Raw genomic sequence first — 48,359 nt, 5'->3', positions numbered from 1 at the left:
CTGAATCAGCAGTATGAATAAGACAAGGGCGATGATCACCGCCACCAGCCCCAAGCCGCCATAGACAATGACGGCTTGCATAAACCCTGTGATGCCGATGGCAAAGGCATCGGCGCTTGTAAACCATTCCACCACCGCGAGGATGGTGATCGGCAGAAAAAAGATGACGGCTAGGAACAAAATAAACCATTTTAACTCCGCCTTGCTTTTTTCGCCGCCGGGCGCTCTTTTGTCTGTTCGGTTCTCATTTATATTGTTCATTTTCTCTCTTGCTTTTATGAAAATCAGTGTTTCAAACGCTCCAGCGTCTCGCAAATCGCAAGCATCCCCTGTTTTTGATCTTTGATTTTGGCGGTGATGCTGTTGTTGACCAGCGACAATTTTATTTTGGTTTTCCCGCTTTTCGCTTTGATGATCCGCTGGGAAGGCAGTAGCCCTTTTTGTACTTTCAGTTCGTCAAACTGGTCAAACGGAATGCAGATTTTACCGTAAATATGCGAGATATCAAAAGTTTCCAACACTGCGATAACCAATGTTTTTTCTGTCACGCCAACATAACAGGATACATTACTTAAGGCCCCCAGAGCCAGCATTTCGGCTGTTCCGGACATCAGGGTTCCCCATGCTTTTCCCTGGTATGTTTCTCCTTCCGGACAGATACTATCTAACATTTCATTCATATCTTTCTCGTTCATAAATAAAGTCATAAAATTCACCTCGTCGTTTTGCCCTCTAGTTAGTAGATCTGGTTCCGGTTTAATTATAACACTTAGCTGGTTTTTCGGTGTGAATTCAAGGTAAAACACTCGTAAATGTTAGGCAGAAAAGCCCCAACGATTGCCAAATAATTACACCATATCATAGAAAGCACGTATTTAATGGAAACAAGTTTTTGAACAGCCGTGTCCCATACTTTGACGCGGATGAATATATAATAAAAGTGCCTCTCTTTTTCCCGGTGGCATTTCTGCCGGTACAAAGGAGAAGCACTTTACTTTATGTTTTCTAATTGTCGGTATGGTAGCTCTGAAGGAGCGTTAATGTAAGCCTGTTCCCTGAGGCCACAAAAAACTATAAGTCAGCAAACAAGGTCAATCCTTGAGCATTGCTAGACTAAATGTCCCCAAATCTTTTATAGCGGACTTTTCTCATTCATCAAGATGCGGCCTTTCAGTTCAATGGCATTGAGAGCGAGCACTGTGCTTTTCTGATTCAGGGGCAGCTCATTTCCATCCACTGTGAAAATCGCCCCTCCGGCCTCCTCTAGAATGATGCGCGCTGCATTGTGGTCCCAGGGAGAAGAGCGCATGGTCACGAATAAATCTGCCCGGCCAGCGGCCACCTCGCAAAGTTCCAAGGCCACGGAGCCGAGACACCGAACTCCCCGTACCTTCCGGGAGAGCCGGTTCATCCGCTCCTGATAGGGATGCGACTCCAGGAAGGTATATTGCAAACCCGGCGTTGTCAGCAGCAGCTCCGAAAGCTCCCGCCGGTCGGAGGTGTGGATCGGTGTCTGATCTTGCCATGCACCTCCACCGTGCCGGGCCCAGTACAGCGAATTCCGCTCTACGTCCAGTACCAAGCCAAACAATGGCTTGCTTCCGTTCCAGCATCCCACAGAGATGGCGTAGTTTTGATGCTGATTGATAAAATTCGTAGTCCCGTCGATGGGGTCAATATACCAAGTAATCGACTCGGCGCGATGCGTCTCCGGCGGATACTCTTCCCCCACAATAGCATCCTGGGGGAAAGCTGTCAGGATTTCATTTCGCAACAGTTGTTCGATCCTGCGGTCCCAACGGGTGACAAGGTCTTGATGGCTCGTTTTCTGGCAAATTTCCGTTTCTTCCAGATGACACTGCCGCAGAAGATTCCCTGCATTTTGAACAACTTTCACAGCAACATTGAATCTGTCCATCCTCCACCTTCTTTCCTCTGTTTGATTTATAAAATCACATTCCTTATGGCTTGTCAAGAAGGCTTCACCAAATCACCTGCATATCTACGTTATGCAACAGGGGCACCGGGCTGTGGGTCTGGATATAACGGGCGGTGAGATCCGGCATTTCTACGCCGCCCCGCCAGAGGACAGGACACTTCCTCAGCGCATCATAGCCGCCGGTGCCCGTGGCCCGGTAGTTGCTGGTACACAAGCGGAATTTCCCGTTTTCCAGAGGAGAACCGTCCAATTTTGTCAGTCGAACCACCCGGCTCCCCACAGGGCGGCGCAGATCGAAAGTATAAGCCAGACCTGCGTAAAAGTCGTAGTTGTAGTGCTCCACCTTGGGTAGCAGAAACTCTTCCGAAATCTGGGGTTGGCCATCAACCAACGTGAAGTAGGCGGCGCACCGTTCCAGAGTCTGCCGCAGCACCTCTTCCGTCACCTCCAGCACCACCAGGGTGTTGGCAAACAGGTAGGCTGCTGTTACACCCCGCATGGTCACTGGGGAGGCCAGCCCCACCGGGTCGTTTCCCAAGCTGGTGCAGGAGAAATCCGCCCCGGTCTCGGCCAACTGCACCTGGTTGAACAGGGCGGCCATCTGGCTGCCGTAGAGGGCGGCGTCCAGCTTCCCCTCCGGGGAAATCGGATAGGCCAACTCCCCGATGGGCTGGTCCAGCCAGACCTGCACCGCCTGTTCCAGGGGCAGTAAGCTCTGATAAGGCTCCGTGCCGTGCGTTGCACCCACTGGCGTCAGTTTGGAATGAAAACAGAAGTTTCTCCCGTCTTGCTGTCCAGTGATCCGGAGAAACTGCCTGGCGTTGGCGGGGGGCTGAACCGCATAGGTGCCGGACAACTCTACTCCTTCCACCGCCATGTGTTGGTGGCCTGTGAGGAGAAGGTCGAAGTCCAGTTCCCGAGCGATTTTACAGGCAATATTCTCTCCGCTGTCCGAGAGCACCCGCCCCGTTTCCAACTCTTCCTCAAAACCTCCGTGGTAGATACACACCCGAACGTCGCACTGGTCCCGAAGGGCGGAACAGGCCGTCCGGGCAGCTTGAAAGGTATCGGTGACCCGAAGTTGCTCCAAGTTCTGGGGCTGTTCCCATACGTTCACAAAATCGGTGACCACGCCGGTGATCCCCACCCGCAGGCCGTTGGCCAGGGTATGCACTGCCCAGGGGCGGATGGGCAGTTCGCCGCCCAGGTCCTCTACATTGGCGCATAGGCATACGCCGTCCATGGCCCGCAGATAATCCCGAAGGGCATCATAACCGAAGTTGAAGTCGTGGTTACCCAAGGTAAAGTAGTCCAGGCCCATCGCGTTGAAGGCCGCAGCTACCGGGTGGACAGGCCACCGGTCCCGGTTCTCCAGGTAATATTGGGTCAAAGGCGTCCCCTGCAAGGAATCTCCGCCGTCCAATACCAGGGTATTTCCGTCCTTTTCCATCTGGTCGGCCAGATTCAGCAGGCCGGATTTTTCCGGGCAGTTGGCGGCGTAGTTTACCGGGAAAATGTGGCCGTGGGTATCTGAGGTGTAATAGATTTGAACCGTTTTTTCCATGCTCACCCCCTGGCCAGCTTGACCCGGATTTTGGTGGAAATCCACTCCACGATCAACACCAGCACGATGAGACCTGCCAAGATAGCACCGGCCTCTTCCCAGCGGTAAGAGTTCATGGCAAAGATCAGCGGCGCACCGATACCGCCCGCTCCCACCAGGCCCAGCACGGTGGCGTCCCGCAGGTTGATGTCAAAGCGGTAGATGGCGGTGGAGGCGAAGTTGGGCATCAGCTGGGGCAGGATGCCGTAGCGGATCTTCTGCCAGGTCGTGCAGCCCGCCGCGTCCAGGGACTCCAATACACGAACATCCAAGTCCTCAATGGCTTCGATGTACATTTTGCTCACCATGCCTACCGAACACAGGGACATGGTCAGCAGGCCAGCGAAGGCACCGGGGCCTGTGACGCGAATGAACATGAGGCCATAGACGAAGGCGGGAACGGTGCGGACGGCCATAATGATGATACGTCCAACAAAGGCTACCGGCTTCGGAGTCAGGTTGGAGGCCGAAAGAAAGGCCAACGGAACAGAAATGATAGCACCCACAATCGTACCCAAAAATGCGATGCAGATGGTCTCCAACAACAGGTAAGGCACACCCTGGGTAGTGAAATTGAACAACAGGTCCGTATCCGGGTGGAAGATGCCCGCCAGGATATTCCAGGCAATCACCGCTCCATTTTGCGTGGTGCCCGCCGTCTCCACGGCAGAGCCGCTCCAGATCAGCAGAGCTACAACCACCACAGCCACGGCCAGCTCAAAGACCCAGCGGCGGGGCCGCTGTTCATAAGCCGCTTCGATTCGTTTGTTCATGGCAACTCCTCCTATACCAGCCGTTTCCGGGCGGCCCGGCTGATGGTTTCAATGATAAACACGGTGACGAACAACGCCAGCAGGATCATACCTACGCTGGCATACTCACGCCAACCAATCTTCTCGTTCAGGATCAGACCAAGGCCGCCTGCTCCCACATACCCCAAAATGGAGGCGTAGCGCACATTTCCCTCGAAGCAAAATAGGCAGTTAGACAGATAAGAGGGCAGCACCTGGGGCACGATGGCGCTGATGAAGGCGCGTACCTTGGTGGCCCCCATTGCCTCCATGGCTTCAAAAGGTCCCATATCTACCGTTTCGATTTCTTCATAGAGGATCTTGCCGATGTAAGCGAAGGTAAAGATGGCGATGGCTGTGGTGCCCGCCAGAGTACCCAGGCCGAAAATGTAGGTGGCGATCAGGGCGGAGACCAGGGTAGGCAAGGTGCGGATGATACTCAGGAGCAGCCGCATAGCTGCCACGACCACCCGGTTGTGAATGATATTGGTAGAGGCCAGCATGGCGAAGGGCACCACCAGGATGGAGCCAATGAAGGAACCCAGCAGGGACATTTTGATGGTGTCGAACAGGGGCTGCCAAATCTGGGGCATATAGTCCCACTGTGGTGGAATCATGTCGCCCAGAATGACAAAAAACTCCTTAATCCGACTGACCAGGACCCCCAGGTCAAAACCGGTGACCTTCACCGAAAGAATCGTCATGGCTACCAAAATCACCGCTGCCAGCGGAGCACGAGATCTGGGTTTGGAAACCTGTTTTCCGTTGGGTAGGGTGAGCAATTTGTGTGGGAAGATTTTGTCGTATATACTCATGCCGGTTCCTCCTGCTTTCCCTGATAGATGGAGTCCAGCACCGCCTGATCCACCTGATTGGCCGGGCCATCGTAAACGATCTCCCCGGCTCGGATACCAATTACCCGGGTGGCGTACTGGAGAGCCAACTCCACATGGTGGATGTTAATGAGTACCGTAATGTGCATATCCCGGTTGATTCGCTGAAAATCGTCCATCACCTGTTTGGCAGTCACCGGGTCCAGAGAGGCCACCGGCTCATCCGCCAGGATAATCTGAGGATTCTGGGCCAGGGTCCGAGCCAGGGCCACACGCTGCTGTTGACCACCGGAGAGCTGATCCGCCCGGACAAAGGCTTTGTCCAGAATTCCCATCTGATCCAGGGCTTCCAGCGCCTTCATCTTTTCCTCCTTCGTGAAGATGCCAAAAGTTGCCCGCCACCAGGGCAGATCAGGGACAAAGGCGGTGAGCACATTCTTGATAACAGTGGTGCGGGTAATCAGGTTGAAGGACTGGAAAATCATGCCGATACGGCGACGAAATTTCCGCAAGTTTTTTCCATGCAGGGTCATCACATCGGTGCCGTCCACCGTCAGCTGGCCCTGGGTAATGTCGTGCATCCGATTGATGGTACGGATCAGGGTGGACTTGCCTGCACCGGAAAGGCCGATGATGGCTACAAACTCCCCTTGATCAATGGTCAGGTTGATGTGCTTCAGGGCCTCGAATCCATTCGGATAACGCTTTTCTACTTCTTTGAATTCTATCATGATACTCTCCCTATCCCAAACGAGGGAGGAAAGCCTCGGCCTCCCTCCCTCATTTGTGGTTCATGTTTGATTGAGTTTAACCCGCGCTGTTCAGAGACTGGATCATCTCCTGAGCGGCCCGCTCAGAGTCGTAGTCCTCGGACTTCGCCCACTGATAGCCGTTGTGGCTGTAGATAGCGATGACCTCTTTGCCTTCCTCGGTGTTGCCGATGTTGATGAAAGCCTGGCCCAAAGCCTGCTTGAAATCATCGTCCATGATGGGCGAGGTCTTGCTGACGCTGATGGTGTCATTGTAAATAGCGGGAGTGACGCCAACCACAGCGGTGTCATCCCAGATGCTGTTGGTCATGCCGTACTCGGTTGTCCACTCATCCTCATAGTCCCGGCGGGCGTCGGCATAGGTGCAGAGGATGTCCACCTGACCGGAGGCCAAACGGGCGAAGGCACTGCCGTAGGAGTCAGACTGCACCGCGTGGGGCAGGTCGGTGATATTCTTGTCGAAGTTCTCCTGGAGCCACAGAGAAGGATAGATGTATCCGGCAGGAGAGGAGGAATTGGCCACACTCCAATTGGCACTGCTCACGTCCTCCCAGGTGAGGGCCTCGCCAGCGTTGACCTTGGCGGCCAGCTCCTTGCCCTTTTCAGAGGGGCCGGCGATCATCAAGGCGCGGTAGCTGGTGACTTGCTCAGTGGTAGGCTCGGTGGGGGCGTTGTCGTTCCAGTCCTTGGCATTGTCAGAGTCGATGGACAGGCCGTCCCGGGTAGCGGTCAGCAGCACGTCGCAGCCGTCATCGTAGAGCACATAGGTGCCGCCGGGGATCAGGCCAACGTCGGCGGTACCGGCGGCCAGAGCCTCGCCTACCGCCTCATAGCTGGTGCCCACGGTGATGTCCACCTCACCCACATCGTACCCCAACGTCGCCAGTTCATCGGTGAGCATCTGCTTCAGGGGTTCGGTAGCGGTGATGATTTCCTCCGGTTCGCGGGACGGGACAAAAGCGATCCGCAAGGTATCAATCTTTTTGTTGCTGGTTTCAGAAGTCGCTGTGGTACTTGTGCTGCTGTCTGTGGAACTTGTGCTGCTGGTGCTGCTCTGGGACTCGCTGTTTTGGCCGCCGCAGCCAGCCAACAGGCCAACACACATCACACCAGCCAGCAGGAGAGAAAATGCTTTTTTCATTCTGTGATCCTCCTTGTTGTTTCTGTAAACGTTTCTGGGGTTACTATTAAATTTATCTGTTATAGAGGGAATGCCCTCTGATAACCGCTTTAGTGATTCAGGCTGTGTCGCCAATCTTCAGGTGGGTGGGCACCGTGACGGTCACTGCCTGGGAACGACGCTGACTGATCCGGCCAAAAAGCAGTTCCAGGGCGTTTTCCCACACATAGTCCGGAAACATCTCCAGGCAGGTGCCGGTGGGCCACTTGCTCTCCAAGGTCTGAATATCCTGATAGATGATGACCGCCACATCTTTCGGCACACGGACGCCCAGTTCCCGGAATGCCTCTAAAGCGCCTTCAGCCACCTCATCACTGCCCAACAGAACTGCTTCCGCCAAGGTATGCTCTTCCACGGCCTTCTTGGCCAGCGCATAGCCACTTTCTCGACTGATTTCCCCCACATGGAAGGTTCGTGGATCGTACTGGCCGCGCTTCTCCAAGATGCGCCGGATGGCGGCCAGACGGTGGGTGCCGATGCGGCCATTGGCCCCGTCGTAAATACCGCCGATATACCCCAGCCCGGTGTACCGTTTCTGATCCAGCAGGTAGGACACCATCTGCTCCTGGCCTCGGTCGAAGTCCACCTGCACCTGGTCGAACTCGTAGTTGTGCTGGTTGGAGTTCACAAAGACGATGGCGAAGGACAGGGAGCGTAGAAAGTCGATTTCCTTCTCGCTGAACACCCCCAGGGCAATAATACCATCCACCTGTTGAGGCTCACCGAAAGTCAATCGCACAAAGGTTACCTCGTACCGGTCGGTCATCATCTGTACCAGACAGGACAGGGACGAGAGGCGTACATTGTGCCGGTCTGGGCGGATGATCCGCCAGTCCGCCACCCCGATGACCAGGTGCGTTTTATGCTCTGCCGCCTTTCTCTGGCGAGGAGATACATAGCCCAGGACGTGGGCCGCCTGAAAAATCCGGGCCCGCACCTCCGGTGAGACAGAGATGTTGTCGTCCTTGTTCAAAACCCGTGAGACCGCCGCAGTCGAGACCTGAGCGGCTTGGGCCACATCCTTGATTGTCGCCATGAGGCTCCTCCTTTCGTATCGTTTCAAGCTCATTATATAGCGCCTTCTGTCGAAGTCAATACGCTTTACTAAAATTTTACTAAATAATGAACCGGTTATAACATGGAGTAGTCCTGCAATGCATCGTAAGGGCAAACGGCGGCACGACCAACATGGGCCGTGCCGCCTTTCGCGTTACCATTCCTGCTCCTGCTTCCGTTTGCGGGTAGGCAGCGACATGGATTTGTGCCTTTGCTTTGCCACTTGGATGGCGGCGTATTCCTCTGCCGTATCGTTGGTCAAGCGCGTCTGTGCCTGTTTAGCGTCCATCCACCGCAGCGGCGAATATTTTTCGCCAAATACCTGCTCCAACTTTTCATTGGCGGCTGCTTCATACCCAGATCGGATGGCCTGCCGGGCCTCATACAGTTCCACCGGGTCAAGGTCGGTGGCCTGCGATTTCACCTCGGCGTATTCATGCAGTGCGGCATCCAGTTCGGCGGAATATTTCTGCTCCTGCTCGTCCAATTTTTGCAGGTTGGATTCCAGCACGGCGATGTCTTTGCGGAAGGTCTCGGCCCCAGCATCCTCAGCATACTCAAATTGCTGCAACAACAGCGCCTTTTCAGAGCGCAGTTCCTCCAGATCCTCGGTCAGCTCCGCAATCTTAGCGCCCAACTCTTTGTGCTTGAACACCTGCCACGCAGGCAGGGATTCTTTCTCGGCTTTCACTGTTTTGCGCTCTCTGCCTTTCTCCTTGATCTGCTGCGCCAAATTGATGAACCGTGTCAGCTGGGGCTTGTACACAGTAAGGGCTTTCTGACAGTTGGCACGGCCTGCACGGATATGAGATAGCTGGTAACAGAAAATTAAAATCCTGCTGCGTAATTTTTCCAGACGCTCCGCTACGGCGGGCACGGTGTGGACAACCAAAGCGGCCAGCTTTTTGACCTCCGCTTTCAGTTCCCGCAGCAGGGCATTGTCGGCCTTGATCTGCCGGTTCAGTTCGCAGCGATCGGAGACGATGCCGCGCCGCTCCAACGCCTGGGCTGCCACGCCCTCGTGAATCGTGGGCCGTTCCTCCAGTCCACGCTCGGCATGGCTGCGGTGGTCGATGCGGCTGTCGTGACCAGCCAACTCCAGACAGCGGTTCGCTGCCGTGGCCCACGCCTCGCGCCAGACGAGCAGTTGTTCTTCGCTGTTCCACCGCGCAGAGATGGGATTCTGCCTGCCGTACCGGGTGCTTTTGGGGTGTTTGTCCGCACGAACATAGCCATGCGCCTGGGCTGCGGAAGGAGCCATGTACACTTTCTTTTTGCCGACTTTGTAGGAATACTGCTTCTCCCAGCCCTCGGCCTGTGCAGCCTTGAACTCAGAGGTAGTGAAGCCCCGTTCTTCGCCGTCCTTGACGCAGAGATATTCTTTCTCAGTCTTGTACTGCCAGGTGCCGTTTTCATTGAGCGGACGCACCGTCAGCAGGATGTGGGCGTGGGGATTGTGGCCGTCGGTGTCGTGGATGTCAACGTCGGCGCACATTCCTTCATCTACGAACTGCTCCCGGATAAATTCTTGCAGAAGTTCGATCTGCTGCTGGCGTGACAGCTCGATGGGCAGCGCGGCGACAAATTCCCGCGCAAGGCGGCTGTCCTTGGTTTTCTCCGCTTCCTCCACGGCGTTCCAGAGTTTTTCCCTGTCCTGCCATTCCGGGGGAGCCATTGGCGGCAGGAACACCGCCTGCCAGGCAAGGCCCTGTTTTCGGGTGTAGTCATGCTGCACCCCGTCGTAATTGTTGAGCATCCGGGAACAGCTCAGATAGGCCGAAGCGGCCACAGCAGAGCGGCCCGCGCCCCGGCTGACCATTTTGGCCTCCAAATGATAAATTGCCATTGTCTACCGTCCTTTCCGAAGGGCTACTGTGAAACGCAGCAGCCCTTCTTCCGTACTCAATTACAACAGGTACGTCGTGAAATGCGACGTACCGCCAGCAGGGGTGGAACAAATCGTTCCTCCCCTGTATCTGTGTCAAGCTGCCGGTGGCAGGTTGACGCAGGCAGGCGGCGGGATGAGGTGGCAATATACCACCCCATGAACAGGGGATTCCAAAGTGGAAACCCCTGCGCCGACTGCATGGGCAAGGCTGGCAGTTTGGCAGAAATGCAGCCTTGTCCAGCGGCTCCCGCAGGAGCCGCAATCCCCCTCGGAGAGCGCACGTGCCCGGCCAACGGGAGGGCTGCCACCGCCTGCTTTAGCAGGTGGTGAGTAAGTGCGCCCTTCGGGATAAAAAAGAGGAAGGCCCCCGGTTTCCCGGAGACCTCCCAGCCGTTTTCAATCGTATCCTGCCAGTTTTCGCCGCAGGTATTCTTCCAGATTGTCAAGCCCTACCGCCTGTACTTCCGGCAGCACTTTTTCCAGCACTGCGCCCTCCTGAATGAGCCGCCTTGTCCGGGCTTTTCGCTCCTTCACCCGATCCCGTGCCTGGGCTTCCTCCAAGCGGTGCTTTGCCTGCAACAGTTTCTTTTCTTCACTTGTCATAGATTTACCTCCGTTTCTGCCAGATCAGGTCATAGCCCAGCACATCAGCCAGCTCCACAACCTCCTTGTAGCGGATAGATTCCCGCTGGAGCTTGGCCGACAGGTTGGAAACGCTGTCCGACCAGCCGTATTCCTCATGGAGCCGGTCAACTACCTCCTGCATGGTGTATCCCGCCCGGACGATCTGTGCCTTAATCTCGTTGCGTACCGTCATCATAAAAAATCCTCCTAAATTTACTTGATAAAAAAGCGAAGCCGGTATGCCCTCTGGCACAACCGCTTCGCTGTGTCGTGAAAAATTCTCTCGTCAACAAATCCGTCCAGAATTGCCGGTGTGATGTCCTGTCCACAGGTCGCACCTTCCGACTTTTCTGTTTCGTGTGATTTGGCTTGAAACCGTGCAATTTCCCATGGTTCCATGCACCCGGTTCACCGGGGTGAGAAGCACTGTTTCGCAAAATGATTTCTTCCAACCGTCAAATACTTTTCGATTCCCACTTGCCTTGATTTAGCATGGGGATTTGATCGGTGATTCTGACTGGTATAGCCGTCGAATTGCTATAAAAGGGAGAACAACGGTCAATCAAAGCGTACGTACATACAGCGTCCTCACAAACTCCACATCCTTCGCTTCCGGCTAAAGCCGAAAGCTCACTCGTTCCGCTGCTCGTCCTTTCCCCAACGGAACCGCTTTACAGGGTTCCGCTGGGGGCCCCAGTATTAACGCCGCCATTCCTCCGGCACATCTTCCGGTACGTACGTACGCATCGAATCACCGGAAAACACTGATATATGATTTCTCACTAATACCTCAATTCCCAGAAATCCACGCACCCGCCGTCCGGCTGCGTTGGTCACATTGTTGCAGTATTCCAGATTGTAGCGGCTCTGGCAGGCGATCAGGGCTTCGCTGAAGCTGCGTGGCTTCAGGGCAGGCAGGTTGTTTTCGGTGCAGTAAATCTGATATGCTTCATACAACTCTTTGGAGCTGGCGGACAGATCGGCTTTCCGGCGAACATACCCGTCAGAATCCAGAAAATCATAGACATTGTTGTTGTCCCGTTTGACTGCTTCCCGGTTCCCTCTGGTGCGCTCACTTTCGGTGAACTTGAAGTTGTTTGCGGCCAGCCGCTGCAATCCCTCAAAAGCCCACAGCAGAATACCCTCCACCTCGGCTTTCATCTTCTCGGCAAGGTCAGGATCATCCACACGGCCAGCCGGTTTTTCTTTCGTGGTCAGCACCAGCTGGCGGCGATAAAATCCGTCGCTCCGGTCAAACAGCGCCTGCAAATCTCCGTTGGAGAAGGCCAGCAGCCGGGCGCACATCCATCCCTGATAGCTCTGCTTGCCCTTGCGCTCCAAATCCATCTTGCCCTGGGCAGTGACGATGGATTTCACATAGTTGGTCTGGCGCAGGGCCTCCATTCGCATATCGTCATCCACGCACAGGAGGATATGTTCCAAATCGGCACGGGCAAACCGGTTCTCGGATATTTTCCCGATGCTGCCATCCTTCATGTTGGAACCGAACAAAGTTCCCAGCACAGCGCCGATCTGCGACTTTCCTTCGCCGCCGCTGCCCTTAATGACCATCATCCGCTGCCCCTTGTTGCTGGGAATCAGGCAGTAGCCGATATATTCCTGCAAGGTGGGGATGTCCTCCGGGTAGAGCAGACCATCCAGAAATTGCAGCCAGAGAACAGGTTTTGGGGCGTTGGGCTTGTAGGACACGGGGAAACGGTTGCGGACGATTTTCGGCTTTCCTTTCGCAAAAGTTCCGTCCAGAAAAAGCGTGCCGTTGGAAAGATGAATCCGATCCAGCTCCGGGGGAAAATCCTCCACCAGCGCCGCCAGTTTCATCAGCTCCACAATGTTGCTGATTTTGCGGGGAATGTTGCTGACCGCACAGCATTTCAGCTCCTCAAAAATTTCTCCCCGCAGGGGTAGTTCGTCTGTCACACGGCCTTCGGGCGTGAAAAAAGCCCCGTTTGTGAAGATGATCTTGTGCGTCTGCAAGAACTCCTCACAAAACAGGGCTTCGTTGATGCTTTTGCCATCGAACCAGACGGGCATCCCGTCAAGCTGCGTTTTGTTTTTCATAGGCATCGTCCTCCTTTTTCAGTCTGTCCAGCCGTTCCTCCAAACCGGCAATCAGGCCATCCTTGTTCAGCATTTCCACGATTTTCACCCGATGTTCCAGTTCGGCGGCAATGAGCAAATCCGCCAGATACTCCACATAGTCCAGCATCTGGCAGGCTTCCACAAACCGGTCATCCAGAACATCTTCCGGTGTCTTGGGTGCGTACTGCACCTTCCAGCTTTCCAGAAGATGCAGATAATCACACAGCACCTGCAGACAGCGCACTTCTTCCTGCCGGTATGCTTTCAGCAGAGGACGCTCCGGTTTTGGTAAGGCGATTTCCGCCGGGGGCTTGTCCGGGTCAATCCCGAAATCCTGTGCCAGTTTCTGCGCTGCTTCGTAACTGTTCAGGCCAAACAGCCTTGCCACAAAGTCAATCACATCGCCGGTGGCTCCACAACCGAAACAGTAAAAATACCGTTCGTTCAGCTTCATGCTGGGGTGTTGGTCCTCATGGAACGGACAACTGCACATCCCATTTCGGTTGACTTGCAGCCCATAGTGTTTCGCTGCATCCGGCACACAAATATTCTGTTTTACCAGTTCAAAGAGTGTCATGAAAATCCCTCCGTTTCAGGGCATAAAAAAAGCGGCCTGCCCGGTTTGTTGGGGCAGGCCGCAGTCTTTATGCAGTTTGTGATGTTTCCGTTTCTTTGGCTTTCCGCTTTTCCTGCCGGTAGAACTTCTCCCGGCAGGCGGGTTTGCAAAATTTAGCGTTAGGGCGGACAGACTGGAACGGCTCTCCGCAGCACTGGCATACCAGCTGGTACGGTTCACCCGGAACGATCAGCCCCTCAGCAATCTTCTGTTTGCGCTCCTTCTGGCGCAGATACTTTTCATGGTCACGGATGCGCTTCTGGCGGCGCTTTTCCTCCGCAGCCAGTTCTTCCTCGGTGGGTTCGGGCATGGGCACTTCAAACTTCCCGATGAAATTCAGATAAATCTCAATTTCCTGCACCCGCTCCCCGGTGCTTCTGTCCGGGGCATGAACCAGAATTTTCTCCACAAATTCATGGATCATAGGGGCGGTCAGCTCGGTGAAATCCGTATATTTCTGTGCCAGCGCCAGAAAGTGGCTGGCACGGTCGGTATCCTCGTGAAATTGGTCCAACTGTGCCTGCTCGGATGCAAGCAGCTGTTCCAGCTCGGCCTGTTCCTTCTCATATTCAGCACACAGCAGCTCGAACCGTTTTTCCTCCAACTTGCCCATGGCATAGGTTTCGTATAGCTTTTTAATCAGCACATCCAGCTCGGCGCTGCGCTTGCGCTCCTTGGCGACCTTGCGTTTCAGCTCCTTGGCCGCTTCCTGCTGGCGAACCTGTGAAATGCTGCGAACTTTCTGAATAAACTCTTCCTTGTTCTGGATGGCATAGCTGGCGGTAGTGCGGATGGTTTCCAGAATCAGAGCGTTCAGGGCTTTGGTGCTAACGGTGTGGGAAAAACACATCTGGGTTTCCCGCTCAAAGGTCAGGGTGTAGGTGGAGCAGTTATAAAAGTCGGTTCCATACTCCCGCCCGTCCTTTTTGCGTTTGCCCCGGTGGTTATACATCTTGGCTCCGCAGTCGGCACAGAACACAAGGCCGGTCAGGGGATTGGCAACGCCGGTGGTATCTGTCCGGCGCACCGTCCGTTTCACCTGCTGGGCGAGCTGCCAGGTTTCCGGGTCAACGATGGCCTCGTGGGTGTTCTCAAAAATCAGCCAGTCGGACGGGTCATTTTTTACCCGCTTATCCCGGCAGGACTTTTTGGAGGAACGGAAATTCACGGTGTGCCCCATATACTCCGGCTTGGTCAGCATAGAACTGACCGTGAAGCCGTACCAGTCATAGGGGCGGCTGGTGTCCACGGTGTTCTTACGGCTGCCTCTGCTGTTGCGAGCCAGATAATAGGCGGGGCACTCCACCTTTTCCTGTGTGAGTATCTTGGCAATCTCATGGGGGCCGTGCCCCTCCACCGCAAGCCGGAAGATCCGCCGCACCACGGCGGCGGCTTCCTCGTCCACCAGCCAGTGGTCCTTGTCCTCTGGGTCTTTTTTGTAGCCATAGATGGCGTTGTTGGTGGTTGGCTTGCCCGCCTTGCCTTTGACACGGTATGCTGCCGAAACCTTTTTGGACTGGTCACGCAGATACCATTCGTTCATGATATTGAGAAAGGGCGCAAACTCGCCGCTGTCCTGTTCCTCGCTATCAATATTATTGGCGACAGCAACAAAATGAACCCCATTCTGCCGGAACATTACCTCGGTATAAAAGCCGGTTTGCAGGTAGTTTCTGCCGATCCGACTTAGGTCCTTACACAGCAGATGGGCTACCTTTCCCGCCTCGATGTCCGCCACAAGGCGCTTCCATGCGGGACGGTCAAAGTTGCCGCCGGACCACCCATCGTCTGTGTAGTGGACGATATTGGTGTAGCCCCGCTGTACTGCATAGCTTTCGAGATAACGTTTCTGGTTCAGAATGGAGTTCGAGTCGCCCATGAGGTCATCGTCACGGGACAGGCGCTCATAGAGCGCAGTGATTTTTTCTTCCGTCTGTCTGTTTGCCATATCAGGCGCTCCTTTCAGACGGACGGCTCATTTGTGGCAGTTCCATTATACCACATTCCGGCTGGTTTGCCAGCCCGTCATTGCGGATCAGCCGCAGAATTTTATCTTCCATCGTTTCCTCGGCGGTTTCGCTGAGGTAGACACGAACTTTATAGGTGGTCTTGCCAATGTGCCGGGTCAGAAACACGGCGTTTTTATCTGCTATAGAACCTCTCTTTCTTGCGCTTTCGGCGCATCCGGTGTATACTGTTGTTATAGTTCCGTTGTTTGTAACCTGCGATTGTGTTACTCATTTTTTGTGTCAAGCCTGAACATGGCGAAAGCCCCCTTTCTCCTGCGTGAACGAGCGAATGTAACCCAAGTAACTTGTTATTGGATTACTCTTTCACTGATAGGAGAAATCCGGGGTGCAAAACGGAACCATTTTTGAAAAATCGTAAAATATTTTTTTGAAAAGAGGTGGGGTCATGGCGTATCTGTCTGATGACGGGCTTCTGGATACCGAGGGTGGCTTCACCGGATGGGACGCTGGGGCGGAAGAAACGCTGGAACAGGCGCTTGCGGAAGAACGTCTGGCCGAGCTGGAAAGTGAGCTGGAGCAGGACGAGCATCCCATCAACTATGAAGCGGAGCTGGAGGACGAGGAAGAAGAAGCCGCCCCGGTCAGTGATAAACGGCTCAAACGGGAGATGCGGGCTGAGGCCATACGGCGGCTGGAGGAAGCGGCCCGCACCGAAAAGGATTTCCGGGCCGTGGTGGAGGAATGGAACAAGCTGGACCGGAACCGGGAGCGCCGGGAACGAGACCACGAAAACCTTCGTGGGGATGTGCCGCTGGAATATCAGGCGGTGCCGGAACCGAAGCTCATTCCCCGCTGGATGAACAATCCCGCATACCGGCAGCTGATGGCCGGAAACTTTCTGGACATCCTGTTTGACTGCCCCTATGAGATGCACAACCTGACCGCCGATGCCTTTGTTTCCCGCATGGTGGAGGAACTGAGCGAGGAACACAAGGAAGTTCTATATTTTCTCTCTTTGCGGCTGTACAGCACCACCCGGCTTGCCGCTGTGCGTGGGCAGTCTGACCGCAACATCCGCAAGCTGCGGAAAACCATCCACAAGAAATTGCAGCGCCAGATGTATGACCATATGTGCGGCAAACAGGAGCATGGCGGCAGCTTGACCTTGCGGGAACGCCAGTTTTTGGAGGAATACTCGAAAATCGCAAGGAAACAGGGCAAGGATGCCGTGATCCGGCGGGAGAACAAGTCCAAGCGCAGAAAAAAGAAAAACCGCCCCTGATAATTGGGACGATTAAGGAGAAAGGGCGTGTATGATGAAAAATTTATTTGAACAGTCCCGTTCCCATTGGGTGCGGTACGATCATTACGAGCTGAAAACAGCGGAAGATGGCAAGCGGTATATCACCCCCGGCAAGAGCGCAAAGCCGGACGTCTACAATCCGCTGAAAGAGGTCCCGGGCATTGTGCTGGATGCGCTGAATGTGGGGATGCTGATGATGGGACGCAAGCCGGAAGCAGAAGTGGAAAAGGCGGTAATGGAGTTTATCACCCGGTACGGCCTGCTGGGGCTGATGACCGCTCTGCCTACCACACCGTCTTTTATGGACTATGAGGCGGTGTACTTGCCGAAAAACCATTTCATCAAGGAAGAATCCATGGCGACGGACAAATATCTGTCCCTGTTTTATCCTTTTGACCAGCTGGACTTGGTGAAGAAAGGCATAGCATCCACGTGGAATGTGTCTGGTGACCGGACGATGATTGCCCTGACCATGACCTTCATGGACGAGCCGATGGCGAAAAACATGAGTTTCCAGCGGGAATATGCGGAACCCTACGACTGGGTTGCCCAGCAGTTCAAGGACTGGGCCTTTACGCTAAGTACCGCCATTTTGTACTACAATGATTATGATTCCATCGACGAGGACGCACGGGGTCTGTATCGCAAAGCCATGGCCGCATTTGGCGGGATCGCCCCCAGCTACCATATCGAGCTGCTGGATAAGCCCACCATTTACTGGGACTTTCATTCGCTGCTGCTGGGTATCCAGATGATGTTCAGCTTCATGCTGGTAGACGGTGATCAGCCCTTGCGCCTGTGCAAGCACTGTCAGAAGGTGTTCCTGGGTAGCCGATCCAACGCTGCATTTTGCAGCCCACGGTGCAAGAACCAGTACAATGTCTACAAGAGCCGTTCTAAAAAGGGCGGAAATGAGGAGGAATGATACGCTATGGAAATTCTGAAACTCAGGGAACACAGCGAACTGGTATCGGAGGCCGCAGAGTGGTTTCATTCCAAGTGGGATATTCCAGTTGAAGAATATGCGGGAAGCATACAGGAGTGCTTGACGAGCAAAAGCATTGTTCCGCAGTGGTATGTTGCAGTCGAGATTCAGCAGATTATTGGTGGTATTGGGGTCATCGAAAACGATTTTCATAACCGCAAGGATTTGACTCCAAATGTCTGCGCGGTGTATGTAGAGGAAGATTATCGCTGCCAGGGTATTGCCGGGAAATTGCTGGATTTTGTCTGCGGGGATATGTGCTCATTTGGCACGAAAACCTTATATCTCATTACAGACCACACAGGCTTCTATGAGCGCTACGGATGGAAGTTCCTGTGTATGGCGCAGGGCGATGGTGAGGTAGATTTGTCGAGGATGTATGTTTATGATTTGAAATAGAAACGGTTATCGTTAAAAATTAGACATTTGGAGAGACCCGATAAATCATTTTGCGTTCGATTGGAGCGGCATTTATTGGAATCCAGAATTTGAAAATAAAGTAAACACCAAAGGGAGCTGCATGGATAATAGAAATGGAGATTATATATAAAAACTTACAAGAGAATGAGATAAGCCGAGAGCTATTTAGACATTTTGTACGGCATCAAACTGTTGTTAAATGTAGACGAAAAGAAAACGGAAAATGGATTATCAAAGATGATCCGTTTATTGACGATTGGAGCGAAGCGGATTATAAATTCCTGGTTTCCTGCCTGAAAAACACAGCAGCAACAGGTGGATTGGTATATGCTGCTTTCTGCGAAGGGGTGTTGAAAGGTTTCGTGTCAGTTGAACCGAAACTTTTTGGGGGAAATCACAGATACCTCGACCTCTCAAGTATCCATGTGTCAGAGGATATGCGAGGAAAAGGGGTTGGCACTGCACTGTTTCGAGCAGCGAAAGAATGGTCAAAGGCACATGGAGCAAAAAAGTTGTACATCTCAGCCCATTCAGCCGTTGAAAGCCAGGCATTCTATCACAAAATGGGCTGTGCAGAGGCGGCTGTCTACAATCAGTCTCATGTAGAAACCGAGCCGTATGACTGCCAGTTGGAATGTAAAGTATGTGAGGATGACAGTTGATGAAAATAAGCAAAATTGAGGATAATAAAAAGAGATACATGAGCCTGCTTTTTCTTGCGGACGAGCAGGAAGATATGATCGACCGGTATCTTGAAAAAGGTACGATGTATGTTTTGGAGGAAAATGGCGTAAAAGCGGAATGTGTTGTTACTGACGAAGGCAGCAAAGTTCTTGAAATCAAGAATATTGCTGTTCTGCCGGAATGCCAGCGCATGGGCTACGGAAAACGGATGATTGAGTTTATTGAGCAGACATACCGTGATAATTTTCGTATTCTTCGTGTGGGGACGGGTGACAGTCAGCTGACGCTCCCTTTTTATAAGAAATGCGGTTTTATAGAAAGCCATCGTATCAAAAACTTTTTCACGGACAATTATGATCATCCTATCTTTGAATGCGGCGTTCAGCTTATTGATATGGTATATTTGGAAAAGAACTTACTATGGGAATCCAATACGATTCATCGAAAGAAGTAAATGGAATACCTGGCATTTTGTAAATGAATTACAAAATACAATCCAAACTTACCAAAACGATATGGAGGTGACGAGGAATGAGCGAGGAACAGGGGCTGCCCCCGTATGAAACCAGAGAAATCCTCTTTTACAAGACCGAAAACGGAGAGGTGCGGGTGGAAATCCTGCTCTTTCAGGAAAATCTCTGGCTGACGCAGGCAAAAATGGCAGAGCTGTTCGAGGTGCAGAAAGCGGCCATTTCCAAGCATCTGAAAAAAATCTTTGAATCCGGCGAACTGAGCGAGGATTCAGTTGTTTCCAAAATGGAAACAACTGCGGCGGACGGGAAACGGTATCAGACCAATTATTATAATCTGGACGCCATCATCGCTGTGGGGTATCGAGTGAACTCCAAAAAGGCGACCATGTTCCGCGTTTGGGCAAACCGGGTGTTGAAAGAGTTCATCATCAAGGGTTATGTGATGGATGACGCACGGCTGCGGGAGCCGGAAAACTTTTTCGGCAAGGATTATTTCGAGGAACAACTGGAGCGTATCCGGGACATCCGGGCCAGCGAGAGAAGGTTCTACCAGAAAATCACGGACATCTATTCCCAGTGCAGCGCTGACTACGATGTGGAAAGCCCCATCACAAAGGAGTTTTTCGCAACGGTGCAGAATAAGCTCCACTATGCGGTCACCCATCATACCGCCGCTGAGATCGTATACGGCCGTGCCGACAGCACCAAGCCCAACATGGGGCTGACAACATGGAAAAACGCCCCCAAAGGCCGCATCCGCAAATCGGATGTCACCGTTGCTAAAAACTATCTGAACGAAACGGAAATGCGTAACCTGAACGAGATTGTCACCATGTACCTGGACTATGCGGAACGGCAGGCCCGCCGTGGAAATGTCATGTATATGGCCGATTGGGTCAAGCGGCTTGACGCATTTTTACAGTTCAACGAGGAAGATATTCTGCATGATAAGGGCAAGGTGACCGCCGCCATTGCCAAAGCCTTTGCCGAGAAAGAGTTTGAAAAGTTCCGGGTTTTGCAGGATCGGACCTATCAGAGCGACTTTGACCGGCTGCTTGCGGAAACTTCGGATGCCCTGACAGAATAACCATATACACAGAAAGCCCACGCCTCCGGTTCTCTTTCCGGCTGCGTGGGCTTTTTCGGCCATCGCCTATTTCTTGTTTTGCAGCTGTTCATGGGCTTCCTGCTGGACGATCAGCCCCGCTGAAAAGCCATACTTGAAATGGCTCTCACTTTCCTCACACTGGGCGATAGCGTTCTGCGCCCGAAGCTCCTCCACCAGAGCATAGTCCTCTTTACTGAGCCGATGGGATAGCTGCTCCATCAACGCCGCACAGGTTTGGATCGCCTTGCGGTATTCCGGGGACGTGGGCACTACCGTTTCACAGGGATAAAACTCCCCGTTATACATGGCTTCCAAAATCATTGCGTTCCCTCCCTCAGCAGTAGACCAGCTCAGCCAGGACAATTTCCTCGGCTCTGTTGTGGATAGAGTTCATGGAGCGCACCCATGCCATCTGGTCGGCATCTTTCAGGGCTTCTGTGACGCCTTCTTGCTGCATCATGGCTTTTTCGATAATTTCCAGCCACTTCCGACAGGCGGTGTCGATTTCCTCCAAATGGGGAAACAGTTTTTCAGTGACAATGAGATCGGTATACAGAATGGGCCGGTGTTCTTTTAAGTAGGCACGGCGCAACCGGCCATATTTCCCGATATGGTACTCTTTGGTGTCCAATAACACAAGGTCAGGAATGAGATAATCGCCGCATTTGGTGTAAGTCAGTTCCATACAAGACTCCTTTCGTGGGAATGTGGTTGACAGTTACGGTAGGTTTGAGGGCATCCCTCCTTTATCATAACTGTCTTTTCATTCGCCACAAATGAGCCGTCAGTCATGATGTAATGTTTTTTGGTGTATTCCACCCTCTATACATTACATCATGGTTGCGGCTGGTATTTATTTCACCATACGAACACGATTTCTTCCCTTCCGGATGTTTCCGGAAATGATGCGGGTCACCCTGGAATCCAACAGAAAAGGCGAACAGGAAGCCATTTCTGGCGTTCAGGCCCTGATTGTTTCCACCGCATGTCGTGTAGGCATGGGCAATCTGGTGGGGGTGGTGGCTGCCATTTCCGCCGGTGGTGCCGGGGCGGTGTTCTGGATGTGGGTTCTGGCATTACTGGAATCTTCCACAGCCTATATCGAGGCAACTCTGGCACAGCTGTATAAGGAAAAGGATCCCTTGTACGGCGGCTTTCGCGGAGGACCTGCCTATTATCTGCACCATCTGTTTATCAAGGATGGCAGCAAACGAAAACATTCTGTCATTGCGTCAATGTTTGCTTTGTCCGGGTTGATTTGCTGGTGTGGTATCAGCCAGGTGACCAGCAATTCCATTACTTCTTCCTTCAAAAATGCCTTTTCCATTCCCCCGCTGTATACCGCACTGGCCCTGGTTCTGGTGGCGGCGGTGATCGTTTTGCGTAAAAACGCGACGGTCAAGGTTCTGGATATCATGGTGCCGATCATGGCGGCCTGCTACTTCTTTATTGCCATTTACATCATTCTGAAAAATGCCGGTCAGCTACCGGCTGTGTTTGCCCGGATTTTTACCGAAGCATTCGGTTTGCGTCAGGTGGTTGGTGGCGGTCTTGGTGCGGTGATCATGAACGGGGCCAAGAGAGGACTGTTCTCTAACGAGGCCGGGTCCGGGTCTTCCCCTTGTGCGGCTGCTGCCGCCGAAACCAGCCACCCTGCCAAAGTGGGGCTTTTGCAGGCATTGGGAGTGTTCATTGATACCATTGTGATTTGCAGTTGCTCTGCCATGATTATGTTGCTGACACCGGAAGAACTGACCTCCGGATTGCAGGGCATGGACCTTTTGCAAACGGCGATGCGGTATCATTTGGGTGAATTCGGCATCATTTTTATCGCGGTGATTTTATTGCTGTTCAGTTTGTCTACATTTCTGGGAATTTTGTTTTATGCAAGATCCAACGTCGCCTATCTTTTCGGAGACAATTGGCTTTCTCAGACGTTGTACAAGATTCTTGCCTTGATCATGCTGTTTGTAGGCGGTTTGGCCGCTTACCAATTCGTCTGGGATCTGGGCGATGTTGGTGTGGGCTTGATGACCATTTTCAATATGATTGCACTGTTTCCCCTGGCACCCCAGGCCTTGTCGGCACTGCGTGACTATGAAGAAAATGTAATCGGGAAAAGGTGATCTGCATTTTTATGAATAAAGAACAAGGAGCAGCCTTTCTTCAAGGCTGCTCCTTGTTCTTTCTACCGGTTTTGTGCCTTATAATTTTCACCCCAAGCCCGCATGGCATCCAGAATGGGCTTCAGACTTTTCCCCAAGTCGGTTAAGCTGTACTCCACCCGCGGCGGAACTTCCGCATATACTTTGCGGCTAACCAGCCCTTTTTCTTCCATATCTCGCAGCTGGGCTGTGAGAACCTTCTGGGAAACGCTGCCGATGGACTTTTTGAGTTCTCCGAACCGCTTTGTCCCCGGCATGAGGTCGCGGAGGATTAGAACTTTCCATTTATCACCGATCAGCATAAGTGTTGTTTCTACCGGACAGGCAGGTAGTTCTTTCATTTGCTGCATGGTATCACACCTTCGTATGGTTTCTTTTTGGTAACTACAGCACAATAAAGTGCTTACTTTACAATAGATACTTATGACATTATTATAATCTTGCAAGATAAAAGTTGCAATCCCCAAAACCCATATTCCAACCAGGAGATATTCATTATGAATGATGTCGTAAAGTTTTTGCAGGAAAATCCCGTGCAGTATCTGGCCACGGTTGGCCGTGATGGCAAGGCCAAGTGCCGCCCCTTCATGTTTTCTGGCGAAATGGACGGCAAACTGTGGTTTTGCACCAACAACCAGAAGGACGTCTACAAGGATATGCAGGCCAACCCCAACATTGAGATTTCTGTTTCCAGCCCGGCTTATGCGTGGATTCGTCTGAACGGCGAGGCCGTTTTCGAGAACAACATGGCCGCCAAGGAGATGTGCATTCGGAACCCCATCGTCAAGGGGCAGTACGGCGAGGCTGCCAACCCCATCTTTGAAGTGTTCTATTTGAAGGATGCCCATGCGGTAATCGCTGACTTCTCTGGCAATCCGCCCAAGGAGTACGACCTGTAAGGTTCATGCGCAGCGGTTCCCCCGGATCGTTCTGGGGGAACCCCTTGATTTTGAGAGGCTTTTTATGCAGACAAAAGAGTACCTGGAATACATTGTGGATCATATCCACTCTACCGTTTTTGCCACCGTGGACAGCCAGGGGCGTCCTGTCACCTGTGCTATTGACATCATGGATTATGATGAAAGTGGCCTTTACTTCCTGACGGCAAAGGGCAAGAACTTTTATGATCGGCTGAAAGCCAATGAAAATGTTGCCTTTACCGCCATGAAGGGCGAAGATACCCTTTCCTGCGTGGCGGTGTCTGTGCAGGGTAAGGCGAAGGAGATTGGGCCGGACAGGTTGCCCGACCTGTTCCGTAAAAATCCCTATATGGAGAAGATTTATCCTGATGTGCGCTCCCGTAGCGTGCTCACTGTATTCAAAATTTACGAAGGAACCGGAGAATGGTTTGACCTCTCCAAACTTCCTATTGAACGGGCCAGCTTCTTCTTCGGCGACGCACAGGCAAAAGAAACCGGCTATTTTGTGACAGACAAATGTATTGGCTGCAAGCTGTGTTATTCCAAATGTCCGCAGAAGTGTATCGACATTTCAAGAAAGCCTGTGGTTATTCGGCAAGAACACTGTCTGCATTGCGGAAATTGCTTTGAAATATGCCCTGCAAGGGCGATTGAACGGAGATAAGATGATGACACAGGACGAGCGATTGAATTTTTTGCTCCGCGATCTGCTGGCAGAACGAAAAGAATATGAAGATATCCCGGTGCCGAGTTCTCGCCCGGAAAAGCGGCGGCTTTTGCGCAGCCTGATGAATGTGCGTCCGCCCGTCCCGGCCCGTGAGGATTTCCTGAGGGTGCAGGACGATTACCTGAAAGAGCGCCTCGCGGAGCGGGGCGTGACAAGGCTGAAAGACCTGACGCCGGTGCGCCCCGGCTTATATCTCTGGCAGGGAGATATCACTACGCTGGCGGTGGATGCCATTGTCAACGCGGCCAACAGCCAGATGCTGGGCTGCTTCGTTCCTTGTCACGGCTGCATCGACAACGCCATCCACACCTATGCAGGGGTGCAGCTCCGCTTGGAGTGTGTCCACCTCATGGCCGGACAGGAGGAAGAACCCACTGGCAGCGCAAAAATCACGAAAGCTTACAACCTGCCCTGCCGCTATGTACTGCATACCGTTGGCCCGATCATCTGTGGAGCCGTCACACAGGCAGACCTGGAACTGCTGGCCAGCTGCTACCGCACCTGTTTGGAGCTGGCGGCGGAAACTGGGCTTGGCAGCATAGCTTTTTGCTGTATCTCTACCGGCGAATTCCATTTTCCCAATGAACTGGCCGCAGAAATTGCCATACAAACGGTGGGAGAATGGCAGCGGCAAAACCCAGAGAAAATCAAGGTGATCTTCAATGTTTTCAAGGACAGAGACTATGAAATCTACAAGCGCCTGCTGCGATAATATCGCACGGCTCAAACAGGAATTGGATACGGCGGATGCGGTGGTGATCGGCGCCGGTTCCGGGCTTTCCACTTCCGCGGGGTTTACCTATACCGGCGAACGCTTTCAGAAATATTTCGGGGACTTTATTGCGAAGTATGGCTTCCGCGATATGTATTCAGGCGGCTTCTATCCCTTTGACAGTCTGGAAGAACATTGGGCGTATTGGAGCCGGTATATCTATATCAATCGCTATCTGGACGCCCCGAAGCCAGTCTATCAGGAGCTTTTGAAGTTGGTGCAAGGAAAGGATTACTTTGTGCTGACCACCAACGTGGACCACTGTTTCCAGAAAGCCGGATTTGACAAGCAGCGGTTATTCTATACCCAGGGCGACTACGGCCTGTGGCAGTGTTCCAGGCCCTGCCACCAAAAGACCTATGATAACGAAACCATTGTCAAAAAGATGGTGTACGAACAAAAGGATCGAAAAATTCCCAGCGAACTGATACCCAGCTGTCCAGTCTGCGGCGCGACTATGTCCATGAATCTGCGGGCGGATGATACCTTTGTAGAGGATGAAGGCTGGCACACCGCCGCCCGGCGGTATGAGGACTTCCTTCACCGCCATGAGGGGCAGCATATTCTCTTTCTGGAATTGGGCGTAGGCGGTAATACGCCGGTTATCATCAAATATCCGTTCTGGCGCATGACCTTCCAGAATCCCAGGGCGGTCTATGCTTGCATCAACCAGAACGAAGCCTACTGCCCACCGGAAATCGAAAACCGGTTACTGTGTATAGAAAACGATATTGGAGAAGTCCTGACCGCACTTTTGTGAAAGATGTCTTGCCCGCGACGGGAACCCTGCGGTATACTAAAGAAAACATTGGATGGAGAGGTTCCCGTGTGATGACTAAAATACTTTTTATCTGCCATGGCAATATTTGCAGAAGTCCGATGGCTGAATTCATTATGAAAGATCTGGTTAAGAAAGCCGGGTGCGCAAAGGATTTTGTGATCGATTCTGCGGCTACAAGCACAGAAGAAATCGGAAATCCACTGTATCCCGCCGCAAGACAGATTCTGACCGAGCATGGAATCGCCTGCTCGGGACATCAGGCACGGCAGATGTCCCGGGCGGACGGAGATGAATACGATCTGCTGGTTGGGATGGACCATGCCAACATCCGGAACATGCAGCGCATCTGTCCGCAGGCAAAAGAGAAAATTCATCTCTTACTTTCCTATACCGAGCGCCCGGGAGAAGTGGACGATCCATGGTACAGCGGAGACTTTCAAACTGCCTGGCAGGATATTCTGGAGGGATGTCAGGGACTTCTTCGGCAGATTTCTCGTTGAGAAATCAAATGGATTGATACCGTACCAACGGAAGCAGCGCTTGAATCTGTTGGAGATCGGCGGCTTGGGTGCCGCTGCACATAACATTGGCAGCACCAGTGGCTGTGGCCAATGCAAGTGTCTCAGAGGGTGACAGTCCCTTCTCCTCCGCTATGGCAAGAGCAGCTACAACGCTGTCTCCGGCCCCCACGGTGCTTCCTACGGGGACGGACAAAGCGGGTGCGAACAGGCAGATGTCTGCAGTGAGGTACAAAGCCCCTTTTTCCCCCATGCTTATCAAAACTTTCTGAATTCCCTGTTCCAACAGGGTCAGGCCGGCTGCTTTGATTTGTTTCAGACTTTCCAGCGGCTGCTGAACCACCCGTCTCAGTTCATCCAGATTTGGCTTTATCAGGTAGGGGCCAGCGGCAATTCCCATGGCAAGCAGAGGGCCATCCGCATCAAGAAAGGTCTTGGCGCCGATTTCATCACATGCTTGTATGCAGCGGGCATAGATGTCCGCCGGGGCACCGGCGGGGACGCTTCCGGCCAACACAACGATATCGTCGGCGGTTACCTGCGAAATAAAATGCGCCAACACATCATCCCATTGATTAATGGTAAGCGAAACGCCGGGCTCGTTGATATCGGTATTGGTTTTCAGGACAGGGTCGATGATTTTCAGATTGGTCCGGGTTTGTCCGGGCACACATATACGGTCGACCCGGATGCCCTGCTGTGCCAGCATGGAAAAGATTAGATCCCCGGTGCTTCCACCCAACAAGGCGGTGGCATAACTTTCCCCACCCAGTTTTTGCACCACCTTGCTGACATTGATCCCTTTGCCCCCGGGATCGAGTCGAAGCGAATCGATTCGATTTACGGTATCGGTGCGAAAGTTGGGAATCACCACGGTTTTGTCCAATGCGGGGTTTAGCGTCAATGTGCGGATCATGATACCGACTCCTTTATATAAGAAAATGAGACACATTGTATACCCTCAACGATAGCAGAGCCATGGTGCCTTGTCAAATGCCGCTTTTGCGAATGGTAATAGGTGTTCCTTCTCACACGGCAGGAAAAGCGTTTTTTCCAACTTGACTTTTTCCGGTTCGGGAGATATTCTTTACAAGGGTTTGGCCCATAAGGAAAAACATTCTGGTGTATGATAGAAAGGAATTCGATCACGATGGAGGCAAATGCCAATCAAGTAGCAACGAAATTGCGGCAACAGTTGTCGCCGCAGAGTGCCAAAAAGAATATCGACTTTTTTCTTCTGCTGAATGCAGGGCTGTTTGCCACGGCGGCCGGTATCCATTTCTTTAAGACACCGAATCATTTTGCCTTTGGCGGCACATCCGGGTTGTCCATTATTTTGTCGACCCTGTTCCCCACTTTGCCGGTGGGCACTTTTATGTGGATTGTGAACGCTGTGCTGGTGGTGCTCGGCTTTGTCTTCTTGGGCGTTCGCGCCATGGGGTGGACGATTTATTCGTCCTTCGCGCTCTCCTTTTATGTCAGCCTGTGCGAAGCGGTTTTCCCCATGCAGCACGCCATGACGGACGACACCCTTCTGGAACTTTGCTTTGCCGTTATCCTGCCGGCCGTGGGCAGTGCCATTGTATTCAATATCGGGGCATCTACCGGCGGTACCGACATTGTGGCAATGATCCTGAACAAATACACAAGCCTGGAAATAGGACGGGCTTTGTTGGTTAGCGATCTGGGAATCGTTCTGGTAGCAGCTTATCTTTACGGCCCAAAAACCGGACTGTATTGTATTCTGGGCATGATTCTGAAATCGACGGTGGTGGACAGCGCCATCGAAAGTCTGAACCTGCGCAAGGTGTGTACTGTGGTTACCCATGACCCGGAACCGGTACGAAACTTTATTGTGAACGAGCTGAACCGTTCTGCCACCGAACAATTGGCCAGCGGTGCCTATACGCATAAAGAAATCCATGTACTGATGACGGTTCTGACCCGACATCAGGCGGCATTGTTGCGGAACTTCCTGCGTTCCACTGATCCCCACGCTTTCATTACCATTGTGAACAGCAGTGAGATTATCGGTAAGGGCTTCCGTTCCATCTGAGAAAACCATACAAAATCAAAACCGCCGCGAGCCAAATGCCCGCGGCGGTTGTTTTATTCATACTTCTTTCCAACAATATACATGGGAATAAACAGTCCACCTATAATCGCAATCAGGCACAAGGAAAAAATGGCGGGAGCCGGAACATGGAGCAGTAACAGAACCAGCCGAATCCATGGAAACAGAATCAGATAGGAAATACCCCATATCTGACCCGCCCGCAGCATGTGGGGCCAGTTGCGGTTGTTGAAGTGCACACCGACCAGGTTCATGCGAAAGATGCCATCGCTTATTGCGGAAATCCGGGCTTGGTCATAGATGTCGGCAAGTCGCTGCTGTGCAAACAGGCAAAAGTATCCTCCGAAACCGGCCAATATCCCCATATAGGTAAAATATAACTCATCGAACAAGCCCAGTTTCACGGTGGCGAGACTGCTCACAACGGCGATGACCAGGGCGGCGAGATAGAAAAGCGGGACGGTCCGTTCGGTTTGCCACACGCGCTTGATCGGGGATGTGTCAAATCCGATGGCGGTCTGAACAGCCTTTTCCGCGTCATCCGGCGTCAGGGATTTGTCGCCGTTTTTGCGGCACAGCAAAAGTTCTGTCACGGTGACACCCAGTAGCTCGGCCAGGGGGATCAAGAGCGCTGTATCCGGGATACTGGTACCGGTTTCCCATTTGCTGACGGCTTTGTCTGAGACATACAGCTTTTCGGCCAGCTCTTTCTGGGTATAGCCCTTTTCTTTTCTGCGTGCGGCGACAAAGGCCCCGAACTCCTTTTTGTCGATGTTGTACATGGCGGTATCCCCTTTCCTGAAAATATCATACCGGCAAAAGGGAAAAAGTTCAACCGAATGACAGTAGATTGTTCGTGTCTTCGCGTTTTTCGCGCATAAGAAGGCCCGGTCACCTTCAAGAGGCAACCGGGCCTTTTTCGGAATGAAACTTACTGTTCGTCTTCGCAGAATGCCTTGAAGGTCAGATAAGCCATGTACACATCCGCCTTGGAAACAACTTCGAAGGGAGAATGCATGGAGAGAACGGGAACGCCGATGTCGATGGTATCGATATCCTGGTTGGCCACATACTTGGCAACCGTTCCGCCGCCGCCCAGGTCGATCTTGCCCATCTCACCGATCTGCCAGATAACATTGTTGGAATCCATCAGATGCGTCAGATAGCTGACAAGCTCAGCGCTGGCATCGCTGGTGGAAGACTTGCCGCGGGAACCGGTGTACTTGTAGATGGCAACACCGCGACCGGCATAAGTGCCGTTGTCCGGTTCGAAGGCATCGTCATAGCTGGGGTCATAGGCGGCGGTGACGTCGGCAGACAAGCACTTGGAAGCCTTGCATGCCGTGATATAGTCAACCCCCTGGGCGGCACACAGCTGCTGCAGGAAGTGGAAGGTATACATGCTGTTCAGGCCGGTGACGCCGTCAGAACCCACCTCTTCCTTGTCGGTCAGGACGCAGACACTGGTGTAAGCCGGAGAAACGGTGGTGATTTCCGCCATCAGAGCCGGATAAGCATCCACACGGTCGTCATGGCCGTAGGCACCGATCATGGAGCGGTCCAGCCCCACATCGCGGGCGGTAAAAGCCGGCACGATTTCGATTTCGGCACGGGTGAAGTCGCTCTCGGTGATGCCGTAGGTCTCGTTAAGCATTCCCAGCACGTTCAGCTTGACGCGATTCTCCACGTCCTTGTCCTCGATGGGATCGGAGCCGATGAGAATGTTCAGATTTTCGCCGGTAATGGCCTCAGGCAGCTTCTTTTCGTTCTGCTTGGCTGCCAGGTGCGGAAGGAGGTCGGTGATGCAGAAAACGGGATCGCTGGGGTTTTCACCGATGCAGATCTCGGCGCTGGTGCCGTCGGCACGATACACCACGCCGTGGATGGACAGCGGAATGGTCGCCCACTGATACTTGCGAACACCACCGTAGTAGTGGGTACGCAGATAGGCCAGGCTCTTCTTCTCAAACAGGGGCACCGGACGCAGGTCCAGACGGGGAGCGTCCACATGGGCGATGTTCAGATGGAACCCTTCCGCCAGACTCTTGCGGCCGATGGTGGCGGCCAGCACGCACTTCTTGCGGTTGATCATGTAAACCTTGTCGCCGGGGTTCAACTGCTGGCCGGGCACAAAAGGCTTGTAGCCGGCGCCGCGGAGCAGCTCTTCACTGTAGGCCACCACTTCCCGCTCGGTCTTGGCGGCGTTCAGAAACTGTTTGTACCCCTCGCAGAATTCGTGGGCTGCCGCCATCTGATCGGGCGCGCAGTCGGCCACGGTTTCATTTTTGTAAAGGAGCTTCTCCAGTTCCTTCCCACTTTTCTTTCCCATAATATTTGGTACGTCCTTTCACAAAAATTATCTATAATGCGGCAATGCAAAACATTGCCGGCCTCTTATTGGGAGGTATAGATTTCCTGATATTTCTTATAGCTGGTTGTGATCTTGTGTACATATTGGCGCATCTGCGGGTACGGAAATTCATCCAACGTCTTCCCGTCGGAGGAATAGTCACTGTTTTTCAGCAATTCGCTCACCGCAGTAACTCCGTTGTGATACGCTGCGGCCGCGGTAGATAGATCTTCAAACTTCAGCAGGCAATAAGCCACAAAATAACTGCCGAAACGGATGTTGGTTTCCGGGTCATACAGGTCCTCAAAAGTGAGTGCCTCGGTGGGAGCAATCTTGGACTTGATCCAGTCGAAGGTCACTTCGGTGATCTGCATTAGACCGCGGGCCCCCACGGCGGATTCGGCGTACGGATCAAAATTGCTTTCTGTCCGGATAAATGCATACAACGTCAGCGGGTCAAGATCATATTTATCGGCGTAATACTCGACGTATTCGCTGTATTTGCGAGGATAGCGCAATTCATCAATTTCACTGTGCCTTACCGAAAAGACCAGGCTGCCCGCAACCAACAGCACAGCCAGCAGCCAAACCAGCCGGATAATACCTCGCGCGGGGCGGGGCATGGCATCAGTTTGCATCTGTCTTTTCTTCATAAGCCTCCTTTCCGGAACAGGACATCAGGATTCCTGCTCCAGTTGGTGTAGAAGGGCAATCGCTCTTTCCTGCAGTCGTTCAGGAGTTTCGTCATTTTCAAGAACAAATGTGGCGGCGTCCCGCAAAACCTGTTCCGGCGTCTGGGCGTCCAATCGACGGCGTGCCATGGCGGGGGCAATTCCGTCCCGTGCACAGATTCGCGCCACGCTTTGTTCGTAGGGGGCTGTGATCACCAACAGTTGATCGCAGCGGGAAGCAAAAGGTGTTCCCACAATCACGGCGCCATCCACAAAGGCAAGCCGGGCACCGGCCCGTTCGGCCTCTTGCAGGCGGGCGTCGATGCGGCGCAAGATTTCCGGATGGGTAATGTCGGTCAGTTTGGCGGTTCCCTCGGGGGTGGCAAAGGCACGGTCTGCCAACAGCCGACGCCGAACCGCTCCCGACTCATCTACAATATCAGAACCGAACGCATTTTGCAACTGGTTTATGCAGACGGATCCCGGCTCCAGAACTTCTCTGGCCACCAGATCCGCGTCGATGCAGGGATATCCCTGGGCGGCAAACAGCCGCGTCACGCTGGACTTCCCGCATCCGGAACGGCCGGTAATACCGATAATTTTCATAGTTCCTCCACACGGAAAGCGGCTGCGCGCAGCAGACGGTTGTATACAGCCATGGAAACGCCGTTGCTCAAGGGACAACGGGCATATACCACCTGTGCGCCCTGTTTGTCGCATTCCCGCAAGGCCGTAAACAGGTGATGCGCCTGGGAGGCGCCGTCCCCGTTGGTGCCGTACTCAATGGCCGGAACCGGCAGGTCCTTCCCTTCCCCGTCAAAGCACATGGCAAACACACCGGGGGCGGCGTGTTCCTGCAGATAGGCTTTGTATTTTTCAAAATCACCTTTCAGGATGGTTACCTGTGCCTTGGGAGCATAGTGCTTGTACTTCATTCCGGGAGAACGGGCGGTTTCGCCGGGACGCAGTTTTTCCAGAATTGCATGGGAAACCAGCACTTCTTCTCCCAGCACTTCCTCCATCTGCTCCTTGGTCACATAACCGGGACGCAGCAGGACCGGGTGTTCCCCGCTGACGGAAACAACGGTGGACTCCACCCCTACATCCGAATCGCCGCCATCCAGAATCAGCGGCAGGCGTCCGTCCATGTCTGCCAGGGTATCCGCCGCATTGGTGGGACTGGGACGTCCGGACAGATTGGCGGAAGGCGCCGCAAAGGCGACACCAGACGCCCTGATGACGGCCTGTACCACCGGATGAGAAGGCATACGGATGCCCACCGTATCCAGCCCGGCGCAGGTAACGTCGGAAACTTCCGGACCGCGCGGCATGACCATGGTCAACGGTCCGGGCCAGAAGGCCTTGGCCAAGCGGTAAGCCCGTTCCGGCACTTCCGATACCAGCCCATGGAGCATCTCCATTCCGCAAATGTGAACGATCAGCGGGTTGTCCTGCGGGCGGCCTTTGGCCAGAAAAATTTTTTTGACGGCTTCTCCGTTCCGTGCGTCGGCAGCGATTCCGTATACGGTCTCGGTGGGCAGCGCCACCAGGTCACCGCGGCGCAGAAGGTCGGCCGCCAGCTTGATGCTTTCTTCATTGACAGGCAAAACCTGTGTCTGCATAGTTTCCATCATCCTTCTTAGAATCCGGAGTTCTCTCCGGCATTCATCTGTTTCAGTTTTTGCTCACGATCGGCCAGAAGCAACGGCTCCACAATCAGATCCAGGTTGCCGTTGAGCACTTCGTCCAATTTATAGAGTGTCAGCCCGATGCGATGGTCGGTCACACGACCCTGGGGAAAATTGTAGGTCCGGATGCGCTCGCTGCGGTCCCCGCTGCCTACCTGGCTTTGCCGACGTGCATTATATTCCTGATCATATGCTTCCTGCTTTTGCTGCAGAAGGCGGCTGCGCAATACCTTGAGCGCCCGCTCCTTGTTTTCCCGTTGGCTGCGCTGGTCCTGGCATTCCACCACGGTACCGGTGGGCAGATGGGTCACGCGGATGGCGCTGGAAGTTTTGTTGATGTGCTGTCCGCCGGCGCCGGAAGAACGGAATGTGTCAATGCGCAGATCTTTGGGGTCCAGCTCGAACTCCACTTCCTCGGCTTCGGGCATGACAGCCACTGTGGCCGCCGACGTCTGAATCCGTCCTTGGGTTTCCGTTTGCGGTACACGCTGCACACGGTGAGCACCGCTCTCGAATTTCAGGCGGCTGTATACGCCGCTTCCCTCGATAGAAAATATGATCTCCTTGATGCCGCCCAGTTCGGTTTCGTTGCACTGGACGGTTTCGCATGTCCAGCCGCGCCGGGCGGCATACATGGTATACATGCGCCACAGATCCCGGGCGAAGAGTCCGGCCTCCTCTCCCCCGGTGCCGGCACGGATCTCCATGATGATGCTTTTGTCATCGTCGGCATCTTTGGGCAGCAGAAGCAGCCGGATATTTTCTTCCAGTGCCGACAGGCTTTCCCTGTTTTTGCGCAGTTCCTGCTGTACCATATCGATGAAGAGAGGATCGGCACCTTCTTCCCGAAGCGCTTCCTGCTCTTCTTCTATTTCCTGCCGCAACACATACCAGGCGCGCCAGCTTTCCACCAAGGGGGTCAGTTCTTTGTAGTCTTTTACCAGCGCAGCGTAAGCTTTCTGGTCGGCAGTTCCTTCCGGATTGCTGAGCCAATGAGAAATCTCTTCGTATCTGCGCGCAATTTCGTGCAATTCTTCAAACATAACGTGCGGAAATTCCTTTGCTTTGTTTCGTTAAACGGGTAAAAAAGGCAAAAGAAAAATTCCGCTACAATTCCTGACCGTCACGCAGGATTTTTTTGATGTTTTTCTCAATCTTTACGCGGGGCAGCATGATCTCATGTCCGCACTTCTGGCAGCGAATCTTGAAATCCATGCCCACGCGCAATACATCGAACCGGTTCGCACCGCAAGGGTGCGGCTTTTTTGTCTGGATCACATCACCGACCCGTACATCCAAAATGCTCACCGCCCTTACAAATTCTTCGCCTTTTATTATATACCATGCAGGCGTTTTTGCAAATATCTCCATCCCAAACCACATACATTTGAATGACCGCACACGCGGAATACACAATACAGAGAGGACAAACAAATGCTTGAATATCGTGCCGAAGGCCTTTGCCGCAATGCCAACCATCTTACCCCGGAAGAACTGGAACGCTGCCGTCAGACGGGAGAAGTGCTGCAGAGCACAGCACTGGCGTTTGATACGGCGCACCGCCTGCGCTTTGAAATCTGTGGCAGGCGCGGTATTATGCCCTTTGAGGAGTGTCTGGATGTACAGCCCGGGGAACCGATCAAGGACATCGCCGTTCTGACCCGTGTGGGACGGCCCACCTGCTTCGTGATTACCGGAAGCACCCAGGAGGACGGCGAAACCGCCTATCTGCTTTCCCGGGCAAAAGCCCAGCATGCCTGCCGGAAAAATTACCTGGATCTGCTGGAAAACGGCAGCGTGATTCCCTGCACGGTGACCCATATTGAAAATTTCGGCGCATTCTGTGATGTGGGCTGCGGCATTTCGGCGTTGCTGCCCATTGATTGTCTGTCTGTTTCCCGCATATCCAGTCCTGCTGACCGCGTGCAGGTAGGCCAGCAGTTGCTGTGTGCCGTAAAAAGCCGGGATGTGCAGGGAAGGATCGTGCTGACCTTGCGGGAATTGCTGGGCACATGGAGCGAAAACGCAGCCTGTTTTGCGGCCGGTGAAACAGTGGTGGGAATTGTGCGCAGTGTGGAAGAATACGGTGTATTCATTGAGATTGCACCCAATCTGGCCGGGCTGGCTGAGCCTGATAAAACCTTGCATGCCGGCCAGGCCGTCAGCGTGTACATCAAAAGCATTCTGCCGGACAAAATGAAGATCAAGTTGGTGGTGGTCAACAAAACATTGAGCCAGCCCATGCGATTTGAACCCCACTACTTTGTCACCCGTGGCCGGATCCGGCGCTGGACCTACTCTACGCCGCAAAGCCGCAAACAGATCGAAACGGTTTTTTAATGCCGGATCAGGCGCAAGAGCGCGCTTGTCACACCCGGATACTTGCGTTATAATAAGTATCAGGAATACAATGAACAGGAAGTGATTGCCATGGCGGACGTGTTTACCGCAGGGGTCAAGCCCGGCGGACTGACCAACAGCACCGAGATCCGCATCCTTTTGTGTTATCTCATCAAAACTGCCGGTCCCGTCACCCGTGAGACCCTGGAAGGCGCCTTGCTGCAGGAAGAGCTGGTCAATTACTTTGAATTTGCCAATGCTTTGGGCGAACTGGAACACCAAAAACTGGTGACCATCGAGGATAAAGGATACAAGATTACCCAAAAGGGAGCCAATGTGGCCGAAACCCTGGGATACGACCTCCCACGCAGTGTGCGAGAAAGCGCCATTCTCGCGGTGATTCGCCTGCAAAGCTGGGCTCACCGCGCAGCGCAGAATCACGCAACCGTGGAGCATGATGCCAATGGGTATCGGGTGGTGTGCATGATCCGCGACGAAGGCCAACCGGAAAGTTTCCGGTTGGAATTGGCAATGCCGGACGCAATGACAGCAGAAGAGGTCAAGAACCGATTCATAGCGCGCGGCAGTCAGATCTACATGTCCTTCCTGGAAGGACTCACCCAGCCGCTGTCGGACAATGACCGCCCACCGGCGGCAGCCCGCTAAACCGGTCATCAAGAAAAACAGAAAGGACCTTCCAGACGGATTTTTCCCGTACAGGAAGGTCCTTGTTTTTTTGTGGGAATATTGGTTACTGGGCGCCCAGATAGGCCTTGCGCACTTCGATGTTGTTGGCCAGCTCAGTGGCCTCCCCTTCCATCTTGATGGTGCCGGTTTCCAGCACGTAGGCACGGTTGGCGATTTCCAGCGCCATCTTGGCGTTCTGTTCCACCAGCAGCACGGTTACGCCGTTGCGGTTGACGTCGCGGATAATCTTGAAAATTTCCTTGACCAGCAGCGGAGACAGACCCATGGAAGGTTCGTCCAGCAGCAGCATCTTCGGGCGGCACATCAGTGCGCGGCCGATGGCCAGCATCTGCTGTTCGCCGCCGGAAAGGGTGCCGGCCGGCTGGCTGCGGCGTTCCTTCAGCCGCGGAAGCAGGTCATATACCATGTCAAAATCGGATTGGATGGCATCCTTGCCGTCACGACGGGTATAAGCGCCCATCTGCAGGTTCTGCTGCACGGTCAGACCGCTGAACACACGGCGGCCTTCCGGAACCTGTGCCAAACCCAGGCGGATGATCTTGTGGGCTTCCATCCGGCTGATGGTTTGACCACAGTATACAATCTCACCGCTTTTGGGTTTGAGCAGGCCGGAGATAGCATGCATGGTGGTGGTTTTGCCGGCGCCGTTGGCACCGATCAGAGTGACAATTTCCCCTTCATCCACGTGGAAAGAGACGTCGCGAATGGCATGAATGGAGCCGTAAAATACGTTGATGTTCTTGACAGCGAGCATTTCCCCCATCGTTAGTCACCTCCCAGATATGCCGCAATTACCTTGGGGTTGTTGCGGATGGATTTACCGTCGCCATGGGCAATCACGCGGCCGTAGTCCAGCACCGTGATTTCTTCACAGATGCCCATGACAAAGTTCATGTCGTGCTCGATCAACAGAATGGCAATGCCGAACTGATCGCGAACACTGCGCACGGTGTTCATCAACTCTGCAGTTTCGTTGGGGTTCATGCCGGCAGCGGGCTCGTCCAGCAACAGCAGTTTCGGATTGGTGGCCAGGGCGCGGGCAATTTCCAGCTTGCGCTGTTTGCCATAAGGCAGCTGAGATGCCTTGAGGGAAGCTTCGCCGTCCAAATCAAAGATTTTCAGCAGCCGAAGGGCTTCGCGGTCCATCTGGTGTTCCTTCTCCTTGTAGGAAGGAAGGCGCAGTATGCCGGTCCACATGCTGTAGCGAATCTGGTTGTGCAGGGCTACCTTCACGTTGTCCAGGACCGTCATGTCGCTGAACAGGCGGATGTTCTGGAAGGTACGGGCCACACCCGCCTTGCTGATCAGATCCGGGCTTTTGCCCGTGATGTCCTTGCCGTCCAGCACGATATTGCCCTCGGTGGGGGTATATACACCGGTCAGCATATTGAACACGGTGGTCTTGCCGGCGCCGTTGGGGCCGATCAGACCATACAGATGTCCCTTTTCGATTTTCAGGTCCAACTGCGCAACCGCCTGCAGGCCGCCGAAGGCAATGCCCAGGTTACTTACTTCCAGCAGTGCCATCATTGCACCTCCTTAGCCTTGGATGGATTGAACCGACTGCGGAAACCGTCCATAACACGCTTGCGCCAGGCTACGACCTGAGGGCTCTGGCTGAAGATCATCACCACAATCAGAACGATGGCATAGATCAGCATGCGGTAGTCATTGACAGCGCGCAGCAGTTCAGGCAGTACGGTCAACAGAGCAGCCGCAATGACCGAACCGCGGATATTGCCGATACCGCCCAGCACCACAAATACGAGAATCAGGATGGAGGTGTTGTAGTCGAACTTCTTGGCAACCAGAGAAGAGTAGTTCAGAGAATACAGCACACCGGCAATACCGGCAAAAACGGCAGAAGTAATAAAAGCCATCAGCTTATATTTGGTGATGTTGATGCCGACACTGCGGGCTGCAATCTCGTTGTCGCGGATGGATTCAATGGCACGGCCGGCGCGGGAATTGATCAGGTTGAGGATCACTAGCAAAGTCAGGATCACCAATACAATACCGATGGTAAAGGTGGAGGCTTTCTTGATACCGGTGATGCCCATGGCGCCGTTGATCAGCGTGGTGCCGGAAGGATCCATGTTCATGGAAGCGGCGTCCTTGAAAGAGATATGAAGGCCAGTGGAATCATACCCCAGGTAGCAGGCGTTCATGACGTTCTTGACAATTTCACCGAAAGCCAGGGTGACGATGGCCAGGTAGTCGCCGGACAGGCGAAGAACCGGCACGCCGACAATAAAGCCGAACAAACCGGCAACCACGCCGCCCACAACAAAGGAAAGTACCAGCCCCAGCCAGTTGGGCACTTGTCCGTACAAAACAGTCCAGATGATGGTACCGGAAAACGCGCCGACACTCATGAAGCCGGCATGGCCCAGACTCAGTTCGCCCAGAATGCCCACTGTCAGGTTCAGCGAGATAGCCAGGATCACATAAGCGCAGATGGGAACCAGCTGACCGGACAAAGAACTGGTCAGAAGCCCCATGGCGGACAGGATCTGAATGACCACATAAAACCCGATCACGATGCCAAAGGTGATGAGATTGTTTTTGGTCGTTTTACGCATATTTTTCAAGCGAAACATCCTCACCCCTCCTTTATACCTTGACATTGACCTTCTTGCCCAGCAAGCCGGTGGGCTTGACAAGCAAGACGATGATCAGAACCAGGAACACGATGGCATCGGACAACTGGGTGGAAATGTAGGCTTTGCTCAGGTTCTCAATCACACCCAGCAGAACGCCGCCCAGGAAGGCGCCGGGAATGGAGCCGATGCCGCCGAAAACGGCTGCCACAAAGGCTTTGATGCCGGGCATGGCACCGGTGGTGGGCTGCAAGGTCGGATAGGAGGAGCACAGCAGTGCACCGGCAACGGCGGCCAGAGCAGAACCGATGGCAAAGGTCAGGGAGATGGTGGCGTTTACGTTGACGCCCATCAGCTGAGCAGCGCCGCGGTCCTCGCTGACGGCCTGCATGGCATGGCCGGCGGAGGTGTGGTTGATGAAATACAGCAAGGCCACCATAATGACGATGCAGGCCAGAATGGTTACGATGGTCTCGGCCGAAATGGTCAGCTGCCCGTCAAACAGACGCAGCGGCTTGAAAATGGAAGAATTGGCCACAACAGACGGGAAACTCTTGGGGTTGGATGTCCACATCAGCTGGGCTACCTGCTGAAGCAGATAGCTTACACCGATGGCCGTAATCAGAACAGCCAGAGAAGGGGCTTCCCGAAGAGGACGATAGGCCACACGCTCCACCAGAACGCCCAGCACAGTGCAGACGATCATGGACAGAATAATGGCAGCGGCCGGGTTCCAGCCGAAGGAACCGAAGGTAAAGAAAACCACATAACTGCCGATCATGATGACATCGCCATGGGCAAAGTTCAGCATCTTGGCGATGCCGTACACCATTGTGTAGCCCAGTGCAATCAGAGCGTACACACTGCCCAGGCTGATGCCGTTGATCAGGTAGGACAAAAATTGCATCCTTTAATACACCTCAAATCTTAAAACGATTGCCCGCCGTGTCAAGAAGCACGGTCACGACACCATTTTACCATAGATGCCGTTTGCAGACAATAATTTTGGCCGCCAGGGCATCCGGGTTCCCACAGGAACCAAAAAAAGACAAAGAGGGCTGCCGAACCAAAATTCGGACAGCCCCCTTTGGCAAAACATTTCGCTTTTCAGGTAACAGAACCGCCACCGAAATTATTCAGCGGTCTGATAAGCACCGTCATGGACAACGTACACACGCGGAGGCTTGTTGACGGTACCGTCAGCGGCCCAGGTCTGGCCCTCACCGGTGGTGCCGTTGAAAGTCATGGTGGTGAATTCAGTCTTCAGAGCCTCGCACATATCGCTGAAGCTCATATCGCCGTTGATGCTGCCGTTCTGCACGCACTGATAAATGGCGTAAACGCAGTCATAAGCATCAGCCGCAAACTGGATCGGGGTTTCATTGTAAGCGGCTTCATAAGCAGAAACAAACTTCTGGGTGGTTTCGTCGGTAGCGGTGGCGGAGAAGGGGCACAGCAGCATCAGGCCTTCTGCCAGAGAGGTATCAAAGCCTTCGATGGTCAGGATGCCGTCCATACCGTCGCAGCCAAAGAAGGTGGGCTTATAACCGACCTTGTCGGCGGCAATCAGAATCTGGGAAGCTTCGTTGTAGTAGATGGGCAGGAAAACCAGATCGGCACCGGCATCCTGGCACTTGGCAACCTGGGTGGACAGGTCGCTCTTGTTATCGCTGGTAAAAGCTTCAGCGGTCACCACTTCCAGGCCCTTGGCTGCGGCTTCCTCGGCAAAAGCGTTATAGATACCCATGGAATAAGCATCGGAAGAATCGTAGATAACACCGATCTTGGTGCCCAGGCCCTTCTCAGCAATGTAATCGGCGGAAACAATGCCCTGGTTGGGGTCGGTGAAGCACATCTGGAAGACGTTGTCGCCGGTCTCCACCACATCCACAGCGGAAGCGGAAGGCGTCAGCATGAACATATTGTCATTAACGGCTTCGCCCGCAACGGAAAGGCTGGGGGTAGAAGTGACAGTGCCCAGCAGAACCTGCATGCCCCAGTCCTTCAGGGTGTTGTAAGCATTCATGGACTTTTCGGCATCATGCTCGTCATCCTCAAACTTGAGTTCGAAGACGGTCTTGCCGGCGGCAGCGTTGATTTCGTCAACAGCCAACTGCTCGCCTTGCATAACGGCAATGCCGTAGCTGGCAGCGGATCCGGTGGTGGGGCCGATGCCGCCCAGTTTGATGGGGGTGCTGCCGTCGGCATTGGAAGCCTCGGCGGTAGCGGCTGCATCGCCGGTGCTGGCGGCAGCGGAAGAACCGTTGCTGTCACCGGTGGCGCCACAGGCTGCCAGGCTCAGAACCATGGCGGAAGCCAAAGCTGCACTGATAAGCTTTTTCATAGATATTTCCCTCCTAATACTTCACGACGTCTGCCGCAATTTCTTGCAGGCGGGGCCGCACATGCCCGACGTCGTTATATAAAGGTATTATAGTCTTCCCTATCAGATTCTTCAATGTATTAAATCGACATAGTTTATTTACATATTTTTCATTTTATTAGTCGTTTCTCACAAAGAACGATTACAAAAGTTTAACATTTCGTCGTCTTGCTTATAGGATTTCTCTTTTTTCTTGTAAAAGGATTGCAAAATGTGTCGGGATTCGGCATAATAGTAACAATAGGATGAAAGGGGTATAGAAAGTTCGATGAAATTATTGGAAGAACGTATTCGAAAGGATGGACAGGTACGCCCGGGCAACGTGCTCAAAGTGGACTGCTTCCTGAATCATCAGCTGGATGTGGAGCTTTTGGACGAAATCGGTGCCGAGTTCAAACGGATTTTCGGCAAAGAGGGCGTCAACAAGATTCTGACCATTGAGGCTTCCGGCATCGCCATTGCCTGCATGACCGCGCGGCATTTTGATGTGCCTGTGGTTTTTGCCAAAAAAGCAAAGAGCAAAAATATTGACGGCGATGTGTTTACTTCCAAAGTTCAGTCTTATACATATGGCAAGGAGTATGAAATCACCCTGGCCAAAAAGTTCCTGGGCCCTGAAGATCGGGTTCTGATTCTGGATGACTTCCTCGCCAACGGCAAGGCCATGCGCGGTCTTCTCGATGTGTGCAAGCAGGCTGGTGCCACCGTTGTCGGCATTGGCGTCTGCATCGAAAAGGGCTTCCAGAACGGCGGCCAGGAGCTGCGCGACGAGGGCTACAAGCTGGCCAGTCTGGCCATTGTGGACCGGATGGAAGATGACGGGACACTGGTATTCCGCCCGCAGGAATAAAAAGTCATGAAAGAGGAGTGTCCGCTTTACTGCTGGGCACTCCTCTTTTTATTTTCTGAATCCCGACAAGTGGGCACTCCCCTGCTGGCTGATCAGACGGGTTGCAAAGAAAAAGAGAGGCACATTTTTGTGCCTCTCTTTTTAGTTATATAGCCGCGTAAATGTTTAGGGGCAACATAATTTGTCACGAAGTGCGTGTTAATTTGTCAAAGAAGGGGGAAAAAGAAGAAGGATGAAGAGGTTTGAATCGCTCGTGAGCAGAGCGAGAAATATGTAGGGAGCGCCTGGTGGGAGGCGCCGGCTGCTGGGGGTGGATGGGGCCTCCCGGCGGGGATTTTAAGGAATGATTGGGATAGATGAAGAGCTTTGTTGTCGTTCCTCGAAGAGAATAATTAACGATTAGTCGATGAATAATTGCGGCTTCCGATGCGTGGTAGTGTCAACATTCTTTCGCAAATTTAGTTTGCAGTCTCTGGAATAAATGAGGTCAGCCAGCAATAGAGGCATCCTCAATGGCCGCCTCCAAGTGCTTCATGTTCATGTACTTTTTGTTGCCCCACTGAGTACCTGCCACATGGCGTAGCCGGGCACAAACCAGCATAAGGGCGGAATTGCCGTCCGGAAAACTACCCACCACGCGAGTGCGGCGGCGGATTTCCCGGTTCAGCCGTTCAATGACATTGTTGGTGCGGATACGGGTCCAGTGTTCGCTGGGAAAATCGCAGTAGGTCAGCGTTTCTTCGATGCCGTCCTCCACCTTCTTGGCTGCTTCTTTCAGTTTCATAGAGCGCAGTTCCTCTACCACGGCTTTGGCCCTCTCGCGGGCAGCTTTCTTGCTTTCTTGGGCGTGGATCGCTTTGAGCATCTTGCCCACCAGCTTTGCCTTGGAGCGCGGTGTAACAGCAAATACGTTCCGGTAAAAGTGGACTGTACACCGTTGGTATTTGGCCTCGGGAAACACTTCACCCACTGCTTCCAGCATACCAAGGCACTTGTCACCAACCACCAATTTAACCCCATCCAGACCACGGCCGCGGAGCCACTGAAAGAAATTGACCCAACTGGCCTTGTCTTCTTTCATGCCCTCGGCTGCACCAAGAACCTCACGGTAGCCATCCTCGTTGACCGCAATGGCTACCAGAATAGCTACATTTTCGAACTCTCCACCCCAGTTGCGGCGCAGGTAGATTCCATCCACATAGACATACGGATACCGTCCTCCTTGCAAAGGGCGGTTCCGCCAATCCTCAATGTGAACATACGCTTTCTTGTTCAGCTCGCTAATGGTGGATGGCGACACCTTGCTGCCCCACAGGGCCTCGGTAATATCCTCCACGCGCCGGACGGATACGCCTGCCAGATACATCTCAATGAGAGCTTCTTCCACGCTGCTTTCACGGCGGCGATACCGCTCAATGATGGCGGTCTCAAAGGAGATTCCCTTGAGCTTGGGCACCTTGAGTGTGACGTCTCCGGAAGTGGTAGTGAGATTACGGTTGTAGTGGCCACTGCGGTAGCCTTGGCGCTGCTCATTGCGCTCATACCGGGCAGCTTGGGTCAGCTTGTTGGCCTCTGCCTCCAGCAGCTCATTGAGCGTCTCTTCTACACTGCCTCGCACGAGTTCCTTGAGCTGCCCCTTGATAACTTCCTCGTTTAGCTGTACAATCTTTTCAGGCATGGTTTGCTGTCTCCTTTCGAATGGTGGTGTCGCAACTTCATTCTAACAGAGATCTGCAAACCATGTCTCTTTTTATTTACTTTTCAATTTGCGAAACTTATTCTACCTTATCCGATGCGTTTCCCGCTCACCCATGAAAGGCGGCGCGGGCTGGGTATCGGAGTATTTGAAGAACTTTGGTCCCCTCCCCTTTCTGACAAACAAAAAAAGAGTAGTGCGAGGAAAAACCTCTACACTACTCTTCTATATGCGTTTTATGACAAATTATTTTTGCTTCTGTGACAATTTAATTTGCCCCTGGACACAAAATCAGCCCTTGATAGCAGCAGCAACTTCGGCAGCAAAGTCCTCGTTGCGCTTTTCCAGGCCCTCGCCCTTGATGAAGTGGGTGTACTCGACGATCTTGATATCGCCGCCCAGCTCCTTGGCGGTGGCAGCAACATACTTGTTGACGTCCATGTTGCCGTCCTTGATGAAAGCCTGATCCACCAGGCAGTTCTCCTTGTAGAACTTGCCCAGCTTGCCGATGGCCATCTTTTCCTTGATGGCATCGGGCTTGTTGGCGGTCTTGGGATCGTTGGCCATCTGGGCCAGGATGATCTCCTTCTCCTTGTCAATGACGGAAGCCGGCACAGCAGCCTCGTTCAGGTAGCTGGGGTTGGCAGCTGCAACCTGCATGGCGATATCCTTGCCGAAAGCAGCAAAGCCTTCCTTGGCAGCCACTTCATCGGAGGTGTCGAACTTCACGATAACGCCGTGGGTGCCGCCGCCGTGGACGTAAGCGGCGCAATGGCCCTCATAGCGGGCAAAACGACGGACCTTGATGTTCTCCTTGATGACCAGGATCAGGGCCTTCAGGGCATCGTCAACGGTGCCTTCGCCCATCTTGCAGCCCATCAGAGCGTCCACGTCGGCCGGGTTGGACTCGGCGATGACGTCGGCCAGGTTCTTGGTGAACTCAACGAACTTATCGTTCTTGGCAACGAAGTCGGTCTCGGCATTCACTTCGACCACAACGGCGCAGTTGGGATAAGAAACGGCATAGACCATGCCTTCGGCAGCAATGCGGCCAGCCTTCTTGGTGGCGGTGGCCAGGCCCTGCTCACGCAGAATCTCAATGGCCTTGGCGAAGTCGCCGTCAGCCTGGGTCAGAGCCTTTTTGCACTCCATCATGCCGCAGTCGGTCTGCTTGCGCAGTTCCATAACGTCCTTAGCAGAAATAGCCATAACGTATCGTCCTTTCTTTGAAAAAAGTCAGCGTTGAATCGGATCGTACTGCTTCAGATCAAGCCTCGGCAGTCTCGGCAGCGGCAGGAGCATCCTGCACGCCCTGCTTGCCTTCCAGAGCGGCATCGGCCATGGCGGCAGAGATCAGCTTGACAGCGCGGATAGCGTCGTCATTGCCGGGGATGACGTAATCGATCTCATCGGGATCGCAGTTGGTATCGACAATGGCCACGATGGGGATGTGCAGCTTGCGGGCCTCAGAAACGGCAATGCGCTCCTTGTGGGGGTCAACGATGAACAGAGCCTTCGGCAGGGTCTTCATGTCCTTGACGCCGCCCAGGTACTTGTCCAGCTTCTCCATCTCCAGTTCCAGCTTGACAACTTCCTTCTTCGGCAGCAGATCGAAAGTGCCGTCTTCCTGCATGGTCTTCAGCTGCTCCATGCGGTCGATGCGCTTGCGAATGGTGCGGAAGTTGGTCAGCATGCCGCCCAGCCAACGAGCATTGACAAAGTGCATACCGCAGCGGGTAGCCTCATCACGAATAGACTCCTGAGCCTGCTTCTTGGTGCCGACGAACAGGATTTCGCCGCCGTTGGCGGTAGTGTCACGCACGAAGTTGTAAGCCTCATCCAGCTTCTTCACGGTCTTCTGCAGATCGATGATGTAGATGCCGTTGCGCTCGGTGAAGATGTACTTCGCCATCTTGGGGTTCCAGCGACGGGTCTGGTGACCGAAGTGGACACCGGCTTCGAGAAGCTGCTTCATAGAAACGACTGCCATAGTAATTTTCCTCCAAAAATTTAGTTTTACCCTCCGCATCGCGTGATTGTTTTCTAACCTTCCCGTTCCCAAGTATGGACCGTTTGGGCACAAAAAAACAACGCAATGCGTGTGTATTGCCGAAATATAATACCACAATGCCAAAAAGATTGCAAGTGCTTTTTATAAAAACATGACAAATCCGGCCCGGATTGTGCTTTACGGGTTGCAACAGGGCCTTCCCCTGCCATGCCACACAAAAAGACGAAGCCGGATGCAGAACACCGGCTTCGTGAAAAATGCGAACAATCAGATGGAAATGGAGTTGGCCACTTCAATCTCGCTGGGATCGATGGTCTTGTGCATGGACAGCGCCACGTTGACATCGTAGTCCACGATCTTACCGCCGGATACGGCCACAACACGGTTGTAGATGCCCTTGTCCAGCAGGTCGATGGCGTGATACCCCATCAGAGAAGCGTTCACGCGGTCGCGAACCGTGGGAGAACCGCCACGCTGGATATGGCCCAGCACCGTTGCACGGGAATCGACACCGGTGGCAGCCTGAATCTGGTTGGCCAGTTCCTGGGCACCGATGACGCCTTCGGATACAATGATAATGAAGTGTTTTTTGCCGGTGAACTGGGTCTGGCGCATGCGCTGCAGGATGTCCCGCTCAAAATCGAAGGGACGTTCGGGCAGCAACACAGCCAGTGCGCCGGTAGCGATGCCCACATTCAAAGCAATGTACCCGGCGTGATGGCCCATAACCTCGACCACGCTGCAGCGGTCATGGCTCTGCGTGGTGTCGCGCAGTTTGTCGATGGCTTCCACAGCCGTGTTCATGGCCGTGTCGTAGCCGATGGTATATTCACTGCAGGCAATGTCGTTGTCGATGGTGCCGGGGATGCCGATGCAGGGAATGCCCTGATTGGCCAGTGCCCGGGCGCCCATAAAGGAACCGTCGCCGCCGATGACCACAAGGGCATCGATTCCCAGCTCCTTGCAGCGGGCCAGACCCTTGGCCTGACCTTCTTTGGTCTTGAACTCCAGGCAGCGGGCAGTGTACAGAATCGTACCGCCGCGGTGGATGATCTCCGACACGCTGCGGACATTCATCTCGTAGCATTCACCGTTGATCAGTCCATTATAGCCGCGCTGAATGCCCATCATGCGGTAACCGCGGGTGATGCCGGTACGCACGATTGCGCGTACAGCGGCGTTCATACCGGGCGCATCGCCGCCGCTCGTCAGGACGCCGATGGTTTTAATCTCCTTAGCCATAAGATTTCCCTCCCGTTAAATCAAAGGCTTGGCGTTTTATGCTCCGTTTGCGGATCTTCCGCCAACCGGGGGCACGGCCCTTCCCGACCGTGTGTTAAAGGTGTAACAATCCCCCGTAAAGTATTATACCATATGTGTGGCTCGCCAATTATGGATAAATCATGCAAAAGATATGGATTTATTTTGCCGTTTGCTCTTTTACATGGTCCGCTCCCAGAATACGCTGCAGTTCCTTGCGCAAAATGGGAACGTCATTGGCCCAAAGGCTCTGTGGGGCGCGCATGCGCTGGCCGGAATCTTCAAATTTGAAATAGACCGGAGTGGGGCCGTCAAAGATATTCCGAAGAAGATTTTCGATTTTGGCCATTTCCCTGCTGTTGCGCGAAGGTACGAGCAGCCACAGCCCGATGACTTTATGGGGATCGGCCGATCTGGCCTGCCCCGGAAACTGTCCGGCAGGGGTGGCAAATCCTCGGGAAGGATCATACTCATCCACAGGGGCGATATGTTCGGCCACCAGCCGGGTACCCTCATCCTCTTTATAAGAGACACGGCCGGATACCACCACCACCGCATTTTCCTGCAGGTAGGCACGATAGGAGGAAAACACCCGGGGAAACACCAGCAGTTCCATGGTGCCGGTCAGATCTTCCACGGTGGTGAACGCCATCAAGGTGTTGGACTTGGTGGTCATGATTCTGCTTTTGACTACAGTGCACAGCAGCGTCACGGTTTTGTTGTCGAACTCCTTGGCATCGTCCCCGCTCAACTGGGAAATCATACAGGTGGACACCTGCATGATTTTTTCCCGGTAGGCATCCAAAGGATGTCCGGACAGATACAGACCGGATACTTCCTTCTCCATCTTGAGAAGCTCGGAAGTGGGATATTCCGGCAGATCCGGCACTTTGTAATCGTCTGTGGCGGCATCCCCGCTGTTCCCCGCCATGGCGCTGAACAGGTCCAGCTGTCCTTCCAGATTTTGACGAGCGTCTGTTTCTACGCTTTTCAGAATGCCTTCCACGCTCTGCATCATGCCGTGACGGCTGGGTTCCAGCGCGTCAAAAGCGCCTGCCCGGATCAGGTTTTCCAGTGCACGGCGGTTCAGTTCCGCACCGCGCATCCGCTTACAGAAGTCGTACAGACTGCGGAAAGGACGAAGCTTTCTTTCCCGGATGACTCCGTCAATCAGGTTGCGGCCCACACTTTTTACCGCGTTCAGGCCGAAGCGGATGCTGTTGCCGTCGGCTGTAAATCCGCCGCGGGAAATGTTGATGTCGGGCGGCAGCACCTTGATTCCCAGACGCTGGCACTCGGTGGAGTACTCAATCACCTTGGAGGTGTTGTCCAGCACGCTGGTCAGCAATGCGGCCATGAATTCCTGGGGATAATGGCATTTGAGGTATGCCGTTTGGAAGGCCACATAGGCATAGCAGGCAGCGTGGGATTTGTTGAATGCATAGGAGGCAAAGCTGCTCATATCGTCATAAATGGCGTTGGCAGCTTCCTCCGAAATACCG

The 48,359-nt window shown here is 53.5% G+C and carries 52 protein-coding genes and 1 pseudogene (1 of these 53 only partly in view); 16 read left to right on the top strand and 37 right to left on the bottom strand.

The genetic code is table 11. The features are described 5' to 3' along the window. The 16 genes from H6B15_RS06360 to H6B15_RS06285 all read right to left on the bottom strand — a co-directional run. Positions 1-261: hypothetical protein (locus tag H6B15_RS06360; protein ID WP_204647148.1), on the bottom strand; the 261-nt coding region annotated here is incomplete at its 3' end. Between the two features lie 23 nt (positions 262-284). Beyond that, positions 285-695, bottom strand: coding sequence for a hypothetical protein (locus tag H6B15_RS06355; protein ID WP_204647147.1), 411 nt, complete (start codon positions 693-695; stop codon positions 285-287). Between the two features lie 437 nt (positions 696-1,132). After that, entirely contained in the window at positions 1,133-1,918 is a 786-nt protein-coding gene (locus H6B15_RS06350; RefSeq protein WP_204647146.1) for an inositol monophosphatase family protein, read from the bottom strand. Positions 1,919-1,982: 64 nt separating this feature from the next. Then, positions 1,983-3,503, bottom strand: a complete 1,521-nt coding sequence (locus tag H6B15_RS06345) for a bifunctional metallophosphatase/5'-nucleotidase (protein ID WP_204647145.1) — start codon at positions 3,501-3,503, stop codon at positions 1,983-1,985. Between the two features lie 2 nt (positions 3,504-3,505). Then, positions 3,506-4,315: a phosphonate ABC transporter, permease protein PhnE gene (gene phnE / locus H6B15_RS06340; protein WP_087182754.1), complete on the bottom strand. Its 810-nt coding sequence runs from the start codon at positions 4,313-4,315 to the stop codon at positions 3,506-3,508. Positions 4,316-4,326: 11 nt separating this feature from the next. Further along, positions 4,327-5,148, bottom strand: a complete 822-nt coding sequence (gene phnE, locus H6B15_RS06335; RefSeq protein WP_204647144.1) for a phosphonate ABC transporter, permease protein PhnE — start codon at positions 5,146-5,148, stop codon at positions 4,327-4,329. Next, complete coding sequence (gene phnC, locus H6B15_RS06330) at positions 5,145-5,897, bottom strand: phosphonate ABC transporter ATP-binding protein (protein ID WP_087182756.1); 753 nt, start codon at positions 5,895-5,897, stop codon at positions 5,145-5,147. Before phnC ends, phnE (H6B15_RS06335) begins: the two co-directional genes overlap by 4 nt. A 76-nt stretch (positions 5,898-5,973) precedes the next feature. After that, a complete protein-coding gene (locus tag H6B15_RS06325; RefSeq protein ID WP_204647143.1) occupies positions 5,974-7,077 on the bottom strand; it encodes a phosphate/phosphite/phosphonate ABC transporter substrate-binding protein in 1,104 nt (367 codons plus the stop codon). 97 nt (positions 7,078-7,174) lie between these two features. Further along, a complete protein-coding gene (locus tag H6B15_RS06320) occupies positions 7,175-8,152 on the bottom strand; it encodes a LacI family DNA-binding transcriptional regulator (protein ID WP_204647142.1) in 978 nt (325 codons plus the stop codon). A gap of 174 nt (positions 8,153-8,326) precedes the next feature. Next, entirely contained in the window at positions 8,327-10,018 is a 1,692-nt protein-coding gene (gene mobQ / locus H6B15_RS06315; protein WP_204647141.1) for a MobQ family relaxase, read from the bottom strand. Positions 10,019-10,456: 438 nt separating this feature from the next. After that, positions 10,457-10,663: a DUF3847 domain-containing protein gene (locus H6B15_RS06310; RefSeq protein ID WP_087235256.1), complete on the bottom strand. Its 207-nt coding sequence runs from the start codon at positions 10,661-10,663 to the stop codon at positions 10,457-10,459. 4 nt (positions 10,664-10,667) lie between these two features. Then, entirely contained in the window at positions 10,668-10,877 is a 210-nt protein-coding gene (locus H6B15_RS06305) for an LLM class flavin-dependent oxidoreductase (protein ID WP_430661831.1), read from the bottom strand. 506 nt (positions 10,878-11,383) lie between these two features. Further along, positions 11,384-12,763, bottom strand: a complete 1,380-nt coding sequence (locus tag H6B15_RS06300; RefSeq protein ID WP_204647140.1) for a DNA primase family protein — start codon at positions 12,761-12,763, stop codon at positions 11,384-11,386. Further along, the gene (locus H6B15_RS06295) at positions 12,741-13,238 is read right to left on the bottom strand and encodes a CHC2 zinc finger domain-containing protein (protein ID WP_430661830.1); all 498 of its coding nucleotides are present in this window, start codon (positions 13,236-13,238) and stop codon (positions 12,741-12,743) included. The genes H6B15_RS06300 and H6B15_RS06295 overlap by 23 nt, the downstream gene beginning before the upstream one ends. A 190-nt stretch (positions 13,239-13,428) precedes the next feature. Next, positions 13,429-15,348 carry a DUF4368 domain-containing protein gene (locus tag H6B15_RS06290; protein WP_204647138.1) on the bottom strand — a complete coding sequence of 640 codons (1,920 nt, stop codon included), beginning with the start codon at positions 15,346-15,348 and terminating at the stop codon, positions 13,429-13,431. A gap of 1 nt (position 15,349) precedes the next feature. Continuing rightward, positions 15,350-15,535 carry a transposon-encoded TnpW family protein gene (locus H6B15_RS06285; RefSeq protein WP_430661829.1) on the bottom strand — a complete coding sequence of 62 codons (186 nt, stop codon included), beginning with the start codon at positions 15,533-15,535 and terminating at the stop codon, positions 15,350-15,352. A 280-nt stretch (positions 15,536-15,815) separates the two neighbouring features. On the opposite strand from H6B15_RS06285, the gene H6B15_RS06280 reads away from it, so the two are divergent. The 6 genes from H6B15_RS06280 (at position 15,816) to H6B15_RS06255 (ending at position 20,322) form a co-directional block, all read left to right on the top strand. Beyond that, complete coding sequence (locus H6B15_RS06280) at positions 15,816-16,652, top strand: sigma-70 family RNA polymerase sigma factor (protein ID WP_204647137.1); 837 nt, start codon at positions 15,816-15,818, stop codon at positions 16,650-16,652. Between the two features lie 31 nt (positions 16,653-16,683). Then, positions 16,684-17,598 (top strand): hypothetical protein, encoded by a 915-nt coding sequence (locus H6B15_RS06275; protein ID WP_204647136.1) that lies wholly within the window; start codon positions 16,684-16,686, stop codon positions 17,596-17,598. Positions 17,599-17,604: 6 nt separating this feature from the next. Beyond that, the gene (locus H6B15_RS06270; protein ID WP_204647135.1) at positions 17,605-18,057 is read left to right on the top strand and encodes a GNAT family N-acetyltransferase; all 453 of its coding nucleotides are present in this window, start codon (positions 17,605-17,607) and stop codon (positions 18,055-18,057) included. Positions 18,058-18,191: 134 nt separating this feature from the next. Beyond that, the gene (locus tag H6B15_RS06265; RefSeq protein ID WP_204647134.1) at positions 18,192-18,740 is read left to right on the top strand and encodes a GNAT family N-acetyltransferase; all 549 of its coding nucleotides are present in this window, start codon (positions 18,192-18,194) and stop codon (positions 18,738-18,740) included. Further along, positions 18,740-19,216, top strand: coding sequence for a GNAT family N-acetyltransferase (locus H6B15_RS06260; RefSeq protein WP_087171134.1), 477 nt, complete (start codon positions 18,740-18,742; stop codon positions 19,214-19,216). The genes H6B15_RS06265 and H6B15_RS06260 overlap by 1 nt, the downstream gene beginning before the upstream one ends. A 77-nt stretch (positions 19,217-19,293) precedes the next feature. After that, positions 19,294-20,322 (top strand): virulence RhuM family protein, encoded by a 1,029-nt coding sequence (locus H6B15_RS06255; RefSeq protein ID WP_204647133.1) that lies wholly within the window; start codon positions 19,294-19,296, stop codon positions 20,320-20,322. Between the two features lie 66 nt (positions 20,323-20,388). Here H6B15_RS06255 and H6B15_RS06250 read toward each other — a convergent pair whose 3' ends face one another. Both H6B15_RS06250 and H6B15_RS06245 read right to left on the bottom strand, forming a co-directional pair. Then, the gene (locus tag H6B15_RS06250; protein WP_117507445.1) at positions 20,389-20,664 is read right to left on the bottom strand and encodes a DUF6809 family protein; all 276 of its coding nucleotides are present in this window, start codon (positions 20,662-20,664) and stop codon (positions 20,389-20,391) included. 13 nt (positions 20,665-20,677) lie between these two features. Next, a complete protein-coding gene (locus H6B15_RS06245) occupies positions 20,678-21,028 on the bottom strand; it encodes a TnpV protein (RefSeq protein ID WP_204647132.1) in 351 nt (116 codons plus the stop codon). A 148-nt stretch (positions 21,029-21,176) separates the two neighbouring features. Between H6B15_RS06245 and H6B15_RS06240 the strand changes: the two are divergent. Then, a pseudogene (locus H6B15_RS06240) lies at positions 21,177-22,469 on the top strand (alanine/glycine:cation symporter family protein); the annotation flags it as partial. Positions 22,470-22,531: 62 nt separating this feature from the next. Here H6B15_RS06240 and H6B15_RS06235 read toward each other — a convergent pair. Continuing rightward, positions 22,532-22,858, bottom strand: a complete 327-nt coding sequence (locus tag H6B15_RS06235; RefSeq protein ID WP_204647130.1) for a winged helix-turn-helix transcriptional regulator — start codon at positions 22,856-22,858, stop codon at positions 22,532-22,534. A gap of 147 nt (positions 22,859-23,005) precedes the next feature. Between H6B15_RS06235 and H6B15_RS06230 the strand changes: the two genes are divergently transcribed. The 5 genes from H6B15_RS06230 (at position 23,006) to H6B15_RS06210 (ending at position 26,208) form a co-directional block, all read left to right on the top strand. After that, a complete protein-coding gene (locus H6B15_RS06230) occupies positions 23,006-23,407 on the top strand; it encodes a pyridoxamine 5'-phosphate oxidase family protein (RefSeq protein ID WP_204647129.1) in 402 nt (133 codons plus the stop codon). Between the two features lie 64 nt (positions 23,408-23,471). Further along, entirely contained in the window at positions 23,472-24,092 is a 621-nt protein-coding gene (locus tag H6B15_RS06225) for a 4Fe-4S binding protein (RefSeq protein ID WP_204647128.1), read from the top strand. A gap of 4 nt (positions 24,093-24,096) precedes the next feature. Continuing rightward, positions 24,097-24,867, top strand: coding sequence for a protein-ADP-ribose hydrolase (locus H6B15_RS06220; RefSeq protein ID WP_204647158.1), 771 nt, complete (start codon positions 24,097-24,099; stop codon positions 24,865-24,867). Beyond that, a complete protein-coding gene (locus tag H6B15_RS06215; RefSeq protein ID WP_204647127.1) occupies positions 24,839-25,687 on the top strand; it encodes an SIR2 family NAD-dependent protein deacylase in 849 nt (282 codons plus the stop codon). The genes H6B15_RS06220 and H6B15_RS06215 overlap by 29 nt, the downstream gene beginning before the upstream one ends. A 71-nt stretch (positions 25,688-25,758) precedes the next feature. Further along, positions 25,759-26,208 carry a low molecular weight protein-tyrosine-phosphatase gene (locus tag H6B15_RS06210; protein WP_204647126.1) on the top strand — a complete coding sequence of 150 codons (450 nt, stop codon included), beginning with the start codon at positions 25,759-25,761 and terminating at the stop codon, positions 26,206-26,208. Between the two features lie 4 nt (positions 26,209-26,212). Here H6B15_RS06210 and pfkB read toward each other — a convergent pair whose 3' ends face one another. Continuing rightward, entirely contained in the window at positions 26,213-27,142 is a 930-nt protein-coding gene (pfkB, locus tag H6B15_RS06205; protein WP_204647125.1) for a 1-phosphofructokinase, read from the bottom strand. Positions 27,143-27,376: 234 nt separating this feature from the next. On the opposite strand from pfkB, the gene H6B15_RS06200 reads away from it, so the two are divergent. Next, positions 27,377-28,282: a YitT family protein gene (locus tag H6B15_RS06200; RefSeq protein WP_204647124.1), complete on the top strand. Its 906-nt coding sequence runs from the start codon at positions 27,377-27,379 to the stop codon at positions 28,280-28,282. A gap of 53 nt (positions 28,283-28,335) precedes the next feature. On the opposite strand, the gene H6B15_RS06195 is transcribed toward H6B15_RS06200, so the two are convergent. The 7 genes from H6B15_RS06195 to H6B15_RS06165 form a co-directional block, all read right to left on the bottom strand. Then, a complete protein-coding gene (locus H6B15_RS06195; RefSeq protein WP_207751500.1) occupies positions 28,336-29,082 on the bottom strand; it encodes a helix-turn-helix domain-containing protein in 747 nt (248 codons plus the stop codon). A 149-nt stretch (positions 29,083-29,231) separates the two neighbouring features. Continuing rightward, on the bottom strand, positions 29,232-30,629 hold the full coding sequence (locus H6B15_RS06190; RefSeq protein WP_204647123.1) for an aminopeptidase: 1,398 nt from the start codon (positions 30,627-30,629) through the stop codon (positions 29,232-29,234). A 65-nt stretch (positions 30,630-30,694) separates the two neighbouring features. Next, positions 30,695-31,303 carry a lytic transglycosylase domain-containing protein gene (locus H6B15_RS06185; RefSeq protein ID WP_243424313.1) on the bottom strand — a complete coding sequence of 203 codons (609 nt, stop codon included), beginning with the start codon at positions 31,301-31,303 and terminating at the stop codon, positions 30,695-30,697. Positions 31,304-31,327: 24 nt separating this feature from the next. Beyond that, complete coding sequence (coaE, locus tag H6B15_RS06180; RefSeq protein WP_204647122.1) at positions 31,328-31,927, bottom strand: dephospho-CoA kinase; 600 nt, start codon at positions 31,925-31,927, stop codon at positions 31,328-31,330. Beyond that, positions 31,924-32,943: an L-threonylcarbamoyladenylate synthase gene (locus H6B15_RS06175; RefSeq protein WP_204647121.1), complete on the bottom strand. Its 1,020-nt coding sequence runs from the start codon at positions 32,941-32,943 to the stop codon at positions 31,924-31,926. The genes coaE and H6B15_RS06175 overlap by 4 nt, the downstream gene beginning before the upstream one ends. 17 nt (positions 32,944-32,960) lie before the next feature. Next, positions 32,961-34,052: a peptide chain release factor 1 gene (gene prfA / locus H6B15_RS06170; protein ID WP_204647120.1), complete on the bottom strand. Its 1,092-nt coding sequence runs from the start codon at positions 34,050-34,052 to the stop codon at positions 32,961-32,963. Between the two features lie 64 nt (positions 34,053-34,116). Next, positions 34,117-34,308 (bottom strand): DUF951 domain-containing protein, encoded by a 192-nt coding sequence (locus H6B15_RS06165; RefSeq protein ID WP_204647155.1) that lies wholly within the window; start codon positions 34,306-34,308, stop codon positions 34,117-34,119. A 135-nt stretch (positions 34,309-34,443) separates the two neighbouring features. Between H6B15_RS06165 and H6B15_RS06160 the strand changes: the two genes are divergently transcribed. Together H6B15_RS06160 and H6B15_RS06155 are read left to right on the top strand one after the other, a co-directional pair. Next, positions 34,444-35,349: a S1 RNA-binding domain-containing protein gene (locus H6B15_RS06160; RefSeq protein WP_204647119.1), complete on the top strand. Its 906-nt coding sequence runs from the start codon at positions 34,444-34,446 to the stop codon at positions 35,347-35,349. 42 nt (positions 35,350-35,391) lie between these two features. Next, on the top strand, positions 35,392-36,015 hold the full coding sequence (locus tag H6B15_RS06155) for a DUF4364 family protein (RefSeq protein WP_243424312.1): 624 nt from the start codon (positions 35,392-35,394) through the stop codon (positions 36,013-36,015). An 85-nt stretch (positions 36,016-36,100) separates the two neighbouring features. Here the strand turns inward: H6B15_RS06155 and H6B15_RS06150 are convergent, their stop codons facing one another. The 5 genes from H6B15_RS06150 to H6B15_RS06130 form a co-directional block, all read right to left on the bottom strand. Continuing rightward, entirely contained in the window at positions 36,101-36,820 is a 720-nt protein-coding gene (locus H6B15_RS06150; protein WP_204647118.1) for an ABC transporter ATP-binding protein, read from the bottom strand. A 2-nt stretch (positions 36,821-36,822) separates the two neighbouring features. Next, positions 36,823-37,584 carry an ABC transporter ATP-binding protein gene (locus H6B15_RS06145; protein ID WP_204647117.1) on the bottom strand — a complete coding sequence of 254 codons (762 nt, stop codon included), beginning with the start codon at positions 37,582-37,584 and terminating at the stop codon, positions 36,823-36,825. Then, positions 37,584-38,639: a branched-chain amino acid ABC transporter permease gene (locus tag H6B15_RS06140; RefSeq protein WP_243424311.1), complete on the bottom strand. Its 1,056-nt coding sequence runs from the start codon at positions 38,637-38,639 to the stop codon at positions 37,584-37,586. Before H6B15_RS06140 ends, H6B15_RS06145 begins: the two co-directional genes overlap by 1 nt. 31 nt (positions 38,640-38,670) lie before the next feature. After that, on the bottom strand, positions 38,671-39,564 hold the full coding sequence (locus tag H6B15_RS06135) for a branched-chain amino acid ABC transporter permease (RefSeq protein WP_204647115.1): 894 nt from the start codon (positions 39,562-39,564) through the stop codon (positions 38,671-38,673). Positions 39,565-39,789: 225 nt separating this feature from the next. Then, positions 39,790-41,001 carry an ABC transporter substrate-binding protein gene (locus tag H6B15_RS06130; protein ID WP_204647114.1) on the bottom strand — a complete coding sequence of 404 codons (1,212 nt, stop codon included), beginning with the start codon at positions 40,999-41,001 and terminating at the stop codon, positions 39,790-39,792. A 307-nt stretch (positions 41,002-41,308) separates the two neighbouring features. On the opposite strand from H6B15_RS06130, the gene H6B15_RS06125 reads away from it, so the two are divergent. Next, positions 41,309-41,890, top strand: a complete 582-nt coding sequence (locus H6B15_RS06125; protein ID WP_204647113.1) for a xanthine phosphoribosyltransferase — start codon at positions 41,309-41,311, stop codon at positions 41,888-41,890. Positions 41,891-42,377: 487 nt separating this feature from the next. Here H6B15_RS06125 and H6B15_RS06120 read toward each other — a convergent pair whose 3' ends face one another. The 5 genes from H6B15_RS06120 to H6B15_RS06100 all read right to left on the bottom strand — a co-directional run. After that, positions 42,378-43,568 carry an IS256 family transposase gene (locus H6B15_RS06120; protein WP_204647112.1) on the bottom strand — a complete coding sequence of 397 codons (1,191 nt, stop codon included), beginning with the start codon at positions 43,566-43,568 and terminating at the stop codon, positions 42,378-42,380. Between the two features lie 309 nt (positions 43,569-43,877). Next, positions 43,878-44,795, bottom strand: coding sequence for a translation elongation factor Ts (gene tsf / locus H6B15_RS06115; protein ID WP_204647111.1), 918 nt, complete (start codon positions 44,793-44,795; stop codon positions 43,878-43,880). A gap of 58 nt (positions 44,796-44,853) precedes the next feature. Beyond that, a complete protein-coding gene (gene rpsB, locus H6B15_RS06110) occupies positions 44,854-45,576 on the bottom strand; it encodes a 30S ribosomal protein S2 (protein WP_204647110.1) in 723 nt (240 codons plus the stop codon). 288 nt (positions 45,577-45,864) lie between these two features. Next, positions 45,865-46,839: a 6-phosphofructokinase gene (gene pfkA, locus H6B15_RS06105; RefSeq protein WP_204647109.1), complete on the bottom strand. Its 975-nt coding sequence runs from the start codon at positions 46,837-46,839 to the stop codon at positions 45,865-45,867. 178 nt (positions 46,840-47,017) lie between these two features. After that, positions 47,018-48,359, bottom strand: partial view of a DNA polymerase III subunit alpha gene (locus tag H6B15_RS06100; protein ID WP_204647108.1) — the 3' end only. The gene runs 2,192 nt beyond the window's last position; the window shows 1,342 of its 3,534 coding nt (coding positions 2,193-3,534); its start codon lies beyond the right edge, outside the window — the gene reads right to left on this strand; its stop codon occupies positions 47,018-47,020.

Origin of the sequence: Gemmiger formicilis, assembly GCF_016900095.1 — a bacterium.
Lineage (GTDB): Bacteria > Bacillota > Clostridia > Oscillospirales > Ruminococcaceae > Gemmiger > Gemmiger formicilis_A.
Note: the sequence above shows the minus strand (reverse complement) of the source record. Positions and strands in the feature narration are given on the sequence as shown.

Bases quoted from the DNA above. Each gene is read 5' to 3' on its own strand.
- H6B15_RS06325 (WP_204647143.1), bottom strand. From the start codon at position 7,077: ATGAAAAAAGCATTTTCTCTCCTGCTGGCTGGTGTGATGTGTGTTGGC.
- H6B15_RS06305 (WP_430661831.1), bottom strand. From the start codon at position 10,877: ATGACGGTACGCAACGAGATTAAGGCACAGATCGTCCGGGCGGGATAC.
- prfA (WP_204647120.1), bottom strand. From the start codon at position 34,052: ATGTTTGAAGAATTGCACGAAATTGCGCGCAGATACGAAGAGATTTCT.
- H6B15_RS06130 (WP_204647114.1), bottom strand. From the start codon at position 41,001: ATGAAAAAGCTTATCAGTGCAGCTTTGGCTTCCGCCATGGTTCTGAGC.
- phnC (WP_087182756.1), bottom strand. From the start codon at position 5,897: ATGATAGAATTCAAAGAAGTAGAAAAGCGTTATCCGAATGGATTCGAG.
- H6B15_RS06200 (WP_204647124.1), top strand. From the start codon at position 27,377: ATGGAGGCAAATGCCAATCAAGTAGCAACGAAATTGCGGCAACAGTTG.
- H6B15_RS06150 (WP_204647118.1), bottom strand. From the start codon at position 36,820: ATGGGGGAAATGCTCGCTGTCAAGAACATCAACGTATTTTACGGCTCC.
- tsf (WP_204647111.1), bottom strand. From the start codon at position 44,795: ATGGCTATTTCTGCTAAGGACGTTATGGAACTGCGCAAGCAGACCGAC.
- H6B15_RS06125 (WP_204647113.1), top strand. From the start codon at position 41,309: ATGAAATTATTGGAAGAACGTATTCGAAAGGATGGACAGGTACGCCCG.
- coaE (WP_204647122.1), bottom strand. From the start codon at position 31,927: ATGAAAATTATCGGTATTACCGGCCGTTCCGGATGCGGGAAGTCCAGC.
- H6B15_RS06190 (WP_204647123.1), bottom strand. From the start codon at position 30,629: ATGGGAAAGAAAAGTGGGAAGGAACTGGAGAAGCTCCTTTACAAAAAT.
- H6B15_RS06290 (WP_204647138.1), bottom strand. From the start codon at position 15,348: ATGGCAAACAGACAGACGGAAGAAAAAATCACTGCGCTCTATGAGCGC.
- H6B15_RS06120 (WP_204647112.1), bottom strand. From the start codon at position 43,568: ATGCCTGAAAAGATTGTACAGCTAAACGAGGAAGTTATCAAGGGGCAG.
- H6B15_RS06235 (WP_204647130.1), bottom strand. From the start codon at position 22,858: ATGCAGCAAATGAAAGAACTACCTGCCTGTCCGGTAGAAACAACACTT.
- H6B15_RS06265 (WP_204647134.1), top strand. From the start codon at position 18,192: ATGGAGATTATATATAAAAACTTACAAGAGAATGAGATAAGCCGAGAG.
- pfkB (WP_204647125.1), bottom strand. From the start codon at position 27,142: ATGATCCGCACATTGACGCTAAACCCCGCATTGGACAAAACCGTGGTG.
- H6B15_RS06160 (WP_204647119.1), top strand. From the start codon at position 34,444: ATGCTTGAATATCGTGCCGAAGGCCTTTGCCGCAATGCCAACCATCTT.
- H6B15_RS06260 (WP_087171134.1), top strand. From the start codon at position 18,740: ATGAAAATAAGCAAAATTGAGGATAATAAAAAGAGATACATGAGCCTG.
- mobQ (WP_204647141.1), bottom strand. From the start codon at position 10,018: ATGGCAATTTATCATTTGGAGGCCAAAATGGTCAGCCGGGGCGCGGGC.
- phnE (WP_204647144.1), bottom strand. From the start codon at position 5,148: ATGAGTATATACGACAAAATCTTCCCACACAAATTGCTCACCCTACCC.
- H6B15_RS06135 (WP_204647115.1), bottom strand. From the start codon at position 39,564: ATGCAATTTTTGTCCTACCTGATCAACGGCATCAGCCTGGGCAGTGTG.
- H6B15_RS06140 (WP_243424311.1), bottom strand. From the start codon at position 38,639: ATGCGTAAAACGACCAAAAACAATCTCATCACCTTTGGCATCGTGATC.
- H6B15_RS06350 (WP_204647146.1), bottom strand. From the start codon at position 1,918: ATGGACAGATTCAATGTTGCTGTGAAAGTTGTTCAAAATGCAGGGAAT.
- H6B15_RS06195 (WP_207751500.1), bottom strand. From the start codon at position 29,082: ATGTACAACATCGACAAAAAGGAGTTCGGGGCCTTTGTCGCCGCACGC.
- H6B15_RS06255 (WP_204647133.1), top strand. From the start codon at position 19,294: ATGAGCGAGGAACAGGGGCTGCCCCCGTATGAAACCAGAGAAATCCTC.
- H6B15_RS06215 (WP_204647127.1), top strand. From the start codon at position 24,839: ATGAAATCTACAAGCGCCTGCTGCGATAATATCGCACGGCTCAAACAG.
- H6B15_RS06220 (WP_204647158.1), top strand. From the start codon at position 24,097: ATGACACAGGACGAGCGATTGAATTTTTTGCTCCGCGATCTGCTGGCA.
- H6B15_RS06175 (WP_204647121.1), bottom strand. From the start codon at position 32,943: ATGCAGACACAGGTTTTGCCTGTCAATGAAGAAAGCATCAAGCTGGCG.
- H6B15_RS06225 (WP_204647128.1), top strand. From the start codon at position 23,472: ATGCAGACAAAAGAGTACCTGGAATACATTGTGGATCATATCCACTCT.
- H6B15_RS06320 (WP_204647142.1), bottom strand. From the start codon at position 8,152: ATGGCGACAATCAAGGATGTGGCCCAAGCCGCTCAGGTCTCGACTGCG.
- H6B15_RS06210 (WP_204647126.1), top strand. From the start codon at position 25,759: ATGACTAAAATACTTTTTATCTGCCATGGCAATATTTGCAGAAGTCCG.
- H6B15_RS06355 (WP_204647147.1), bottom strand. From the start codon at position 695: ATGAACGAGAAAGATATGAATGAAATGTTAGATAGTATCTGTCCGGAA.
- pfkA (WP_204647109.1), bottom strand. From the start codon at position 46,839: ATGGCTAAGGAGATTAAAACCATCGGCGTCCTGACGAGCGGCGGCGAT.
- rpsB (WP_204647110.1), bottom strand. From the start codon at position 45,576: ATGGCAGTCGTTTCTATGAAGCAGCTTCTCGAAGCCGGTGTCCACTTC.
- H6B15_RS06185 (WP_243424313.1), bottom strand. From the start codon at position 31,303: ATGAAGAAAAGACAGATGCAAACTGATGCCATGCCCCGCCCCGCGCGA.
- H6B15_RS06275 (WP_204647136.1), top strand. From the start codon at position 16,684: ATGATGAAAAATTTATTTGAACAGTCCCGTTCCCATTGGGTGCGGTAC.
- H6B15_RS06280 (WP_204647137.1), top strand. From the start codon at position 15,816: ATGGCGTATCTGTCTGATGACGGGCTTCTGGATACCGAGGGTGGCTTC.
- H6B15_RS06145 (WP_204647117.1), bottom strand. From the start codon at position 37,584: ATGGCACTGCTGGAAGTAAGTAACCTGGGCATTGCCTTCGGCGGCCTG.
- H6B15_RS06295 (WP_430661830.1), bottom strand. From the start codon at position 13,238: ATGAAGCTGAACGAACGGTATTTTTACTGTTTCGGTTGTGGAGCCACC.
- H6B15_RS06310 (WP_087235256.1), bottom strand. From the start codon at position 10,663: ATGACAAGTGAAGAAAAGAAACTGTTGCAGGCAAAGCACCGCTTGGAG.
- H6B15_RS06245 (WP_204647132.1), bottom strand. From the start codon at position 21,028: ATGGAACTGACTTACACCAAATGCGGCGATTATCTCATTCCTGACCTT.
- H6B15_RS06345 (WP_204647145.1), bottom strand. From the start codon at position 3,503: ATGGAAAAAACGGTTCAAATCTATTACACCTCAGATACCCACGGCCAC.
- H6B15_RS06270 (WP_204647135.1), top strand. From the start codon at position 17,605: ATGGAAATTCTGAAACTCAGGGAACACAGCGAACTGGTATCGGAGGCC.
- phnE (WP_087182754.1), bottom strand. From the start codon at position 4,315: ATGAACAAACGAATCGAAGCGGCTTATGAACAGCGGCCCCGCCGCTGG.
- H6B15_RS06230 (WP_204647129.1), top strand. From the start codon at position 23,006: ATGAATGATGTCGTAAAGTTTTTGCAGGAAAATCCCGTGCAGTATCTG.
- H6B15_RS06250 (WP_117507445.1), bottom strand. From the start codon at position 20,664: ATGATTTTGGAAGCCATGTATAACGGGGAGTTTTATCCCTGTGAAACG.
- H6B15_RS06300 (WP_204647140.1), bottom strand. From the start codon at position 12,763: ATGAAAAACAAAACGCAGCTTGACGGGATGCCCGTCTGGTTCGATGGC.